This window comes from Micromonospora sp. NPDC048947, from assembly GCF_040649495.1.
Taxonomy (GTDB): Bacteria; Actinomycetota; Actinomycetes; order Mycobacteriales; family Micromonosporaceae; genus Micromonospora; species Micromonospora alfalfae.
The window spans coordinates 1-57,671 of the sequence record NZ_JBEZFO010000025.1; the positions used below are offsets into that span (position 1 = coordinate 1).

The 57,671-nt window shown below is 72.3% G+C and carries 50 protein-coding genes (1 of these 50 running past the window's edge); 47 read left to right on the forward strand and 3 right to left on the reverse strand.

Annotated features, from left to right (window positions below; all coding sequences use genetic code 11):
- Positions 1 to 143 precede the first annotated feature (143 nt).
- The 26 genes from AB0B98_RS28740 to AB0B98_RS28865 all read left to right on the forward strand — a co-directional run bounded on the left by AB0B98_RS28740 (position 144) and on the right by AB0B98_RS28865 (position 30,588).
- On the forward strand, positions 144 to 956 hold the full coding sequence (locus AB0B98_RS28740) for a sugar nucleotide-binding protein (RefSeq protein ID WP_357366643.1): 813 nt from the start codon (positions 144 to 146) through the stop codon (positions 954 to 956).
- Between the two features lie 178 nt (positions 957 to 1,134).
- The gene (locus tag AB0B98_RS28745; RefSeq protein WP_357366645.1) at positions 1,135 to 1,740 is read left to right on the forward strand and encodes a helix-turn-helix domain-containing protein; all 606 of its coding nucleotides are present in this window, start codon (positions 1,135 to 1,137) and stop codon (positions 1,738 to 1,740) included.
- Between the two features lie 58 nt (positions 1,741 to 1,798).
- Positions 1,799 to 3,085: an MFS transporter gene (locus AB0B98_RS28750; protein ID WP_357366646.1), complete on the forward strand. Its 1,287-nt coding sequence runs from the start codon at positions 1,799 to 1,801 to the stop codon at positions 3,083 to 3,085.
- 163 nt (positions 3,086 to 3,248) lie between these two features.
- On the forward strand, positions 3,249 to 3,461 hold the full coding sequence (locus AB0B98_RS28755; RefSeq protein WP_124855015.1) for a hypothetical protein: 213 nt from the start codon (positions 3,249 to 3,251) through the stop codon (positions 3,459 to 3,461).
- Between the two features lie 74 nt (positions 3,462 to 3,535).
- Entirely contained in the window at positions 3,536 to 5,074 is a 1,539-nt protein-coding gene (locus AB0B98_RS28760; RefSeq protein WP_238669224.1) for a replication-associated recombination protein A, read from the forward strand.
- A 2,432-nt stretch (positions 5,075 to 7,506) separates the two neighbouring features.
- Positions 7,507 to 8,202: a hypothetical protein gene (locus AB0B98_RS28765; protein ID WP_357366741.1), complete on the forward strand. Its 696-nt coding sequence runs from the start codon at positions 7,507 to 7,509 to the stop codon at positions 8,200 to 8,202.
- Between the two features lie 150 nt (positions 8,203 to 8,352).
- The gene (locus AB0B98_RS28770; RefSeq protein WP_112677951.1) at positions 8,353 to 8,817 is read left to right on the forward strand and encodes a DUF948 domain-containing protein; all 465 of its coding nucleotides are present in this window, start codon (positions 8,353 to 8,355) and stop codon (positions 8,815 to 8,817) included.
- A 30-nt stretch (positions 8,818 to 8,847) separates the two neighbouring features.
- Positions 8,848 to 9,153, forward strand: a complete 306-nt coding sequence (locus tag AB0B98_RS28775) for a hypothetical protein (RefSeq protein ID WP_091401860.1) — start codon at positions 8,848 to 8,850, stop codon at positions 9,151 to 9,153.
- Positions 9,150 to 11,828, forward strand: coding sequence for an alanine--tRNA ligase (alaS, locus tag AB0B98_RS28780; RefSeq protein WP_357366649.1), 2,679 nt, complete (start codon positions 9,150 to 9,152; stop codon positions 11,826 to 11,828). The genes AB0B98_RS28775 and alaS overlap by 4 nt, the downstream gene beginning before the upstream one ends.
- Positions 11,829 to 11,900: 72 nt before the next feature.
- Positions 11,901 to 12,359 carry a Holliday junction resolvase RuvX gene (gene ruvX / locus AB0B98_RS28785; protein WP_238671622.1) on the forward strand — a complete coding sequence of 153 codons (459 nt, stop codon included), beginning with the start codon at positions 11,901 to 11,903 and terminating at the stop codon, positions 12,357 to 12,359.
- Positions 12,359 to 13,555 carry an endolytic transglycosylase MltG gene (mltG, locus tag AB0B98_RS28790; protein ID WP_357366651.1) on the forward strand — a complete coding sequence of 399 codons (1,197 nt, stop codon included), beginning with the start codon at positions 12,359 to 12,361 and terminating at the stop codon, positions 13,553 to 13,555. The genes ruvX and mltG overlap by 1 nt, the downstream gene beginning before the upstream one ends.
- A gap of 293 nt (positions 13,556 to 13,848) precedes the next feature.
- Positions 13,849 to 14,676 carry a shikimate dehydrogenase gene (locus AB0B98_RS28795; RefSeq protein WP_357366743.1) on the forward strand — a complete coding sequence of 276 codons (828 nt, stop codon included), beginning with the start codon at positions 13,849 to 13,851 and terminating at the stop codon, positions 14,674 to 14,676.
- A 141-nt stretch (positions 14,677 to 14,817) separates the two neighbouring features.
- A complete protein-coding gene (locus AB0B98_RS28800; protein WP_357366653.1) occupies positions 14,818 to 14,991 on the forward strand; it encodes a hypothetical protein in 174 nt (57 codons plus the stop codon).
- Positions 14,992 to 15,216: 225 nt separating this feature from the next.
- Positions 15,217 to 16,923, forward strand: a complete 1,707-nt coding sequence (locus tag AB0B98_RS28805) for a glycosyl hydrolase (RefSeq protein WP_238671620.1) — start codon at positions 15,217 to 15,219, stop codon at positions 16,921 to 16,923.
- 222 nt (positions 16,924 to 17,145) lie between these two features.
- On the forward strand, positions 17,146 to 19,083 hold the full coding sequence (locus tag AB0B98_RS28810; RefSeq protein WP_357366655.1) for a hypothetical protein: 1,938 nt from the start codon (positions 17,146 to 17,148) through the stop codon (positions 19,081 to 19,083).
- A gap of 128 nt (positions 19,084 to 19,211) precedes the next feature.
- A complete protein-coding gene (locus AB0B98_RS28815) occupies positions 19,212 to 19,730 on the forward strand; it encodes a DapH/DapD/GlmU-related protein (protein ID WP_357366657.1) in 519 nt (172 codons plus the stop codon).
- The gene (locus AB0B98_RS28820) at positions 19,723 to 21,324 is read left to right on the forward strand and encodes a lipopolysaccharide biosynthesis protein (protein ID WP_357366659.1); all 1,602 of its coding nucleotides are present in this window, start codon (positions 19,723 to 19,725) and stop codon (positions 21,322 to 21,324) included. Before AB0B98_RS28815 ends, AB0B98_RS28820 begins: the two co-directional genes overlap by 8 nt.
- An 8-nt stretch (positions 21,325 to 21,332) precedes the next feature.
- Positions 21,333 to 22,685, forward strand: coding sequence for an O-antigen ligase family protein (locus AB0B98_RS28825; RefSeq protein WP_357366661.1), 1,353 nt, complete (start codon positions 21,333 to 21,335; stop codon positions 22,683 to 22,685).
- Entirely contained in the window at positions 22,682 to 24,319 is a 1,638-nt protein-coding gene (locus tag AB0B98_RS28830) for a lipopolysaccharide biosynthesis protein (RefSeq protein WP_357366664.1), read from the forward strand. Before AB0B98_RS28825 ends, AB0B98_RS28830 begins: the two co-directional genes overlap by 4 nt.
- Before the next feature lie 8 nt (positions 24,320 to 24,327).
- Entirely contained in the window at positions 24,328 to 25,230 is a 903-nt protein-coding gene (locus AB0B98_RS28835) for a sulfotransferase domain-containing protein (protein WP_238671627.1), read from the forward strand.
- The gene (locus tag AB0B98_RS28840; protein WP_357366666.1) at positions 25,227 to 26,489 is read left to right on the forward strand and encodes a hypothetical protein; all 1,263 of its coding nucleotides are present in this window, start codon (positions 25,227 to 25,229) and stop codon (positions 26,487 to 26,489) included. The genes AB0B98_RS28835 and AB0B98_RS28840 overlap by 4 nt, the downstream gene beginning before the upstream one ends.
- Before the next feature lie 214 nt (positions 26,490 to 26,703).
- Positions 26,704 to 27,183: a UDP-N-acetylglucosamine--LPS N-acetylglucosamine transferase gene (locus tag AB0B98_RS28845; protein ID WP_238671613.1), complete on the forward strand. Its 480-nt coding sequence runs from the start codon at positions 26,704 to 26,706 to the stop codon at positions 27,181 to 27,183.
- Entirely contained in the window at positions 27,180 to 27,854 is a 675-nt protein-coding gene (locus tag AB0B98_RS28850) for a glycosyltransferase (protein WP_357366668.1), read from the forward strand. Before AB0B98_RS28845 ends, AB0B98_RS28850 begins: the two co-directional genes overlap by 4 nt.
- On the forward strand, positions 27,851 to 28,774 hold the full coding sequence (locus tag AB0B98_RS28855) for a glycosyltransferase family 2 protein (RefSeq protein WP_357366670.1): 924 nt from the start codon (positions 27,851 to 27,853) through the stop codon (positions 28,772 to 28,774). Before AB0B98_RS28850 ends, AB0B98_RS28855 begins: the two co-directional genes overlap by 4 nt.
- A 132-nt stretch (positions 28,775 to 28,906) precedes the next feature.
- Entirely contained in the window at positions 28,907 to 30,085 is a 1,179-nt protein-coding gene (gene aroC / locus AB0B98_RS28860; protein WP_091401884.1) for a chorismate synthase, read from the forward strand.
- Positions 30,085 to 30,588, forward strand: a complete 504-nt coding sequence (locus AB0B98_RS28865) for a shikimate kinase (RefSeq protein ID WP_238671610.1) — start codon at positions 30,085 to 30,087, stop codon at positions 30,586 to 30,588. The genes aroC and AB0B98_RS28865 overlap by 1 nt, the downstream gene beginning before the upstream one ends.
- 140 nt (positions 30,589 to 30,728) lie before the next feature.
- Here the strand turns inward: AB0B98_RS28865 and AB0B98_RS28870 are convergent, their stop codons facing one another.
- Positions 30,729 to 31,457 carry an alpha/beta hydrolase gene (locus AB0B98_RS28870; RefSeq protein WP_357366672.1) on the reverse strand — a complete coding sequence of 243 codons (729 nt, stop codon included), beginning with the start codon at positions 31,455 to 31,457 and terminating at the stop codon, positions 30,729 to 30,731.
- A gap of 79 nt (positions 31,458 to 31,536) precedes the next feature.
- On the opposite strand from AB0B98_RS28870, the gene AB0B98_RS28875 reads away from it, so the two are divergent.
- The 5 genes from AB0B98_RS28875 to nusB all read left to right on the forward strand — a co-directional run bounded on the left by AB0B98_RS28875 (position 31,537) and on the right by nusB (position 35,137).
- Positions 31,537 to 32,535 (forward strand): YafY family protein, encoded by a 999-nt coding sequence (locus tag AB0B98_RS28875; RefSeq protein WP_357289101.1) that lies wholly within the window; start codon positions 31,537 to 31,539, stop codon positions 32,533 to 32,535.
- 10 nt (positions 32,536 to 32,545) lie between these two features.
- Positions 32,546 to 33,625: a 3-dehydroquinate synthase gene (gene aroB, locus AB0B98_RS28880; protein WP_357289098.1), complete on the forward strand. Its 1,080-nt coding sequence runs from the start codon at positions 32,546 to 32,548 to the stop codon at positions 33,623 to 33,625.
- Positions 33,622 to 34,047: a type II 3-dehydroquinate dehydratase gene (gene aroQ, locus AB0B98_RS28885; RefSeq protein ID WP_091401894.1), complete on the forward strand. Its 426-nt coding sequence runs from the start codon at positions 33,622 to 33,624 to the stop codon at positions 34,045 to 34,047. The genes aroB and aroQ overlap by 4 nt, the downstream gene beginning before the upstream one ends.
- Before the next feature lie 98 nt (positions 34,048 to 34,145).
- On the forward strand, positions 34,146 to 34,703 hold the full coding sequence (gene efp, locus AB0B98_RS28890) for an elongation factor P (protein ID WP_007458344.1): 558 nt from the start codon (positions 34,146 to 34,148) through the stop codon (positions 34,701 to 34,703).
- A 23-nt stretch (positions 34,704 to 34,726) separates the two neighbouring features.
- Positions 34,727 to 35,137, forward strand: coding sequence for a transcription antitermination factor NusB (gene nusB / locus AB0B98_RS28895; RefSeq protein WP_208641306.1), 411 nt, complete (start codon positions 34,727 to 34,729; stop codon positions 35,135 to 35,137).
- Between the two features lie 91 nt (positions 35,138 to 35,228).
- Here the strand turns inward: nusB and AB0B98_RS28900 are convergent, their stop codons facing one another.
- The gene (locus AB0B98_RS28900; RefSeq protein ID WP_007458348.1) at positions 35,229 to 35,717 is read right to left on the reverse strand and encodes a transcriptional regulator; all 489 of its coding nucleotides are present in this window, start codon (positions 35,715 to 35,717) and stop codon (positions 35,229 to 35,231) included.
- A 288-nt stretch (positions 35,718 to 36,005) separates the two neighbouring features.
- Between AB0B98_RS28900 and pyrR the strand changes: the two genes are divergently transcribed.
- The 15 genes from pyrR to AB0B98_RS28975 all read left to right on the forward strand — a co-directional run bounded on the left by pyrR (position 36,006) and on the right by AB0B98_RS28975 (position 54,007).
- A complete protein-coding gene (gene pyrR / locus AB0B98_RS28905) occupies positions 36,006 to 36,590 on the forward strand; it encodes a bifunctional pyr operon transcriptional regulator/uracil phosphoribosyltransferase PyrR (protein ID WP_238671606.1) in 585 nt (194 codons plus the stop codon).
- Positions 36,587 to 37,513: an aspartate carbamoyltransferase catalytic subunit gene (locus AB0B98_RS28910; protein WP_238671605.1), complete on the forward strand. Its 927-nt coding sequence runs from the start codon at positions 36,587 to 36,589 to the stop codon at positions 37,511 to 37,513. The genes pyrR and AB0B98_RS28910 overlap by 4 nt, the downstream gene beginning before the upstream one ends.
- Positions 37,510 to 38,787, forward strand: coding sequence for a dihydroorotase (locus AB0B98_RS28915; RefSeq protein ID WP_357289087.1), 1,278 nt, complete (start codon positions 37,510 to 37,512; stop codon positions 38,785 to 38,787). Before AB0B98_RS28910 ends, AB0B98_RS28915 begins: the two co-directional genes overlap by 4 nt.
- Entirely contained in the window at positions 38,787 to 39,980 is a 1,194-nt protein-coding gene (gene carA / locus AB0B98_RS28920; protein ID WP_357366675.1) for a glutamine-hydrolyzing carbamoyl-phosphate synthase small subunit, read from the forward strand. The genes AB0B98_RS28915 and carA overlap by 1 nt, the downstream gene beginning before the upstream one ends.
- Positions 39,973 to 43,320 (forward strand): carbamoyl-phosphate synthase large subunit, encoded by a 3,348-nt coding sequence (gene carB, locus AB0B98_RS28925; protein ID WP_238671602.1) that lies wholly within the window; start codon positions 39,973 to 39,975, stop codon positions 43,318 to 43,320. Before carA ends, carB begins: the two co-directional genes overlap by 8 nt.
- The gene (locus tag AB0B98_RS28930) at positions 43,317 to 44,363 is read left to right on the forward strand and encodes a quinone-dependent dihydroorotate dehydrogenase (protein ID WP_357366677.1); all 1,047 of its coding nucleotides are present in this window, start codon (positions 43,317 to 43,319) and stop codon (positions 44,361 to 44,363) included. The genes carB and AB0B98_RS28930 overlap by 4 nt, the downstream gene beginning before the upstream one ends.
- Before the next feature lie 362 nt (positions 44,364 to 44,725).
- Positions 44,726 to 46,000 carry an adenosylmethionine--8-amino-7-oxononanoate transaminase gene (locus tag AB0B98_RS28935; protein ID WP_357366679.1) on the forward strand — a complete coding sequence of 425 codons (1,275 nt, stop codon included), beginning with the start codon at positions 44,726 to 44,728 and terminating at the stop codon, positions 45,998 to 46,000.
- A 72-nt stretch (positions 46,001 to 46,072) separates the two neighbouring features.
- The gene (gene pyrF, locus AB0B98_RS28940; RefSeq protein WP_357366681.1) at positions 46,073 to 46,909 is read left to right on the forward strand and encodes an orotidine-5'-phosphate decarboxylase; all 837 of its coding nucleotides are present in this window, start codon (positions 46,073 to 46,075) and stop codon (positions 46,907 to 46,909) included.
- Positions 46,910 to 47,087: 178 nt separating this feature from the next.
- Positions 47,088 to 47,405 (forward strand): integration host factor, actinobacterial type, encoded by a 318-nt coding sequence (gene mihF, locus AB0B98_RS28945; RefSeq protein WP_030335662.1) that lies wholly within the window; start codon positions 47,088 to 47,090, stop codon positions 47,403 to 47,405.
- A gap of 25 nt (positions 47,406 to 47,430) precedes the next feature.
- Entirely contained in the window at positions 47,431 to 47,964 is a 534-nt protein-coding gene (locus AB0B98_RS28950; RefSeq protein ID WP_238671598.1) for a guanylate kinase, read from the forward strand.
- Positions 47,965 to 48,028: 64 nt separating this feature from the next.
- Complete coding sequence (rpoZ, locus tag AB0B98_RS28955; protein WP_030335666.1) at positions 48,029 to 48,292, forward strand: DNA-directed RNA polymerase subunit omega; 264 nt, start codon at positions 48,029 to 48,031, stop codon at positions 48,290 to 48,292.
- Positions 48,293 to 48,306: 14 nt separating this feature from the next.
- Positions 48,307 to 49,515, forward strand: a complete 1,209-nt coding sequence (gene coaBC, locus AB0B98_RS28960) for a bifunctional phosphopantothenoylcysteine decarboxylase/phosphopantothenate--cysteine ligase CoaBC (protein WP_238671597.1) — start codon at positions 48,307 to 48,309, stop codon at positions 49,513 to 49,515.
- Positions 49,516 to 49,602: 87 nt separating this feature from the next.
- Complete coding sequence (metK, locus tag AB0B98_RS28965; protein WP_357366683.1) at positions 49,603 to 50,796, forward strand: methionine adenosyltransferase; 1,194 nt, start codon at positions 49,603 to 49,605, stop codon at positions 50,794 to 50,796.
- A 59-nt stretch (positions 50,797 to 50,855) separates the two neighbouring features.
- Positions 50,856 to 52,766, forward strand: coding sequence for a primosomal protein N' (locus tag AB0B98_RS28970; RefSeq protein ID WP_357366685.1), 1,911 nt, complete (start codon positions 50,856 to 50,858; stop codon positions 52,764 to 52,766).
- A 257-nt stretch (positions 52,767 to 53,023) separates the two neighbouring features.
- Positions 53,024 to 54,007 carry an AAA family ATPase gene (locus tag AB0B98_RS28975; protein WP_357366687.1) on the forward strand — a complete coding sequence of 328 codons (984 nt, stop codon included), beginning with the start codon at positions 53,024 to 53,026 and terminating at the stop codon, positions 54,005 to 54,007.
- A 79-nt stretch (positions 54,008 to 54,086) separates the two neighbouring features.
- Here the strand turns inward: AB0B98_RS28975 and AB0B98_RS28980 are convergent, their stop codons facing one another.
- Complete coding sequence (locus tag AB0B98_RS28980) at positions 54,087 to 55,367, reverse strand: hypothetical protein (protein ID WP_357366689.1); 1,281 nt, start codon at positions 55,365 to 55,367, stop codon at positions 54,087 to 54,089.
- 239 nt (positions 55,368 to 55,606) lie between these two features.
- Between AB0B98_RS28980 and AB0B98_RS28985 the strand changes: the two genes are divergently transcribed.
- Positions 55,607 to 57,671: the 5' portion of a tetratricopeptide repeat protein gene (locus AB0B98_RS28985; protein WP_357366691.1), read on the forward strand. It continues 419 nt past the right edge of the window; the window shows 2,065 of its 2,484 coding nt (coding positions 1-2,065); it begins with the start codon at positions 55,607 to 55,609; its stop codon lies off the right edge, out of view.

The following is a 57,671-nucleotide window of genomic DNA, read 5'->3' on the forward strand; positions in this document are numbered from 1 at the left end:
TGCCCGGGGGGCGGTCCGGGTCTGCCCCCTCTCACCCCCCCCCCCGCCCCCGGCCATCCGTTGGTTGTATAACCTGGTTTGCGTCATCATCGCCCCGCGAGATGACGCAAACCTCTTGATCGTCTGTGGGGGAGTGGACCGGGATGCGGGTGCTTGTCGTCGGGGGTAGCGGTTTACTGGGGCGGTCGGTTTGTCGGCGGGGGGTCGACGCCGGGCTCTCGGTGGTGGGGACGTTTCACTCGGGTGAGATCGCTGTGCCGGGTGTCGTGGCGAGGCGGCTGGACGTGACCGATCGGGCCGCCGTGCGCGCGCTGGTCGCCGAGGTGCGGCCGGACGCCGTGGTCGGGACCCCCTATCGGTACGGCGACTGGGCGGTCACCGCCGATGGGGCCGCCCACGTGGCGTTCGCCGCCGCCGAGGTGGGTGCCCGGCTGGTGCACGTGTCCAGCGACGCGCTGCACGCCGGACGACCCGTGCCGTACGCCGACGACGAACCACCCACGCCGGTGCACGCGTATGGTGCCGCGAAGGCGGCGGCCGAGACCGCCGTACGGGCGATCGACCCGAGCGCGGCGCTGGTGCGGACCTCCCTGATCGTGGGGGAGGGCAGCAAGCAGATCCAGCTCTGCCGGGACGCGCTCGCCGGCCGGGCCACCCTGTTCAGCGACGAACTGCGCTGCCCGATCGACGTCACCGACCTGGCCGACGCCGTGCTGGAGCTGGTCGCCTCGACGTACGCCGGTCTGCTCAACGTGGCCGGCCCGGACGCGGTCAGCCGGGCCGAGCTGGGCCTGCTGGTGGCCGCGCGATACGGCCTGGATCCGGCCGGGCTGAAGACCACCACCAGCGCGGCCACCGGGCTGGTCCACCCCCTTGACGTACGCCTCGACTCCACCCGCGCCGCCGGCCTGCTGCGGACGCGACTGCGCGGGGTACGCGAACTCCTGGCGCCCTAACCCGCCCCACCCCAAGCGCGCGGCCGTCCCACCCCCGCGATCTCGCACTTCCGGTGGCGACAAAAGGGTCTTCAGTGAGCGAGACGAAGACCGAAACCGCAAGATCGCGGAGAGATGTATGCACAGTTTCTATGCACAAGCGTTGTGCATAGAAACTGTGCAGAGATAGTGTGCAGTCATGGCGAACGACGAAGACGTCCCGCAGCCAGCGCTGCGTGAGGTGCGGATCGACAAACGGCAGGTCCGGGTGCTGGCGCACCCGCTACGAATGCGGTTGATCGGAGCGCTGCGCGTGAAGGGGCCCGCCACCGCGACCACCCTCGCCGAACTGCTCGGCACCAACACCGGTGCGACCAGCTACCACCTGCGCCAACTCGCCGAGGTCGGGCTCGTCATCGAGGACCCCGACCGGGGCAGCGGGCGGCAACGATGGTGGCAGGCGGCGCACGACGTCACCAACTGGGAGCCGTCCGACTTCGACGACGACCCCGACGCCCGGGCCGCGATCGAGTGGATCCAGGGCGACCAGGTGCGTCTCCTCGCCGAGACCGCCGACCGCTGGTTCGCCACCCAGCACGAATGGTCACCGGCCTGGCGGGACGGCTTCGGCATGAGCGACACCCTGATGACCATCCCACTGGCCCGGCTCGACGAACTCAAGAACGAGGTGTGGCAGTTGCTGGAGCGGTACCGCCAGGAGGCCGAAACCGCGGACCCGACCGATCCGGAGGCCCAGCCCGTGCAGATCTTCCTGGCCGCCTACCCGCTGCGCGAGGGCCTCTGATGAGCGCGAGGAGTGAGCCGGTGCTGCGAGCCCCGCAGTCGAGAAGTGAGGGATTGTCATGAGTGCGCTGACCGTACGTCAGATCCGACGTCGTTACCTCACGCTCTACGGCCTGCGCTGGCTGCCCACCGGTCTGATGATTCCGGTGATGATCCTGCTGATGCAGGAGCGGGGCCTGTCGCTGCCGCAGATCGGTCTGGTCGGCACCGCGCAGGGGCTGTTGGTGCTGGCGCTGGAGCTGCCCACCGCCGGGATCGCCGACGCGGTCGGCCGCCGACCGGTGCTTCTCGCCGCCGGGGTGCTCAACCTCGCCTCGCTGGCGCTGTTCGCGGTGGCCGACTCGTTCTGGCTGTTCTTCCTGGTCTGGGCCCTGCAGGGGGTCTACCGGGCGCTGGACAGCGGCCCGTTGGAGTCCTGGTACGTCGACGCCACGCTGGCTGTCGACGCGGAGGCCGAGTACGAGCGTGGCCTCGGGCATGCCGGCACCGTGGTCGGCGCTGCGATCGGTGGTGGCGCGTTGCTCAGTGGCGGTCTGATCGCGCTCGGCCCGATCGGGCCGGTCAGCGCGCTCACGGTGCCTGTCCTGGCCGCCATCGTCGCGCAGGCGGCGGCGCTCGTCGCACTGGTAGTGCTGCTGGTCGAGCAGCGGTCGGCCACCGGGGTCGCGGCGCTGCGGACCTCGGCCGCCCAGGCGCCCCGGATGATCGGCGAGGCGCTCGGACTGCTGCGCCGGTCCCGGGTGCTGCTGGCGCTGGTCGCGGTGGAGCTGTTCTGGGGCTTCGGCATGGTCACCTTCGAGTCACTGCTGCCGGTACGGCTGGCCGAGGTGATCGGCGACCCGGAACGCGCCGCCGCGCTGCTCGGGCCGGCGAACTCGGTCGCCTGGCTGGCCTCGGCCGCCGGCGCGGCGCTGACCCCACTGCTGTTGCGCTGGTTCGGCGCTGCCCCGGGCGCGGCGCTCCTGCGCATCCTGCAGGGTGTGACGGTGGTCGGGATGGGGTTGTTCGCCGGGCCGGTCGGGGTGCTGGTGGCGTACCTGGCCTGCTACGCCGTGCACGGGGCGTCCAATCCGCTGCACAGCGGGCTGCTGCACCGGCAGGTGGACGGCCCGTACCGGACCAGCGTGCTCTCGCTGAACTCGATGATGGCGCAGCCGGCCGGTGCGCTCGGTGGGGTGGCGCTGACCGCGCTCGCCGCTGCCACCAGTGTCGGCACCGCGATGGTGGTCGGCGCTGTGGTGCTGGCCGTCGCCGCTCCGCTCTACCTGCCCGCCTGGCTGGCCGGCCGTCGGGCCGCACCCGCCGTCGAGCCGACCCCGGTCCCAGTTCCCGCCGCCGACCGGTAGGGAACACCCCTCGCCTGACCGGCCGCCGGCCGGTCAGGCGAGCGGTCGGGCTGAGCGGGACCGGGCGGCCGTGGCACTGGTGCCTCCACCGTGGAGATTGGCGAGTCGACCGATTGGGTACATCATGCGCCGACCTACTGGGAACCCCCACCGGAGGACCGACATGCTCGCCATTCTCGCGGCCATCGTCTTTGGCTTCGCCCTGCTGCTCGACCTGCTCGGCACCGACTTCGGAGCGCCGGACCTGTTCAACTGGAACACCCTCGTACTCATCGGGCTCCTTCTCCTCTCGCTCTACCTGGCCGGTGTGGGCAGCGGCCCGCGCGGCGGTGGCGGCGGCCGCTGGTACCGGGGCCGTCGCCCCGGGCGTGGCTGACCGGAACCGATCACCGGTGGCGGGCCCGCGGCGCGATTCCGGCGTCGTGGGCCCGGCCCGGTACTGTCTTCGTGATGGAGTCCGACGCCCTCTTCTCCCTCGGTGAACCCGCCGGGTCGCGCAGCGCGCCCGACGGTCCCGCCGGTGTCGACGGCTTCACCGCGGTGGCCGACGATTCGCCCCTGCCCGTCCGGATGCGCCCGGTGACCCTCGACGAGTTGGTCGGGCAGGAGCACCTGCTCGCTCCCGGCGCACCCCTGCGGCAACTGGTCTCCGGCGGGGCTCCGATGTCGGTGATCCTCTGGGGCCCGCCGGGCAGCGGCAAGACCACAATCGCGCACCTGGTGGCCGGTGCCACCGACCGCCGCTTCGTCGCCATGTCGGCGCTCTCCGCCGGAGTGAAGGACGTCCGGGCGGTGATCGAGGCGGCACGCCGCCAGCGCCGTTCCGGTGGCCCACAGACGGTGCTCTTCATCGACGAGGTGCACCGGTTCAGCAAGACCCAACAGGATTCACTGCTCGCCGCCGTCGAGGACCGCACTGTCACCCTGCTGGCGGCCACCACCGAGAACCCGTACTTCTCGGTCATCTCACCGCTGCTGTCGCGGTGCGTGCTGCTCACCCTGCAACCGTTGGACGACGAGGCGGTGCGGGGCCTGCTGCGCCGCGCGGTCGCCGACAAGCGTGGCCTGGACGGCGCACTGGCCCTGACCACCGAGGCCGAGGATCACCTGGTCCGGCTGGCCGCCGGCGACGTCCGTAAGGCACTCACCGCCCTTGAGGCGGCGGCGGCCTCCGCGACGGCCCTCGGCGGTGGGCGCATCGACCTCGCCACCGCTGAGCAGGCCGTCGACGTGGCGGCAGTGCGCTACGACCGCGACGGCGACGCCCACTACGACGTGGTCAGCGCCTTCATCAAGAGCATGCGCGGCTCGGACGTGGACGCGGCGGTGCACTGGCTGGCCCGCATGCTGGTCGCCGGTGAGGACGCCCGGTTCATCGCCCGTCGTCTGGTCATCTTCGCCAGCGAGGACGTCGGCATGGCCGATCCCGGGGCGCTGAGCGTGGCGACGGCCGCCGCGCACGCGGTCGAGTACGTCGGGCTGCCCGAAGCGCAGCTCAACCTCGCCCAGGCGGTGATCCACCTGGCCACCGCGCCCAAGTCGAACTCGGCCACCACCGCCATCGGCGCCGCCATCGCCGACGTCCGGGCCGGTCGCGGTGGCCCGGTGCCACGCGGGCTGCGCGACGCGCACTACGCCGGTGCCCGAGGGTTGGGCCACGGGACCGGCTACCGCTACCCGCACGACGACCAGCGCGGCGTGGTCACCCAGCAGTACGTCCCGGACGACCTGGTGGGCACCGACTACTACCAGCCCAGCCCGCACGGCGCGGAGCGGTCGGTGGCCGGCAGGTTGCCGCTGCTGCGCCGGATCGTGCGCGGTCTGCCGGCTCCTGCCGGGCGTCCGCAGACGCCGACATCCGAGCCGTCCGTAACGGCGCAGACCGCGCCAGCGCTATCCCCGGGGGCCGCCCGTCCGACGACGGGCACGGATGCCCCCGGCACGATGCAGGACAGCGGCACCGACGCCGCAGGAGAGGGTCAACAGTGAGATCGCGTGGTGGGGACCGCCCGGACGAGGGCCCGGACGAGCGGCGCGATCCCCGCGCCAAGACCCGCCGTTGGGGTCGCGGCCGGGCGGCTGAGCCCGAGCCGGAGGAGCCGGTCGCCGGCGAGGAGTTCGGCTGGATCGACGACCTCCGCTCGGCCAAGCAGCAACGCACCGAGCTGGGCCCGGACGGCGCGCCGGCGGAGCCGAACCGGCAGCGCGGGGGCATGCCGCCGGCAGACCCGGCCGGGCCGCCGGCACAACCCACAGCGCGTACGGCGGGAGGGCCGGCCGGTGCGCGCGGCAGTGCCCCGGAGTCCCCGGCGCCGCCGGCCTCGCGCCAGCCTGAACAGGGCGGTGCCGCCGCCCGTCGACCTGTCGACGGGCCCTGGCCCGGGGAGACGCCACCAGCGGATCGTCGCCCGGACAACCGGCCACCCGCCGCCGGCCCCGCACCCGGGCAGCCGCCGCGCCGCGGCGTGCAGCCGGTGCCCGGCGCCCGCGCCGCCGTACCCCAGTCGCCACCCGCCGCCCGCCCGGGCGGGGGTGACCCGGCCGGCCCGCCGGTGCCTCGTTCGGCACCCGACGCGCCCGGCGGCCCGGCCCGTTCGCGCGGTGCCGCCGCCCCTCCCGGCCCACCCGTGGGCCCACCGTCCTCGGGCCCCCAGGCCGGTCGTCGCCCGGACGCCCCCGCGTCGCCGGCCCGCCGTCCGGACGCCGCTGTTCCGCCGGGCCGTCATCAGGACCCCGCCGCGCCCGACGCCATGCCGCCGCTGCGCCGTCCGGATGCCGGTCCGCCGGTCCGCCGACCCGGCCCGGAGCAACAGGTCGAACCCGGTCGTGCCCGGCCGCCCGCCGACGGCACGCCCGCCGGTCGCCGCGCCGCCGGCTCGGCACCCGACCCGACGCGGGCCGGCGGAGCACCCGCCGCCCCCGGGCCGGCCCGCTTCGACGGCGCGCCGGCTGGTGTCGTGCCGCCGGCCGCGGACAGCCTGCGGCCCGACCCCGCCATCGACAGTGACCCGCGTACCGCCCGGCGTCGTCCGGGCCCGGCCGACCCCGGTGCACCCGAGCCCGCCGGGCGCGCGTCGGAGGGTCGCCGTCCGACAGCCGGCGGGCGTCGCCGCGCCGCGGAACCCGACGAGCCGGTGGTGCCCCGCTCGGGTAACGCGCCACCCGTGCCCCGCTCGGGGAACGCGTCGGCGGTGCCCGAGGCGACCGGCGCGCACAGCGGCGCCCTGCCCACCACCGGCCCCGCCGACGGCACCGGTCGCCGCCGGGTCGTCTCCGATGAACCGGAACGCCGAACGCCGCCCGGCGGCGAACCCCGCCCGGACCGGCCGGACCGCCCGGAGCGGCCAGCGGACTGGCTGCGCCAGGCCGGCCGCCTGCCACACACCGACCCCGGCCTGCCGGTGGTCAACCGTCGAGACGGCGGTCCGCCGGCCGGGGGTCGCCGTCCGGCGTCGCCCACCGGGTCGGGAGACCTCGTCGACCAGGCGTCCGGTCGGCTCGCCGTGCCCGACCCGGCCGCGGAACGCGGCGCCGCCCGCCGGCCCGCCGGCCCGCCGGCCGACCCGGGTGCGGACGCACCGAACGGTCGTCGGGCGGTCCGGCCCGACGGGTCGGGATCCACCGGAGAGCACGCCCTCACCTACCCCCCGCCGCCCGGTGACCGCCCCGCCCGTGGGCGGGGCGCTGCGGCGGTCCCGACTCCGGACCCCACTGTCCAGCGCGGCCGTGCCGTGGCGGGGCCCGGCCCGGACGCACCGCCCGCCCCGGATCCGACCGGCCGACGACGGCGTGGACCGGCCGAACCCGGTCCCGACGGTACGGCTGTCCCCGGCCGACCCGGGCCGGTGAGCGACCACGGCGACGACCCCTACGCCGGTGGTCGACCCGGCGCCGGTCCCGCCGCTCGGGGCGCTGCCCGCTCCGTCCCACCGGGCCGGGCCCGCCCCATCCCGGGCGACGCGCCGGCACCCGGCGCCGCGCGCCGTGGCGCTGACGGCCCCCTGCGCCCCGGCCCGGGTGGCGATGCGGCACCCCGGGACGCGACCCGTCCGGACGGTCCGGCTCGTGCGGCAGTGCCGCCGGGTGTCGACGGTCCGCCACGTTCCCGTCCGGACGGTCCGGCTCGTGCCGCCGTCCGCCCACCCGGCGGGCAACCGCCAACCGACGACCGGGCGACCGGTGAGCCCGGGCCGGCCCGTGGTGCGACGCCGGCCGGGCGACCCGCGCCGGCCGACCGTGCCGCCGGACGCGCAGCGCCTCCGAATCGGGAGCCCGGCCGTGCCGAGCCGAGCGGTGTCGCACCCGTGCCGCCGCCCGGACGCGCCGCCGAGCCCGTCGGCGTGGCCCGCGCCGCCGCCGTGGTGCCCTCAGTGCCCGGCCCGGTGGACCGGCCGGAACCGGAACCCTCCGACGGGCCGCCGCTGCGCCCGGCCGGTCAGGACGCGCCGGACGACGACGCCGCACCGGGCGCCCGCTCCGAGGAACGCCGGCAGACCCGTGAACGACGCCGCCTGCGCGCGGCGGTGTTGGTGCTGGTCAGCATCGTGCTGCTCGGCGCGCTGCCGCTCTTCTTCGGCATCCGGACGCTGAGCCGTGACCCGGTCTTCGACAACCTGGACCAGCTCGGCGTGCCCGGCTGGGCGGCCGCGAAGACTGTCGACGACGTCAGCGGCAGCCGCTGGTGCCTGCTCGACTGCCGGCTGCGGGAGCGCACGGTGACCTCGGAGAAGGCGCCAAAGGAGACGGCGCAGGTCTACGAGGACGCGCTGCGCCAGGACGGGTGGCAGCCGTGGAAGGTGAGCCGCTGCCCGGAGCAGCAGACGAAGGGCAGCTACACCTGCTGGCGTCGCGACGAGTTGACCCTCGACCTGTGGGTCCGCGAACCGACCTGTGTGCCGCCGCCGGTGGACGGCGAGCCGGCGATCGTGCCGTCCGGCGACCCGTCGGCCGCTGCGACCGAGTGCACCGGCTCGTTGGTGTCGGTGAAGGTGCGCAATGCGATAGACGACGAGCGGACCAGGCCGCAGCCGACCACCGACCCGTCACTGACCGGTGAGGATCCGTTCCCAACTGTCAGTGCGGATCCGCTGGGTGAGCAGACACCCTCACCGTCCTGAGCCGGTCTCCATCACGGACGGTAGGGTCTGGGGCTGGCGGGCACGCCCGTCACCGGTGACCGCCGACGGCTCGGCGGCCGGTACGGGTGGCATGGTTGTGCGTTCCGGGGACGTCGGGTCCTGCGGAACTTCTGCTTGAGGAGGACAGGCGTGGGCGACATTGGAGCGATCGCGGCGCTGATCGCGGCATCCGCGTTCGCGGTGCTGGTGCTCATCCTGACGCTGCCCATCCTGCGGCTGCGGCACACGGTTGACGCCACCACCCGCATGATCAACGACCTGAACGACCGGACCGCGCCGCTGCTCGGTGACGTGAACACCACTGTGAAGAACGTCAACACCGCCCTGGAGCAGGTGCAGACCTCGCTCGACGGTGTGAACCTCCAACTGGCGAAGGTCGACACCATGACCAGCCACGCGCAGAACGTCACCGCCAACGTCGCCAACCTCGCCACCGTCGTCTCCGCCGCGGCCGCCAACCCCCTGGTCAAGGTTGCCGCATTCGGCTACGGCGTGCGCAAGGCCGCCGCCGGCCGCCGGCACGCCGAGACCGAGCGCGAGGTACGCGACACCATCAAGCAGCAGCGACGGGCCGCGCGACGCGGCAACAGCTGACCGACCCGGCGCACCAGGAGGTAGCGGGACATGAGGCGCTTGTTCTGGCTCGGCATCGGGGTGGCCGTCGGGGTGATCGTGGTCCGCAAGGCGACCCGGACCGCGCAGGCGTACACGCCGGCGGGCATCGCCAGCTCGCTGACGGAATCCGCTGGCGGGCTCGTCGAGTCGCTGCGTAGTTTCGTGGAGGACGTCCGGGTCGGGATGGCCGAACGCGAGCAGGAGATCCACCACGCGTTCGCCCAGGGCGAGGCGTTCGACGACAAGTTCGCCGACCTGCGGGAAGACCCGCGAATCGGCGATCGAGAAATCTTTCCGGAGGAACACCAGCGATGAAGACGGCGGAGATCAAGCGGCGGTACCTCGCGCACTTCGAGGCGAATGGCCACACCGTGGTGCCGTCCGCTCCGCTGCCCGCCATCAGCGACCCGAACCTGCTGTTCGTCAACGCCGGCATGGTGCAGTTCGTCCCGTACTTCCTGGGTCAGCAGACGCCCGCGTACCAGCGGGCGGTGAGCGTGCAGAAGTGCATCCGTACCCCGGACATCGACGAGGTCGGTAAGACCAGCCGGCACGGCACGTTCTTCCAGATGAACGGCAACTTCTCCTTCGGTGACTACTTCAAGGCCGGCGCGATCCCGCTGGCCTGGGAGTTGTCCACGAAGCCGATCGCCGAGGGTGGGTACGGGCTGGATCCGGAGCGGATCTGGCCGACGATCTACCTCGACGACGACGAGGCGTACGAGATCTGGCGGTCGGTCGGCGTGCCGGCCGAACGGATCGTGCGCCGGGGCAAGGCTGACAACTTCTGGTCGATGGGCATTCCCGGGCCGTGCGGTCCGTCGTCGGAGCTGTTCTACGACAGGGGCCCGGAGTACGGCCGGGAGGGCGGTCCGGCGGTCGACGAGGACCGGTACATGGAGTACTGGAACCTCGTGTTCATGCAGTTCGAGCGGGGTCCGGGCACGACCAAGGAGGACTACCCGATCCTGGGTGACCTGCCGGCGAAGAACATCGACACCGGCATGGGCCTGGAGCGGATGGCCTCGATCCTGCAGGGTGTGGACAACCTGTACGAGATCGACGAGGTCCGGCCGATCCTGGCCCGGGCGGCCGAGCTGACCGGTAAGCGCTACGGCGCGCACTCCGGGCACGTGGCCAGCGAGTCGCACCCGGACGACGTGCGGCTGCGGGTCATCGCGGACCACGTGCGCACGGCGCTGATGCTGATCGGCGACGGCGTGACCCCGTCCAACGAGGGCCGCGGCTACGTGCTGCGTCGGATCATGCGCCGGGCGATCCGGTCGATCCGGTTGCTGGGCTGGCAGGACCGGGCGCTGCCTGAGCTGCTGCCGGTGGCGCGGGACTGCATGGCGCCGTCGTACCCGGAGCTGGCCACCGACTTCGACCGGATCGCTGATTACGCGTACGCGGAGGAGGAGGCGTTCCTGTCCACTCTGCGGGCGGGCACGACGATCCTGGACACCGCGATCGCGGAGACCCGCACGGCGGGTGGCTCGGCGCTGTCCGGCGCGAAGGCGTTCCAGTTGCACGACACCTACGGCTTTCCGATCGATCTGACCCTGGAGATCGCCGCGGAGCAGGGCCTCACCGTCGACGACGAGGGTTTCCGGCGGTTGATGGCCGACCAGCGGACCCGGGCGAAGGCGGACGCGCAGGCCCGCAAGACCGGGCACGTCGACCTGTCGGCGTACCGGTCGGTGCTCGACGCGGGTGGTCCGGTGACGTTCACCGGGTACAGCGAGGTGTCCCGCGAGTCGACGGTGCGGGCGCTGCTCGGCGCCGACGGCCCGCGCCAGGCGGCGACCGAGGGCGACACCATCGAGCTGGTGCTGGACACCACCCCGTTCTACGCCGAGGGCGGTGGTCAGCAGCCCGACCACGGCATGATCACGGTTGGTGGCGGGCAGGTCGAGGTGCTCGACGTGCAGCAGCCGGTGCCCGGCCTGATCGTGCACCGCGCCCGGGTGGTCCGGGGTGAGGTGCGCGCCGGTGAGGCCGGCTTCGCCGAGATCGACGCGACGCGGCGTCGGGCGATCTCCCGGTCGCACACCGCCACGCACCTGGTGCACCAGACCATGCGCAACTTCCTCGGCGAGTCGGCCACGCAGGCCGGGTCGTTGAACGCTCCCGGTCGGCTCCGGTTCGACTTCAACACCCCGACCGGGGTGTCGCCGAGCGTCCTGCGCGACGTGGAGCAGCAGGTCAACGAGGTGCTCCTGGCCGACCTGGAGGTGCACGCCTTCATCACCTCGTTGGAGGAGGCGCGGCGGATCGGCGCGATGGCGCTCTTCGGCGAGAAGTACGGCGAGGAGGTGCGGGTCGTCGAGGTGGGTGACTACGCCCGGGAGCTGTGCGGTGGCACGCACGTGGCCCGTTCGGCCCAGCTCGGCCTCGTGAAGATCCTCTCCGAGTCGTCGATCGGGTCCGGTGTGCGCCGGGTCGAGGCGCTGGTCGGCATGGACGCCTTCGGTTTCCTGGCCAAGGAGCACCTGCTGGTCTCCCGGTTGGCCGAGCTGTACCGGGTGCCGAACGATCAGGTCGCCGACCGGGTGGAGCAGACCGTCACCCAGCTTCGGGACGCCGAGAAGGAGCTGGAGAAGCTACGGGCCCAGCTGGTGCTGGGTGGCGCGGCGGCGCTCGCGGCGCAGGCCAAGGACGTGCGCGGGGTCGCGTACGTGGGCACCGAGGCGCCGGAGGGCGCGGCCGGCAACGACGTGCGCACCCTGGCCCAGGAGATCCGCGGCAAGATCGACCCGGCGCGGCCGGCGGTCGTGGCGGTGGCGGCGCGGTCGAACGGCAAGGCGTCACTGGTGGTGGCTGTCAACGCGGCGGCCCGCAGCCGGGGCCTGGCCGCGTCGGATCTGGTGAAGGCGGCGTTCTCCGGGCGCGGCGGTGGCAGCCCCGACCTGGCTCAGGGTGGCGGTCTGCCAGCGGCCGAGGCACCGAACCTGCTGCTCACCGTCGAGAAGGCGATCACCGAGGCGTGATAGATCATCACTGTGAGTCAGGGCGGGCCGATTGGTCCGCCCTGGTTCGTTCCCGGCCGGCGGTGACGTTCGGTGGCTGAGTCGACGCGTGGTGTGCGGATCGGCGTGGATGTCGGTCAGGTGCGGGTGGGCGTCTCCCGCTCGGATCCGGACGGAATCCTGGCAACGCCGCTGGTCACCCTGGCCCGCGATCTCACGGCAGCGCCGGACGCGGTGCCGAGCGACCTCGCCGAGCTGGCCGCGCTGGTGGCCGAACACGAGGCCGTCGGGGTTGTCGTCGGTCTTCCGGTCAACCTCGCCGGCAAGCACGGCCCTGCGGCCGTCCATGTGAAGGCGTACGCTGACCGACTGGTCGATGTGATAGCGCCTGTCCCGGTAACGCTCACTGACGAGAGGATGTCGACCGTGGTCGCTTCTCGTAGGCTTGCCGAGCGTGGCGTCCGAGGTAAACGTCAACGTGCGGTTGTCGATCAGGCGGCCGCGGTGGAGATCCTGCAGAGCTGGCTGGACGCGCAGCGGAGGCGGACGTAATGATCGACGATCTGGATCTTGGGTTCGACGAGCCGGAGCGGGGGGAGAAGGGTCGGCACCGGCGCGGCTTCCGCAAGGGCAAGAGCGGGTCCGGCGGCGGCGGCCGGGGCAAGACATTCCTGGCCCTGCTGATGGCCCTGTTGCTGTTGGGCGGCATCGGTGGCGGCGCGTTCTACGGCTTCGACCGCATCCAGAACTACTTCGTCACCCCCGACTACGACGGCAGCGGGGCCGGTGAGGTCACCGTCGAGATCAAGAACGGCGCGTTGATCGCCGACATGGCCGACGCCCTCGTCGCGGCGGACGTGGTAAAGAGCCAGAAGGCGTTCATCGAGGCGGCCGAGGCCAACTCGCGCAGCAAGAACATCCAGCCGGGCACGTACAAGCTGCGCAAGCAGATGAGCGGCACGAACGCGGTGACCGCGATGCTCGACCTGAAGAACAAGATCGTCAACGGGCTGACCATCCCCGAGGGCCGCACCAGCTTCAACATCTACAAGTTGCTCTCCGAGAAGACCAAGATCCCGGTCAAGGACTTCCAGGCCGCCGCGAAGGACCCGGAAGGGCTCGGCGTTCCGGACTGGTGGTTCAAGCGCGGCGACGGCAAGAAGAGCGTCAAGTCCGTCGAGGGCTTCCTCTTCCCGGACACGTACGAGATCCCGCCGAAGTCCACCGCCGAGAGCATCCTCAAGCTGATGGTGAACCGCTTCCTGTCGGTGACCGGTGAGATGAAGTTCGCCGACCGGGTGCAGGAGGAACGCAAGGTCAGCCCGTACGAGGCGCTGATCGTGGCATCCCTCGCCCAGGCTGAGGCGGGCAACAAGGACGACCTCGGCAAGGTCGCCAGGGTGGCCTACAACCGCGCGTACGGCGAGTTCCCGTGCAACTGCCTGGAAATGGACGTCACCGTCAACTACTACCTGGAGTCGATCGGTAAGCCGACCAAGTCGTCCAAGCAGATGACGGCGGCCGAGTTGGACGACCAGAAGAATCCGTACAACCGCAAGCTGCCGGGCATGATCCCCACCCCGATCAACAACCCGGGCAAGCAGGCCCTGGAAGGGGCGATGGACACGCCGGCCGGCAAGTGGCTCTACTTCGTGGCCATCGACGATAAGGGTCATTCCGCGTTCGCCGAGACGTACGAGCAGCACAAGCGCAACGAGAACAAGGCCAAGGAGGCCGGCATCATCTGACCGGCCGGGTCACGCCGTGAAGGCTCCCTTCCCACTGCTACCGCAATTATGGTCGCCGCCGGGAAGGGAGTCTTTGTGGTTCAGGTGCCCTTTTTGGTCGGCCCTTCCGTCGCCGAAACTGCTTTTACCAACGTCGATGGGGCGGCATGCGATGACGCGGTCGCCCGGGGTTGCCGCAGAGCCGGTTGCCTGGTGCCCGGGCCGGAGTGCTGGGTACTGTCGATTCCGACGTGCGCGGGAGAGCGGGGAAGTGATGTCGACAGTGACCGGGCCACCGGCCGCGACCGGCGGTGATCGTGTCGATCCGTAGGGCCGCGGTGCTGGGCAAGCCGATCGCGCACTCCCTCTCCCCGGTGATCCACACCGCGGGTTACGTCGCCGCAGGGCTGACCGGGTGGTCGTACACCCGGATCGAGTGCGCGGCGGCGGAGCTGCCGGATCTGGTCGCCGGCCTGGGCCCGGAGTGGGCCGGGTTGTCGGTGACCATGCCGGGCAAGGAGGCCGCGCTCGCCGTGGCCGACGCGGCCTCGCCGGTCGCCGTCGCCGTCGGCGCGGCAAACACGTTGGTACGCCGTCCGGACGGCTCCTGGTACGCGGACAACACCGACGTCGCCGGCATGGTGCGGGTGCTCACCGATGCCGGCGTGACCGCCGGCGCCACCGTCACGGTGCTCGGCGCCGGGGGGACCGCCCGCGCCGCGCTCGCCGCCGCCGCGCAGCTCGCGTGCTCATCGGTGACGGTGGTGGCCCGCCGACCCGAGGCGGTCGACGAGCTGCGCCCGGTGGCCGGCGCGCTCGGTGTCGCGCTGACGTTCGCTCCGTGGGCTGATGCCCCCCGGCAGTTCGTCGCCGCCGACGTGGTCGTCTCCACGGTGCCCAAGGGGGTCGCCGACCCGCTGGCCGGCGCGGTGGCCTGGCGGCCGGGCGCCGTGTACTTCGATGCGCTCTACGACCCGTGGCCGACCCCGTTGGCGACGGCCGCGAACGGGGCCGGCTGCCGGATCGTCTCCGGTCTGGACCTGCTGCTGGCCCAGGCCGTCGGGCAGTTCGAGCAGTTCACCGGCGTGGCCGCGCCGAGGGCGGCGATGGCTGCCGCGCTGACTGCCGCTCGCGCCGGCTGACGGACCGGACAGGCAGCCCAGCCATCGAGGGCGTTGACTGCGAACGGGGTTCCGGGGCGGCGTTTGCGCGCCGGCGGGCCGCGGTACTACTACGCCATGCGGGCGGATGAGCGAACTGAGGGGCCGTACAGCAAGCGCACGATGCGCGTTCTCGGTGCGGCATCCGTCGCACTGAGCATCCTCGTCGTGGTCTGGGGAGCGGTGGAGGTGGCCACCGGCGGCGAGAGCGGTGTCCGGATGATCGTCATCGGGGGGATCTGCGCGGTGGTGACAGCCATCGCCATTCCGCTGGCGATCCGACGCGGTCGCCTGTAGTCGCACCGGCTGGCAGGCCCCAACCCGGGCCGTTGACTCCGCGCGTGCTCCGCGGGCAAGGTGTGTGGCGGGCATCGGTCGCACCTGCGGCCAGCGGCAGTGATTTCCCCGAGGCGTTTCTTAGCTGACGATTAAGACGCGCTTACGGAAAACTGTCCTACCTGCCACATGTCCTGGTCATCGATACGCTGCTCACCGTTACGGACGCAGACACAGGGAGTTTCCTTGACCAGGCACGGACTGCACCGCATCACCCGGTTCCGCTCCGGACCCCGGCGTAAGGCGATTGCCATCGGCGTGGTCGGCGGTTCGGTGGTGGCCGGCATCGTGGCGACGATGATGCCGCTGCTGGCCAGCGACGACCTGTCGATCCGGGCGGCGGCCGACACCACCGCCACCGCTGTCTCACAGGACGGTGACAACGCGGCCAAGTCGACCCTCGCGACCTGCGCGACGCGCTGCGACGGCAACCCGCGCGGTGGCCGCGAGGCGGTCATCGAGTTCGCTGTCACCACGGTGCCGGCCACCGCAGTCAACATCCGGGCGACGCTGCGGGTGCACGCCTGGCAGCAGTTCGCCGCCACGGTGACGGCGCACGCGTCACCGCTGAGCGCCCGCGAGTCGCGGCCGCCGCTGACCTCGGCCGGCGCCGCACTGGACAGCGTGACAAGCGTGTCCAAGGGCGTCAACGAGTGGGACGTCTCCAAGCTGGTCACCGGCAACGGCACCTGGACGGTCTCGTTGGCGCAGAGCGGCCTGGAAAGCCGGATCTACTGGGCGTCGGTCGAGAACCGCAACCCGGACCTGCGACCCAGCCTGCTGATCAGCTACGACCTCGGGTCCCGGCCGTCGCCGGTGACCCCCACCCGGCCGGCACCGCCGCCGTCGCCGAGCGCGTCGCCGACCACCGCCGCGCCGAAGCCGTCGCCGACCATCGCTCCGACCCGGACGGCGACCCCGAGCGCCAGCGGCACCCTCCCGTCCGGCAAGTGTGGGTCCGTCTCGGACAAGCTCGTCCCGTCCTGTGGCGCCTGGTGGGGCATGTACTCGCCCGCCGGGGCGGCCGGTGGCTGGGACCACGGCAAGGCCGTCGTCGACGTGGAGACGCAGGTCGGGCGCAAGTTCGACATCGTGCACCGCTACCACGACTTCTCCAACGCCGGCAGCAATGGCGCCTTCCCCGACATGTACGAGCAGCAGCAGATGCGCGAAGGCCGGTTGATGTTCTTCGCCTGGGAGTCGCGTGACTTCTCCGCCGGCACCACCCTCAAGTGGTCGGACGTCTACGGCGGCAAGCAGGACGACACCATCGACGCGGTCGCGGGCCGGATCAAGGCCGCTGGCGTTCCGGTCTTCATCGGCTTCGACCACGAGCCGGAGGACGAGCCGAACAAGGGCAGCGACGCCGACTTCGTCAGGGCCTGGCGTTACGTCCACCAGCGGTTCGCCAACGCAGGCGCGACGAACGCGGTCTGGGTCTGGACGATGATGGGCTGGTCCGGGCACTACTCGCGGTACGCCGGCCTGTACCCGGGCGACCAGTACGTCGACTGGGTGGCCTACGACCCGTACAACTTCCACGTCTGCAACGGCAGCACTGTGTGGAAGAGCCCGAGCACGACTGTCGGTGGCTTCTACCGGTGGCTGGACGACAACGGCATCGGCGCGGGCAAGCCCCGGATGCTCGCCGAGTTCGGCACCAACTTCAACTCCGCCGACCTGGGCGCGAAGCAGCGCTGGTTCCAGGAGTTCCCGGCGGCGCTGAAGGCGCACCCGAAGATCAAGGCGGCGATCTACTTCAACTCGGCCGGCATGACCAGCCGCACGTCGACCTGCGACATGACGATGAACCACGACGCCTCGGCGGTGGCCGGCTTCGCGAAGGCCGGCCAGGACCCCTACCTGCGGCAACCCACCGGAGGTAACCGCTGACGTTCGAAACGGGCTGACCGGACGGCGGTCGCCGGGGGGTCGGACAACCGATCCTCCGGCGTTCTGTCGGCTTGCGGATTCATGCACCGCCCAATCGGCGGATTTTGTTAACCAGGCTGGACGAGGCACGCTACCTCGGGTTCTCATCCAATCTGGAGGCGCAGCGTGCCCAAACTCTCGCACTTGTGGCGTTTTGCAGGACGACGTCGTACTCGGGCGGGGATGGTCGCGTTGGCGATCATCGCCGCAGCTCTGGGCGTGCCCACTACCGCGTCGGCCGCTGTGGTACCGGTCCCGACCACGGCGACCCTGGTGTCGGCGAACCCCGCCGACGCGACCCCGCACGCCCGAGACGGTGAGACCCGTGCCTTCGCGCAGGTGGGCAACACGGTCTTCGTCGGCGGCAGCTTCACCCAGCTCCGGCAGACCGCGAGTTCTGCGTGGATCACGCAGCGCTACCTCTTCGCGTACGACCGGACCACCGGCACCATGTCGACCACCTTCCTGCCGGTGCTCGACGGCGCTGTCAACACCCTCATCGCCGGTCCCGGCGGCACGCTGATCGTCGGCGGCACCTTCAAGAACGTCAACGGCGTCTCCCGGAAGAACCTGGTGGCGCTCAACCCGTCGACCGGCGCGATCATCGACAGCTGGGTCGGGCGCTCCGACGGCGGCACGGTCCGCGACCTGGCGCTGGACGGCAACTGGCTCTACGTGGCCGGGGCATTCAACTGGCTCAACGGCACCGCGCACGCCGGTCTCGGCCGGCTCAACGCGACCACCGGCGCGATCGACCCGAGCTTCAGCATCGACGCCACTGTGGGACGGCACAGCACCACGTCGTACGTCTGGACCATCGACGTCGCGCCGGACGGCGACACCCTGGTCGTCGGCGGCAACTTCACGCTCGTGAACGACCTGCCGCGCAACCAGATCGCACTGGTGGACGTCTCCGCGACGCCCACGCTGATCGACTGGAGCAGCGACAAGTTCGTCGCGCCGTGCGCGTCACCGGCGACCTTCGTGCACTACGTACAGGACGTGAAGTTCGGCGGCGACGGCACCTGGTTCGTGGTCGGCACCAACGGCGGCGCCGGCTGGCCGTCCGCGTACTGCGACGCCCTGGTCCGCTTCGAGACCGCGGCGCGGGGCGGCGGCCAGCTCGCCACCTGGGTCGACTTCACCGGCAACGACACCATCACCTCAGTCGAGGTGGCGGACAACGTGATCTACCTGGGCGGGCACTTCCGCTGGCTGAACAACCCGAACGCCAGCGACAACGCGGGCGCGGGCGCGATCGACCGGCTCGGCATCGCCGCCGTCACCCCGGCGACCGGTATGCCGGTGAACTGGAACCCGCGCCGCAGCGGCAGCGCGTCGATGCCGTCGGGCACCAGCAGTTGGGGTTCGGCGGTGCCCGTGCTCTGGCGCGGTTCGGACGGCCTCTACTTCGGGCACAACTCCGATGGCATGGGCGAGGAGTACCACGGCCGGCTCGGCATGTTCCCGCTCGCCGGCGGACGGACCTTCACGGCGAAGAACCCGCCGTCGGCCACCACCGGCAACCTCTACCTCGGCACCGCCTCGGGCACCGTGGCGAAGGTGCCGTTCGACGGCACCGCGCTGGGCACCGCCACCAGCGTCAGCCAGCCCGCGTACACGGCGGCCGGCGCGACCTGGCGGGTGGACGACCGGATCTACTGGTCGCACACCGTGGCCGGCACGCCCACCGGCAGTCGGATCGACATCTCGCTCTTCAACGGAGGCGCGATCGGCTCGCCGTGGGAGGCGTCCGGCTACAACGACTGGTACAACCCGGCGTTGCTGACCGGCGCCTTCTTCCTCGACGGCCGGCTCTACTACACCCGTACCGGGGCCAACAACCTCTACTACCGCTACTTCGAGATCGACGGCAACTACCTCGGTGCCACCGAGTTCACCCTGCCGACCACTGGTGTGACCTGGTCCGCGGTGCGGGGCATGGCCTGGGTGGGTGGCCGGATCGTCTACGGCTCCACCGACGGCGCGCTGCGCAGCGTGCCGTTCGACCCGACGGCCGCCCCGACCGCGGTGGTCAACGGCACCACTGCGACAGTCATCAGCAGCGCGACGCCCGAGTTGTCCTGGTCTACCCCATCGACATTCTTCTCCGTACAGTAAGGGTCAACCGTTCGTAACGGAGCATCGGTAGATTGTTCACGTTGGGCCGGTGGCGGGTACCACCGCCGCCGGCCCGCGATGGTGGGGGAGGGTCGTTGCTCGGCGCCGCTGGCATCCGAACGAGACGTGTGGTGCGTCTGGTCTTCGCGGTCAAACGCGGCTGGTATCAGCTCCGTTATCGACGGTTGACGCTTGGTCGGGACGTGGAGATCCGGGGCCGCATCCGGTTGCGGCGTGGTGTGCGGGTGACAATTGGTGACCGCACCCGGTTGAACAAACTCGTCCGCTTCGCCGGCCCCGGCGAGGTACGCGTCGGCGCGGACTGTCTGCTCAACGCCACCTGGATCGGCACCTGGACGTCGGTCACAGTGGGGGACCGGTGCCTCCTGTCGGACTGCGAGTTGCTCGACAACGACTTCCACAACCTGCCCCCCGGGCAGCGGCACGCCCCGCCCGGCCCGCTCACCCGTGCCCCGATCGTTCTCGAGGAGAACGTCTGGGTCGGTGCGCACGCCCTGGTCCTGAAGGGCGTGCGGGTCGGCCGGGACAGCGTCGTCGGCGCGGCGACGGTGGTCCGCACTGACGTACCGCCCGGCGTCGTGGTCGTCGGTAATCCTCAACAGACGGTGAAGAAGTTCCATGACTGATGCAGCGCCCGCCCCCTGGCCCACGGACGGCCCGTCCTCCGGCACCTCCCGTGCCGTGACACTGACCGACCTGCTGCGGGTGCCGATGCACCGGCTGCGGTTGGTGGCGGCGGTCGCCATGGTCGGTCTGCTCGCCGCGCTCGGCTACGTGCTGCTGGTGCCGGCGGCGCTGTCCGCGAGCGCCGTTGTCGCGGTCCGGCCGGTGGTGACCGACGCCTTCACCCCCAGCGGCGCGGGCGCCGACCGCGCGGTCAACATGAACGTGGAGAGCGGCATCGCCACCGGCACCGAGGTGGTGCAGCGGCTCGCCGAGTCGGCCGGCGGCGACCCGCGCGACATCCGTGACGCGCTCGAGGTCGAGGTGCCCACCGGTGGGCAGATCCTGCGCTTCACCTACCAGGCCGGCGAGGCGCACCAGGCCGTGCAGAGCGCCAACATGGCCGCCGAGGCCTACCTGAGCGTGCGTCGCACAATGTACGAGCAGCAGCGCGCCGAGATGCTGCGCTCCTACGACGCCAGCATCACCAAGGTCGCCGCCCAGCAGACCGCCCTGCAGAAGCGGGCGAACACCGCCAAGGACACCGCCGCCGGTGACGCGCTGGTGGCCGAGCTGGCCGGGATCAACAACCAGCTCACCCAGCTCAACGCCGCCCGCACCGAGATCGCGGCGGTCGACGTCAACCCCGGCTGGGTCACCCAGACAGCCGAGAAGGCGCTGGTCACCTCCGCCGGGCACCGGCCGCTCTACCTGGTCGCCGGCCTGCTCGGCGGCGCGCTGATCGGCATCGTGCTGGCGTACCTCTGGGAGTCGACCGACCGGAGGGTCCGCTCGGTCGCCGACGGTCGGGAGGCCTCCGGCCTTCCACTGCTCGGCACCGTACGCCGGCCGGCGTTCCGGGGTAGCCCCCGGGCGGTCGACGCCGACGTCCGGTACGTGGCGATGGCGGTCGCCGAGCGGGTCCGGCAGCCGGCCCGGGTGGCGCTGGTCACCGCCCGGGAGGACGCCACGGCGCTCACCGCCGGGCTCGCTGTGGCGCTCGCCGTGGACGGCCGGGAGGTCTTCGTCGCCGACGACAGCGGACGGATCGAGCGGCTACGGGCCACCGTTCTCGCCGACCGGGGGCGGCTGCCCATCGACCCGTCCCGGCCGCTGGTGCCCAAGCCCCGGCCGGCCGGCAGCACACCACCCGCCGCTGCTGCCGCCACGGAGAGCACGCCCGCCCGTCGGCCCTCCCCGCACCCGCCCGGTGCCCGCCCGTCCACCGACCCCGATGCCACACTCACGCTGCCGAGGGTGTCGTCCGCCCGCCCGGAGAACACTCGCGTCGTCACCCCCGACGAGGTTGTCGTGGGTGTGGGCAGTGTCCGGTTCGGCACCTGGCGGCAGGGCGCGGACCACGGCCTGGTCCTGTTCAACGCACCGCCGGCCGAGTCCGACGAGCGTGGCGTGGCAGTGGCCCGGCAGGGCAGCGCGGTGGTGGTCGTGGAGCGCGACCGCACCCGGCAGAGTGACCTGCGACGCCTGGTGGAGCGGTTGCGCGCCGCCGGGGTCACCCCGCTGGGCTTCGTGCTCACCCGGAACGGCCGGGCCTGAGCGTGTCGGTGACCCGCGCCCCGGCGACCGAACCACCACCCGGAGGCGCTCCCCAGGAGCCAGCGCCGGTGCCGTCGTTCGCGCCGCCGCAACTGCCGCTCTGGCCGCTGTCGATGATGTTCGGCCTGGTGCCGCTCTGGTGGCTGTTCGGCGCGTTCTACCTCGGCTGGCCGCTGCTGGGCGCGCTGCTGTTCGCGTTGCTGCTCACCCGGGGGCGCGTGCCGCTGCCGCCGGCGGCCGGCATCTGGCTGCTCTTCCTCGCCATCGTGGTGGTCAGCGCCACCCAGTTGTCGTCGCCCGCCTCGCTGCTCACGTTCGCCCTGCGGCTGGCCTTCTACCTGACCGCGTTGGTGGTCGGCGTCTACGTCTACGCGGCCGCCCGGGAACGCGCCAGCCTGGTGGCGGTGCTCACCCCGCTCTGCGCGTTCTGGTTCGGGCTGGTGGCGCTGGGCTGGCTCGGGGTGCTCGTGCCCCGGCTGGCCATGACGACCCCGATGGAGATGCTGCTGCCCGGTGGGGTGGCCGGCACCCCGTTCATCCAGGACATGGTGCACCTCACCACCGCTGAATACAGTGCCCGTTCGCTCAACCCGATCTATCGGCCGGCCGCGCCGTTCGCGTACACCAACAACTACGGCAGCGCGTACGCGATGACCCTGCCCTGCGTGGTGGCGTTCGCGATGCTGCGCCGGCAGGGGCTGCTGCGCTGGGCGCTGCTGGCGTCGCTGCCGCTGTCGCTGGCGCCGGCGTTCCTCACCCTCAACCGGGCGATGTTCCTCAGCCTCGGCGCCGGGCTGGCGGTGCTCGGAGTGCGGGCCAGCCTGCGCGGCAACGTCAGGGTGGCCGCGTCCATCGTCGGGGTCGTGGTGATCGGCGGGTTGGCCACGCTGTTCATCCCGATCACCGAGCTGATCAGCAGACGGGTCGACTCCAGCGACACCAACACCGACCGGCTCTCGCTCTACACCGAGGTGATCCGCCGCGTGCAGGAGTCGCCCTGGTTGGGCTACGGCGCTCCGGTGAACGTCGACACCGTGTCGGCGGCCGCGCCGATCGGCACCCAGGGGCAGCTGTGGATGGTGCTGTTCAGCCACGGCGTACCCGCGCTCATCTGCTTCCTGGCGTGGTTCGTCGCCGCGGCGGTGATCTGCGCGCGGGCGACGTCGGCGGCCGGGCAGTGGCTGGCGGTGGTGCCGGTGGTCTGCCTGGTGCAGGTCCCGTTCTACGGCATGGCGAACCAGAACCTGGCTGTCGCGTTCTTCGCTGTGGCCTTCGCGATGGCGCTCACCGAACGCGAACGGCTGACCCGGTTGGCCGGGTCGTCGCCGACGCCCGCGCGGACCGCGCCGGTGCCCGCGTGACCGCCGCGACCCGTCCGTCGGCCGGCGCCGACGAGGGCCGGTCCACGCCCACCCCGGTCGAGGGTCAGGCCGCGCCGTCGCCCGCTGGGGACACCGGCTCCGCCGAGACCCGCCGCAGCGCGCGCAGCGGCGTGGCCGGGCTGCTCGGCGCGGCCACCAGCGGCCTGTTCGGGTTCGTGCTGGCGGTCGTGATCACCCGAAGCTACGGCCCGGCCGGCGCTGGCGCGTTCTTCGCCGCGATCGGGGTGGTCACGGTGGCCACCGCGATCTGCACGCTCGGCGCGGAAACCGGTCTGATGTGGGCTCTGCCGCGCCGCAGCGCCGGTGTGCGCGGTGATGCCGCCCGGGTGCTCCCGGTGGCGCTGATCCCGCCGCTGGTGACCGGGCTGCTGGTCGCCGGCGCGGGCGTGCTGGCCGCCGACGCCCTCGCGCCCCGACTGCTGGGCGGCTCCGGCGCGAGCGGCGGCGCGCTGCTCACCGTCACGTTCGCCGCGGTGCCGGTGGTGGTCACGATGACCCTGCTGCTGGCCGCGCTGCGCTGTGTGCGGCCCATCCGGGCGTACGTCGGGGTGCAGTTCCTGCTGCTGCCGATCGCCCGCCCGGCGCTGGTCGGCGCGGCCGCCCTGGCCGGTGGTGGCCTGCTCGCCGGCATGACCGGCTGGTTGGTGCCGGCGGCGTTGGCGCTGCTGGCCTGTCTCATCCTCGTCGCCGGCCCGCTCGGGCTGGCCCGGGGCGCGACGCTGCGTCCGCGCCGCGCCGACTGGTCCACGTTCTGGCGCTTCGCGCTGCCCCGGGCCGCCTCGGCGGCCATCGACGCCGGCAGCATGTGGGTGGGCGTGCTGCTCACCTCGGTGCTGGCCGGCCCGGCGGACGCCGGTGTGTTCGGCGCCGTCGGCCGGTACGTGCTGGCCGGTCAACTGGCCATGCAGGGGCTGCGGGTGGCGGTGTCGCCGCAGCTGTCCCGGCTGCTCGGGCGGGGCGAGCGGGCCGCGGCGGCGGCGGTGCACCGGCAGTTGACCACCTGGGGGCTGGTGCTGTCCTGGCCGGTGTACCTGCTGCTGGCGGTGTTCGCGCTGGCCTTCCTCCAACTGTTCGGGCCGGAGTTCACCGCCGGTGTGCCGGCGATGACGGTGCTCGCGCTGGCGATGCTCGTCAACACCGGAGTGGGCAACGTGCAGAGCCTGCTCCTGATGGGCGGACGTAGCGGGCTGCACCTGGTCGCCACAGTGGCCGGGTTGACGGTGACCGTCTCGCTGGGCCTCTGGCTCATCCCGCGCTACGGCGCGACGGGCGCGGCGGTGGCCTGGGCGGCCGGCATCGCCACCGAGAACCTCACCGCCGCCGGGTTCGCCCGGTCGGTGGTTCGGGAGCCGCTGTTCGACGCCGCGATGGTGCGTGCCGCGGCGGCCACGATCGCCGGTGTGGGCCTGGCCGCCGGGGCCGGCGTGCTGGTGGGCGGTCGCGGCCTGCCCGGCCTCGCGGTGGCGTTGGCGGTGCTGCTGACCGGCTGCGTCGGCATGTTGACGTTGCCCCGGGTGCGCGCCGGCATCCGGGGGACCATGAGACAGATCCGTGGAGGGGACAACGCGGCCACGGCCGCCGAGCCCACCTCGGCATCGACGAGAGGCAGGTGAGGTTCGGCGTGGTGTCCATCCGTGACCGGGTCAAGCAGTTGGTTCCGACCCAGGTGACCACCCGGGTGAAGGAGTCGCTTGTCGACTACGGCGTTCGCACCAGCGACCGTCGGCCGCTGCCGGACTTCCTGATCATCGGGACCAAACGGGGTGGCACCACCTCCCTGTGGAACTACCTCATCCAGCACCCGTTGGTACCCCGGCTCTTTCCCGCGTGGAACACCAAGTCGGCGCACTACTTCGAGGAGCACTGGGGCCGCGGCGAAGCGTGGTACCGCTCGCATTTCCCGACCGAGCGGCAGCGCGAGGCCCTGGCCAAGCGGCACGGCGGCCCGGTCCGGGTCGGTGAGGCCGCCCCGCTGTACATGTTCCATCCGCTCGCCGCGCAGCGGGTCGCCGGGCTGATGCCGTCGGTGAAGCTCATCGTGCTGCTGCGGGACCCGGTGGAGCGGGCGTACTCGCACTGGAAGGAACGCCGCACCCACGGCATCGAACCACTGGACTTCGCCGCCGCCCTCGCCGCCGAGCCGGAACGCACGGCGGGGGAGCGGGAGCGGTTGATCGCCGAGCCGGAGTCGTTCAGCGAGCCGTACGACTGGTACACGTACCGGGCTCGGGGGCGTTACCTGGAGCACCTGGAGCCGTGGCTGGAGCGCTTCGACCGGGAGCAGATCCTCTTCCTGCCCAGCGAGGATCTGTACAGCGACTCGCGGGCGACCTACCGACGGACCCTGGACTTCCTTGGTCTGCCGGCGTACGACCTGCCCAACTTCAAGGTCTACAACGATCGGCGCTCGGCACCGCTGGAGCCGAACGTGCGCGCTGAGCTGACCGACTACTACCGGCCGTACAACGACGCCCTGCGTCAACGGCTCGGGCTGGACCTCGACTGGGCGGACCGGGCGGCGTGACGACAGGGGTGGGCCCGGCCACCGACCCGCGTTCACGGGTGGACGGCCTGGGTTGGGTGAGCCGCGCGGTCTTCCCGGACGACCGGGTCGGCCTGACAGTGGCCGGCGCCCCGCCGGCCGGTCACCAGGCGGTGGCAAGGTACGCGGTGGTGCCGTCGGTCGCCCGGGCCCGGTTCCTGGTGCCGTTGGGCGCGCCCCGGGCCGGGGCGGCGTCCCTGTTGGCGTACAACGCCCTGCGGCCACCGAAGGTGCGCGCGCTTCGGGCGGTGCTCGGTGGGCTGGCCCGGTTCGGCCGGGTGGGGCTCGCGTCCTTTCCCACGTTGACCGTCTCGGTGCCGGCCGGGGTGCCGGCCGCGGAGCTGCTGCTCAGCGAGCGGCTCTCCGCCGACCTGGGTGACACGCCGCTGCTGGCCGCGTTCGGGGTCCGGCCACCCGACCCGAACGGCAAGCCCACCCTGCAACTCTTCAGTGCCGACGGGCGTCCGCGTGGCTACGCGAAGATCGGCTGGAACGACGCGACCCGCGCGCTGGTCAGCGCGGAGGCGGCGGCGCTGCGGGCGTTGCGCGAGGTGGTCGGCGTCGCCGACCATCCGACGCCGCCGCGGCTGCTCACCGAGACGTCCTGGGCGGGCCAGGTGGTGGCGGTGATCGAGCCGTTGCCCCCGGCGGTACGCGGTGTGCCGGTGGACGACCCGCCCCGGATCGCGGCGTTGCTCGCTGTCGCCCGGCGAGGCGACGGGGCGGGCACGCCTCGACCGCTCGCCGACTCGACGTTCCTGCGCCGGCTGGCCGACCAGGCCGGCCGGGCCGCCGCGACCGAGCCGGCCGGTGCGCGGGCGGTCGCCGCGGTCTCGGCGTTGGCCCGCCGGCATGGCGACACCAGCGTCGAGTTCGGTCACTGGCATGGTGACTGGGTGCCGTGGAACCTGGGCTGGCACGCCGGTCGGTTGGTCGCCTGGGACTGGGAGCACAGCGGGCCGGACGTGCCGGTCGGCTTCGACCTGGCGCACGACGCGTTCCAGCGGGCCCTCGTGCTGCGCGGGGAGCCGGCCGACGTGGCCGCGTCGGCGGTGGACGGATATCTGAACCGGCACGGCGAGCGGCTCGGCCTCGACGCCGCGCAGCGTCGGCTCGTCGCCGACGCGTACCTGGTGGAGATGTGGTTGCGGACGTGGCGGCTGGCCGACGCGGGCGCGGGCTGGAACGCCGCCCTGCATCCCGCACTCTTGGACGTCATCGAGAAAAGACATAGCGGCTGATCTGGAGGAATCGCGGCGGCGACGGTGCGCCGCAGAGTGACGACAAAATCGCAGGTGGTGATGACGATCGATGGACCTCGGACGTTCGGTGCACCGCACCGCCCGCCGTGGAGATCGTCATCTCGGCCGGTCGCGCTATTCAACGACCGGGAATCGTGTGATCTGCTTCAGCCTGGCGTGAACTGAAATTCCAAGCGAACTTGTGGGGAGTCGCGTGGACACGAACAACGACGACAGTGGGGCACCGGTGCTGCTGCTGGTCGGCTCCAGCGGCGGCCATCTGGCCCAACTACTGGCCCTGCGGCCCTGGTACGAACAGCGGCGGCGCTGCTGGGTCACCTTCGACACCCCGGAGGCGGTGTCGCTGCTGGCCGGCGAGGACCTGGTGCCGGCGCACCACCCGACCACCCGCAACGTGCCGAACCTGCTGCGCAACGCGCTGCTGGCCTGGCGGGTGCTGCGGGCCCGGCGGGTCGCCGCCGTGGTCACCACCGGCGCCGGGGTGGCGGTGCCGTTCGTGGTGCTGGCCCGGCTGCGGCGCATCCCGACCGTCTACATCGAGGTGTACGACCGGATCGACACCCCGACGTTGACCGCTCGGCTCTGCCGGCCGTTCCTGTCCTCGATGCTGGTGCAGTGGGACGAGCAGCGCCGGCAGTACCCCGAGGCGACAGTCGTCGGGACGCTGCTGTGACCGGGGAGACGGGCACCGCCCGGCGTCCGCAACCCCGGCCGGCCACCGAGGCGGCCCGCCTGCCGCGCCAGCGCGACAGCTCGGCGGTCGCCCAGCTCCGACTGCTGGTCGCTGTGGGCACCGACAAGCACCCCTTCGACCGGCTCGTCGACTGGTTGGCGCAGTGGCACGCGCAGGCTGCCGGCCCGGTCGGGCTGACCATGCAGCACGGGCACACGAAGGCGCCCCAGCTGAATGGCGCGGTGCCGTTCCTCGGCCACGACGCGTTGCAACAGGCGATGATCGATGCCGATCTGGTGGTCTGCCACGGTGGCCCAGCGACCATTCTGGAGGCCCGCCGCCACGGCCACCTGCCCATCGTGGTGCCCCGCGATCCGGCTCGCGGTGAGCACGTCGACAACCATCAGCTCCTCTTCGCCCGCCGGCTCGGCGCCGCCGGGCTGGTGGCGCTCTGCGAGACCCGGGAGGCCCTGCACGACGCGTTGGCCGCCGGGATGGCAGACCCGTCCCGGTACGCGGTGGCCGCCGACCCGGAGGCACACGAGGCGCGACGGGCGGCGGTGGCCCGGGTCGGGCAGATCGTCGACGACCTGGTGGCCCGTTCGACCCCGCGCCGACCCCGGTGGCGGGCCTGGTCCCGGCCGCGCCCGGGTACGGAGGAGATTCGATGACCCAGCAGCCGACCGTCAGCGTCGTGGTGCCCACCCGGGACCGCCCCGAGCTGCTGCGGGCCGCGGTGCGCGCGATCCTGGCACAGGACTACCCGGGCCTGATCGAGGTCGTCGTGGTGTTCGACCAGTCCGCGCCGGACGAGTCGCTGAACGAGTTGGGGAGCGGCCCGACCCGCGTGGTGCGGGTGATCCGCAACGCCCGTACCCCAGGGTTGGCCGGTGCGCGCAACAGCGGCACCCTCGCGGCCGAGGGCGAGCTGGTCGCGTTCTGCGACGACGACGACGAGTGGCTGCCCGGCAAGCTGGCCGCCCAGGTCGACGCGCTGGCCGGCGAACCGGCCGCCGAGTTCGTCTGCTGCGGCATCCGGGTCAACTACGACGGGCACAGCGTCGAGCGGGTGCTCGACAAGGACCGGATCACCCTGGACGACCTGCTACGCGACCGGATGACGGAGCTGCACCCGTCGACCTTCCTGATCCGCGCCACCGCGTTGCGCAACGGGTTCGGGCTTGTCGACGAGGAGATCCCGGGCAGCTACGCGGAGGACTACGAGTTCCTCCTGCGGGCCGCCCGCAGCGCGCCACTGATCAACCTGCGGACGCCGTCGGTGCTGGTCCGCTGGCACAAGCGCTCCTACTTCGCGCAGCGCTGGGACACCATCTCGGAGGCGTTGCAGTGGTTGCTGCAGCGCTACCCGGAGTTCGCCGGTCAACCGGCCGGCGAGGCCCGGGTGGCCGGGCAGATCGCGTTCGCCCAGGCCGCCTCCGGTGACCGCCGGGGCGCGCTGCGGTGGGCCCGGCGCACCCTGCGGAGCAACCCCCGCGAGCCGCGCGCCTACCTGGCCCTCGCCGTCGCCGGTCGGGTGGTCCGGGCCGACGCGGTGCTGCGCACCCTGCACAAGCGCGGTCGGGGGATCTGAGCCGCCGCCGTCGGGTGTCGCGTCGGCGGGTGCAGAGCAAAGGACACCGGGTCGGCGGGCGGCGGCGTCCGCTGGGCGGGACACGACGGGGAGCGCGCCGCGTCGGTGGCCCGCCGTGACAGACTGACCGCTGTGTTGCGCTGGCTGACTGCAGGTGAATCGCACGGTCCCGCCCTCGTCGCGATGTTGGAGGGGGTGCCGGCCGGCATTGAGGTGACCACCACCGAGATCGCCGACGAGCTGGCCCGTCGACGGCTGGGCTATGGGCGGGGTGCCCGGATGTCGTTCGAGCGGGACGAGGTCGAGCTGCTCGGCGGCCTGCGCCACGGCGTGACCCTGGGCAGCCCGGTGGCGATCCGGGTCGGCAACTCCGAGTGGCCGAAGTGGCAGACAGTGATGGCCGCCGACCCGGTCGACCCCGACGAACTGGCCCGGCAGGCCCGCAACGCCCCGCTGACCCGTCCCCGGCCCGGCCACGCGGACCTGGCCGGCATGCAGAAGTACGGCCACACCGACGCCCGGCCGATCCTGGAGCGCGCCAGCGCACGGGAGACCGCCGCCCGGGTGGCCGTCGGCACTGTCGCCAAGGCGCTGATCCGTCAGGCGCTCGGCATCGAGATCGTCTCGCACGTCGTCGAGCTGGGCCCGGTGGCCGCGAAGCCCGGCCTGCGTCCCACGCCGTCCGACACGGCCCGGATCGACGCCGACCCGCTGCGCTGCCTCGACCCGGAGGCCAGCGCCCTGATGGTCGCCGAGGTCGACGCCGCGAAGAAGGCCGCCGACACCCTCGGCGGCGTGGTCGAGGTGCTGGCGTACGGGGTGCCACCGGGGCTGGGCAGCCACGTGCAGTGGGACCGCAAGCTCGACGCCCGGCTGGCCACCGCGCTGATGTCCATTCAGGCGATCAAGGGCGTGGAGATCGGCGACGGCTGGCAGCAGGCCCGTTCCCGCGGCTCGGAGGCGCACGACGAGATCATCCCGTCGGCCACCGGCGTTCGGCGGGTCACCGACCGGGCCGGCGGGCTGGAGGGTGGCATCACCACCGGCGAGCCGCTGCGGGTCCGCGCCGCCATGAAGCCGATCTCCTCGCTGAACCGGGCGCTGGCCACAGTGGACGTCACCACCGGCGAGCCGGCCACCGCGATCAACCAGCGCTCCGACGTCTGCGCGGTGCCCGCCGCGGCGGTGGTCGCCGAGGCGATGGTGGCGCTGGTGCTGGCCGAGGCGGCCACCGAGAAGTTCGGCGGAGACTCGATCGCCGAGATCCGCCGCAACCTCGCCGGTTACCTCGACGCGCTGGTCATCCGCTGATGGCACCTGTCGTCGTGCTGGTCGGCGCGCCCGGCTGCGGCAAGACCACAGTCGGTCGGGCGCTCGCCGCCACCCTCGGCGTGGAGTTCCGCGACACCGACGCCGACATCGAGCAGATGGCCGGGAAGCCGATCCCGGAGATCTTCATCGACGAGGGCGAGGCGCACTTCCGTACCCTGGAACGGGCCGCAGTGGCCGCGGCGCTGGCCGGCGGCACGGGCGTGCTCGCCCTCGGCGGCGGCGCGGTGCTGGCCGAGGAGACCCGGGCGGCCCTGATCGGGCACCGGGTGGTGCACCTCTCGGTCGAGTTGCCCGACGCGGTGCGGCGGGTCGGGCTCGGCGCCGGCCGGCCGCTGCTGGCGATCAACCCACGGGCCACCCTCAAGCACCTGCTGGACCAGCGCCGGCCGCTCTACGCCGAGGTCGCCACCGAGACGGTGGTCACCGATGGCCGGGCCCCGGCGCAGGTAGTCGCCGACGTCGCCGCCCTGCTGCCCCGCTGACGTACCCCTGCCCCGTCGCCCCCGTCGGCCCCCCTTGCGCCGATCTTGCACTTACTGCTCTGACTTAAGGGGCATTCACCGCATTTCGGCAACCGGAACTGCAAGATCGGCGCAGGGGGCGGGGGCGCAGTGGGTGGCCCTCAGCCGCGGGCGATCAGGTCGAGGACGTCGGCCAGAGCCTTCGGCTCGCTGAGCATCGGCCAGTGCCCGGTGGGCAGCTCATGCAACTGGCCGTCGGCCAGTCCGGTGAAGAACGGATGCTCCTGTTGGATCATCTGCTGCACCATGCCGAGCGGGAAGGTGCTGGCGACCAGCGCGGTCGGCACCCGTCGCCCACCGGTGCGTCGGACCGGGTCGGTGGCGGCCCGCAGCGGCTGTGGGGTGGCCCGGGTACGCAGTAGCGCGAGCGTCGGCTCGTCCAGACCGGCAAGGTTGGTCGGGTCGGCGGCCGGATCCCAGGCCGGCGGCGGCAGCAGGTGCCCGCTGCCGACAACAGCCCGCAGCCGCTGCTGCTCGTCGGCCGGCAGCGTGTCGAACTGCGCCGTGCCGTCCGGCAACGGCCCGCTCTCCACGTAGATGATCCGGGCGATCCGGTCCGGGATGCGGTCCACCGCCTGGGCGGCCGGCATCCCCCCGCCGGAGTGCCCGACCAGCAGCACGTCGCGCAGGTCCTCGACCTCGATCAGTCGGACGATGTCGGTGGTGTGCGTGTCCAGGCTGACCTCCGGCCCGGCGAGGTGGTCGCGTTCGGCCAACCCGGTCAGCGTCATCGGATACACCTCGTGCCCCTGCGACCGCAGCGCCACTGTCACGTCCCGCCATGCCCAGGCACCCAGCCAGAAACCCGGCACCAGCACGAATGTCGCCATCTGTGGCTCCTTCTCTCGGTTACCGACAGACCGTACGATCTATTCCGGACAGGATCCGCCCGCTTTGAAGGAGTGGCCCGTGTCACGTCCCGCTGGCCGGGTGCTGGCCCTGCTCGAACTGCTGCAGACCCGGCACCGGTCGACGGCCGCCGACCTCGCCGGCCACCTCGGTGTGGACGAGCGGACCGTGCGCCGCTACGCGACCACGCTTGTCGAGCTGGGCATTCCCGTCACCGCCGACCGCGGCCGCTACGGCGGCTACCGGCTGCACTCCGGTTACAAACTGCCCCCGCTGATGCTCACCGACGACGAGGCGGTGGCCGTGCTGCTCGGCCTCGTCGTCGCCGAACGGGTCGGGCTGGCCACCGAGCAGCCCGCCACCGCCACCGCGCTGGCGAAGATCCGCCGGGTGCTGCCGGCGGCGCTCGCCGACCGGCTCGCCGCCGTCCAGGAGCACCTGGGCTTCACCCTGCGTCGTCCGGAGCCGGAGCGCGGACCGGCGTCCGGCACACTGCTCGCGCTCGCCTCGGCCACCCGGCACCGGCAGCGGGTGGCGGTGGACTACCGCTCCTGGCGGGGCGAGCAGTCGCACCGCGAACTCGACCCGTACGGGCTGGTCTTCCACGCCGGCCGTTGGTATGTCACCGGCCACGACCACAGGCGTGGGGAGATCCGCACCTTCCGACTGGACCGGATCGGCGCGGTGACGCCCGGCGTGGCGACGTTCACAGTGCCGGACGGCTTCGAGGCGGTGGCCTGGGTGACCCGGTCACTGGCCGGTGTGCCGTACCGGCACGAGGTGGAGGTCGTGCTGGAGACCGACCTGGTCGCCGCCCGCCGCCGCATCCCGCCCAGCGTGGCCGAGTTGACAGCCACCACCGACGGGGTGCTGCTGCGGGCCCGAGCGGAGAGCCTGCCCGGGATGGCGGCTTTGCTCGCCGGTCTGGGGTGTCCGTTCACCATCCGGCATCCGGACGCGCTGCGCGCCGCTGTGGCCGAACACGCCCGCCGGTTGGCGGACTGGGCCACCCGGCCAGCAGGTGGACAGCCGCCCTCCCCGCGCCGCCCGCTGGACTAGGCTGCCGGCGATGGACGAGGTGACCCGAATTCCGGTCGGCGGCGAGCGGCCGTACGACGTCTTGGTGGGACGTGACCTGCTGGGTGCGTTGCCTGGCCTGCTGCCCGGCGCGACCCGGGTGGCGGTGCTGCACACGCCTCCGCTCAAGGCCCTCGCGGACGCGCTCGGCGAACGCCTGCGCGCCGCCGGCGTCGAACCATTGCCGATCGAGGTGCCCGACGCCGAGTCGGGAAAGCACATCGAGGTGGCCGCTGCCTGTTGGGACCGGCTCGGAGCGGCGGGCTTCACCCGTACCGACGCGGTGGTCGGTGTGGGCGGCGGCGCGGTGACCGACCTGGCCGGCTTCGTCGCGGCCTGCTGGTTGCGGGGTGTGCGCTGGGTGCCGGTGGCGACCTCGCTGCTGGGCATGGTGGATGCCGCGGTGGGCGGCAAGACGGGCATCAACACGGCCGCCGGCAAGAACCTGGTGGGCGCGTTCCACCCGCCGGTCGGGGTGTTGGCCGACCTGGCCACTCTGGACAGCCTGCCCGCTGTCGACCTGGCGGCCGGGTTGGCCGAGGTCGTCAAGTGCGGTTTCATCGCCGACCCGACGATCCTGGATCTCATCGAGAACGACCCGGAGGCCGCCACCGACCCGCGTGGGCCGGTGAGCCGGGAGCTGATCGAGCGGGCCATCCGGGTCAAGGCCGACGTGGTCGCCGGCGACCTGCGCGAGTCGGGCCTGCGGGAGGTGCTCAACTACGGCCACACCCTGGCCCACGCCATCGAGCAGAACGAGGGCTACCGCTGGCGGCACGGCCACGCCGTCGCTGTCGGTCTGGTGTACGCGGCCACGCTGGCCCGGCTCGCCGGGCGGCTGGACGCGCCGACCGCCGACCGACACCTGGTCGCGCTGAGCGCGCTGGGCCTGCCGGTGAGCTACCCGGCCGACGCCTGGCCGCAGCTGTTGGCCGCGATGCGGGTGGACAAGAAGACCCGGGGCAGTCGGCTGCGTTTCGTGGTGCTCGACGGGCTGGCCCGCCCGGCGATGTTGGAAGGCCCCGACGACGCGTTGCTGGAGGCTGCCTACCGGGAGGTGGCAACCCCGTGAAGGTCTACGTCTTGAACGGGCCGAACCTGGGCCGGTTGGGCACCCGCGAGCCCGACGTGTACGGCGCGACCAGCTACGCGGACCTGGTGGCGCTCTGCGAGAGCACCGGTCGGGAGTTGGGGCTGGCGGTGACGGTCCGGCAGACCGACGCGGAGCACGAGCTGCTCGGCTGGCTGCACACGGCGGCCGACGAGGGCGCCGCGGTGGTGCTCAACCCCGCCGCCTGGTCGCACTACTCGTACGCGGTGCGGGACGCCTGCGCCATGCTGCGGGGGCCGCTGGTGGAGGTGCACATCTCCAACATCCACACCCGTGAGGAGTTCCGGCACCACTCGGTGGTCTCGGCGGTGGCGACCGGGGTGATCTGCGGTCTGGGTATCGACGGCTATCGTCTCGCTCTGCACCATCTGGCCACCCGCTGAAGGCCCACGGACTGGGCGCTCCGAACGGGGGGCGGTCCGATTCGACGCAGCTTGTAGACTTGCCAGGTCTGTCCGCCAATTGATGATCAAGGCAGGAAATGGCCTCCACCAACGACCTCAAAAACGGCCTGGTACTCAACCTGGACGGCGAGCTCTGGGCCGTCGTCGAGTTCCAGCACGTCAAGCCCGGTAAGGGTGGTGCCTTCGTGCGCACCACGCTGAAGAACGTGCTGTCCGGGAAGGTGGTCGACAAGACCTTCAACGCGGGCACCAAGGTCGAAACCGCGACCGTTGACAAGCGCACGATGCAGTACCTGTACGCCGACGGTGAGGACTTCGTCTTCATGGATCTGGAGACCTTCGACCAGATCACGGTGCCCGGTGGCACCGTCGGTGAGGCAGCCAACTACCTGCTGCCCGAGGCGGAGGCGACCGTCGCCCAGCACGAGGGTGTGCCGCTCTACATCGAGCTGCCCACCAGCGTCGTGCTGGAGGTCACCTACACCGAGCCCGGCCTGCAGGGCGACCGTTCGACCGGCGGCACCAAGCCGGCGACCGTGGAGACCGGCGCCACGGTGCCGGTTCCGCTGTTCATCACCACCGGCGAGAAGATCAAGGTCGACACCCGCGACGGCCGTTACCTCGGCCGCGCCTGATGGCTGAGGGTTCCAAGCAGCAGATGCCGGCGCGCCGCAAGGCGCGCAAGCGGGCGCTGGATGTCCTCTACGAGGCCGACCTGCGGGACAAGCCTCCGGTGGAGGTGCTCGCCGGCTACGTGCAGCGGATCGAGCAGCCCCGACCGGAGCACCTGGGCTACGCGGTGGGCCTGGTCGAGGGGGTTGCCGAGCACCTCGACCGGATCGACGAGCTGATCGCCAGCTACGCCGAGGGTTGGACGTTGGAGCGGATGCCGGTCGTCGACCGTAATCTCGCCCGGATCGCCGTCTACGAGTTGCTCTACGTCGACGAGATCGACGACGCGGTGGCCATCAGCGAGGCGGTGGAGCTGGCTCGGCAGATGTCGACGGACGATTCGCCGCGCTTCCTCAACGGGGTGCTCGGCCGGATCGCCGAGTACGCCACCCGCTGAGCGTCCGCACCGAACACCGCAAACCCGAAAGGGCCCGTGCCAGTCGGCACGGGCCCTTTCGGTGGGGCGGCAGATCAGGTGGAGCGGTAGATCAGGAGGCGAAGAACGCCCGGGGGTCGGCCACCAGCACGCCGTGCTCGGTGAGCCGCTCGATCAGGCCCGACGGTGAGGCGTCGTAGACGATCGCGAGCGCCCGCAGGTCATCGGCGCGGATGGAGAGCACCCGGCCGTTGTAGTCGCCGCGCTGCTGCTGGATGGCGCGGGCGTAGCGGGCAACGTAGGCCAGGTCCTCGGAGGCCTCGTCGTAGAGCCGCTCCAGGTCCAGGACAATCTTGCTGGTGGGCTCGTGACGGACGCCACTGCCGTCAGGCAGCAGCTCCGAGACGGGTACGCGGTAGAACTCGGCCAACTCGGCCAGACGGGACACCGTCACGGCCCGGTCGCCACGCTCGTACGAGCCGACCACCACGGCCTTCCACCGCCCGTTCGACTTCTCCTCCACACCCTGCAGGGAGAGACCCTGCTGCTGGCGGATGGAGCGCAGGCGGGCGCCCAGAGACTTGGCGTATTCAGAGGGCATTCGGACACTCCCAGTGCTGCTCGGGGTTCTCCCGTCGATCGCTACGGAGCGTGACGGTACGGGGAATGCGACACGTGGTCAAGTGGTCGTGCCCCTACCGTTGCGGAGCGTCCGGGGAGTTTTCCCCTTTTCCGGTACCTGACCCGGTGGTCAGCGGCCGCCGTCCATGACCCCGGTGACCACTGGTAACGTGGCGGAAGCCCCGGCCCAGGTCTGCTGAGCGGTCCGGCCGGAGGTGCCCGACATCCTTTAACGACCCGTCCCGTGAGGCGGGGAAGGAGGTCCGCCGTGGCATACCCACCGGCTGCCCGCTCGTCACCACCGCGACAACCCTCGGTGAAGGTGATCCTCGCCAGCGCCGACGTGCAACGCGTGGTCGACCGCATCGCCCACCAGATCCTGGAGAAGACCCAGGGCGCCGCGAACACTGTGCTGCTGGGGATTCCCACCCGGGGCACCCCCCTCGCCCGGCGGCTCGCCGACCGGATCAGCACCTTCGAGGACGTCGCCGTTCCGGTTGGTGTGCTCGACATCACCCTGTACCGCGACGACCTTCGTCGGCACGCCACCCGTGCTGTGGGTCCGACCGAGCTGCCCCCCGGCGGGATCGACGGCAAACGGGTCATCCTGGTCGACGATGTGCTCTTCTCCGGCCGTACCGTCCGGGCCGCGCTCGACGCGCTCAACGACGTGGGCCGTCCGGCCTCGGTGCAGCTCGCCGTCCTGGTCGACAGGGGCCACCGGGAGTTGCCGATCCGCGCCGACTACGTCGGCAAGAACATCCCGACCTCGCTCGCCGAGAGCGTCAAGGTGACGCTCGCCGAGATCGACGGGACGGACGAGGTCAAGCTGTACGGGGGAACCGCCTCATGATCAAGCATCTGCTCTCCGGCGGGGACCTGGACGCCGACACCGCCACCGAGATCCTGGACACCGCCGCCGAGATGGCCACCGTCGCCGGTCGGGAGATCAAGAAGCTTCCCGCGCTGCGCGGACGGACAGTGGTGAACCTCTTCTACGAGGACTCCACGCGTACCCGGATCTCCTTCGAGGCGGCGGCGAAGCGGCTCAGCGCCGACGTGATCAACTTTTCCGCGAAGGGGTCCAGCGTCACCAAGGGTGAGAGCCTGAAGGACACCGCGTTGACCCTGCAGGCCATGGGCGCTGATGCCGTCGTCATCCGACACCCCGCCTCCGGCGCGCCGCACCGCCTGGCCAACTGGGTGGACGGGTCGGTGGTCAACGCCGGCGACGGCACCCACGAGCACCCCACCCAGGCGCTGCTGGACGCGTACACCATGCGGTCCCGGCTGGGCCGGCTCGCCGGCCTGTCGGTCGCTGTGGTCGGGGACGTGCTGCACTCCCGGGTGGCGCGCTCCAACGTGCTGCTGCTCTCGACCCTCGGCGCCAAGGTCACCCTGGTCGGCCCGCCGACCCTCATCCCGGTCGACATCGCGGGCGCCCTCGCGCCCGGCACCAACGTCTCCTACGACCTCGACTCGGTCCTGCCGAACGTGGACGTGGTGATGATGCTGCGCGTGCAGCGGGAGCGGATGAACGACTCCTACTTCCCCTCCGCGCGCGAGTACGCCCGCCGCTACGGGCTGGACGGGCCGCGGATGCGCCGGCTGCCCGAACACGCGATCGTCATGCACCCCGGCCCGATGAACCGGGGGATGGAGATCACCCCCGAGGTCGCCGACTCACCCCGCTCCACAATCGTCGAACAGGTCACCAACGGGGTCTCCGTGCGGATGGCTGTCCTTTACCTGCTGCTCGGAGGGAACAACCGGTGACCGCGTACCTGATCACCAGCGTGAGTGTCGTCGGCGCCGCGCCGACCGACCTGCTGATCCGCGACGGCGTGATCGCCGCCGTCGGTCCCGGCCTGACCGCGCCGGACGCCACAGTCGTCGACGGCACCGGCCTCGTCGCCCTGCCCGGCCTCGTCGACCTGCACACCCACCTGCGCGAGCCCGGCCGGGAGGACGCCGAGACCGTCGAGTCCGGTTCCCGGGCGGCGGCGCTGGGCGGCTACACGGCGGTCTGCGCGATGGCCAACACCTCCCCGGTGGCGGACACCGCCGGTGTGGTCGAGCAGGTCTGGCGGCTCGGCCGCGAGGCCGGCCTGGTCGACGTGCAGCCGATCGGCGCGGTCACCGTCGGGCTGGCCGGCGAGCGGCTGGCCGAGCTGGGCGCGATGGCCGACTCGGCGGCCCAGGTGCGGATCTTCTCCGACGACGGGCACTGCGTCGCCGACCCGAAGTTGATGCGCCGAGCCCTGGAGTACGTCAAGGCGTTCGACGGGATCATCGCCCAGCACGCCGAGGAGCCCCGGCTCACCGAGGGTGCCCAGATGCACGAGGGCGAGGTCTCCACCCGGCTCGGCCTGATCGGCTGGCCGGCGGTCGCCGAGGAGGCGATCATCGCCCGGGACGTGCTGCTCGCCGAGCACGTGGGCAGCCGACTGCACGTCTGCCACGTCTCCACCGCCGGCAGCGTCGAGGTGCTGCGCCAGGCAAAGGCCCGCGGGGTACGCGTGACCGCCGAGGTGACCCCGCACCACCTGCTGCTCACCGACGAACGGGCGGAAACCTACGACCCGGTCTACAAGGTGAACCCGCCGTTGCGCACCGCCGCGGACATCGCCGCGCTGCGTGCCGCCCTCGCCGACGGGGTGATCGACGTGATCGCCACCGACCACGCCCCGCACGCGGTGGAGGACAAGGAGTGCGAGTGGGCGTACGCCCGACCGGGGATGCTCGGTCTGGAGACGGCCCTCTCCATCGCGCTGGACGTGCTCGGCCCCGAATGGGACCTGATCGCCGAGCGGATGTCGCGCACCCCCGCACGGATCGCCGGCCTCACCGGGCACGGCGTCGACCCCGCGCCGGGTGTGCCGGCGAACCTGACCCTGATCGACCCGGCGGCCCACCGCACCATCGAGCCGGCGGAGCTGGCCAGTCGCAGTCGCAACACCCCGTACGCCCGCATGACGCTGCCAGGTCGCATCGTGGCGACCTTCCTGCGTGGCGAGCCGACGGTCCTGGACGGAAAGGCTGTCAAGTAATGGTCAAGCGCAGACCCGCGATCCTTGTCCTCGAGGACGGGCGCACGTTCCCCGGCGAGGCGTACGGGAGTGTCGGGGAGACCTTCGGCGAGGCGGTCTTCAACACCGGCATGACCGGTTATCAGGAGACCCTGACCGACCCGTCGTACCACCGTCAGGTGGTGGTGCAGACCGCGCCGCACATCGGCAACACCGGCGTCAACGGCGAGGACGACGAGTCCGGTCGGATCTGGGTGGCCGGCTACGTCGTGCGCGACCCGGCCCGGATCGGCTCGAACTGGCGGGCCACCGGTGGTCTCGAGGACCGCCTCGCCACCGAGGGTGTGGTGGGCATCAGCGGCGTGGACACCCGGGCGCTGACCCGGCACCTGCGCGAGCGGGGCGCCATGCGGGTGGGCATCTCCAGCATCGACAACGACCCGCAGAGCCTGCTGGCCCGGGTCCGCCAGGCGCCGCAGATGGTCGGCGCGGACCTGTCCGCCGAAGTGAGCACCGCCGAGCCGTACGTCGTCGAGGCTCTGGGCGAGCACCGGTTCACAGTGGCCGCCCTGGACCTGGGCATCAAGCGCAACGTGCCGCGTCGGCTGGCCACCCGTGGGGTGACCACGCACGTGCTGCCGGGGTCGTCGAGCATCGACCAGATGCTCGCCACCGGCGCCGACGCGATCTTCCTGTCGCCCGGTCCGGGCGACCCGGCCACCGCCGACGCCCCGGTGGAACTGGCCCGGGAGGCGCTGCGGCGGGAGGTGCCGCTGTTCGGCATCTGCTTCGGCAGCCAGATCCTCGGCCGGGCGCTCGGCTTCGGCACCTACAAGCTGGGCTACGGCCACCGGGGAATCAACCAGCCGGTGCTCGACCGGGTCACCGGCAAGGTCGAGGTGACCAGCCACAACCATGGCTTCGCCGTGCAGGTCCCCGGCTCGGGCGACGGCGCGGTCGTCCCCGACCAGGTGATCGACACCGACTTCGGTGGCGTACGGGTGTCGCACGTCTGCCTCAATGACAACGTGGTCGAGGGGCTGCGGGCAGTGGACCTGCCCGCGTTCACCGTCCAGTACCACCCGGAGGCGGCAGCCGGCCCGCACGACGCGGACTACCTCTTCGACCGATTCGCCGAACTGATCGAGGGCCGTGCCCTCGACCAGCGGCCCAGTGAAGGCCGGACCCACAGCAAGGGGCGCAGCAATGCCTAAGCGGACCGATCTCAAGCACATCCTCGTGATCGGCTCCGGGCCGATCGTCATCGGCCAGGCCTGCGAGTTCGACTACTCCGGCACCCAGGCGTGCCGGGTGCTGCGCAGCGAGGGGATCCGGGTCAGCCTGGTCAACTCCAACCCGGCGACGATCATGACGGACCCGGAGTTCGCCGACGCGACGTACGTCGAGCCGATCACCCCGGAGTTCGTGGAGCTGGTCATCGCCAAGGAGCGCCCGGACGCGATCCTCGCGACCCTCGGCGGGCAGACCGCGCTGAACACGGCCGTCGCCCTGCACGAGGCCGGCGTCCTGGAGAAGTACGGCGTGGAGCTGATCGGCGCGAACATCGACGCCATCAACCGGGGCGAGGACCGGCAGCTGTTCAAGGAGATCGTGGCGAAGGCCGGCGTACGGCTGGGCGTCGACGACCCGGCCGGGTTGGTGCCCCGCTCGCGGGTCTGCCACTCGATGGACGAGGTCGAGGCGACAGTCGCCGAGCTGGGCCTGCCGGTGGTGATCCGGCCGTCGTTCACAATGGGTGGCCTGGGCTCCGGCATGGCGCACACCCCGGAGGACCTGGCCCGTATCGCCGGCGACGGCCTGTCCGCCAGCCCGGTGCACGAGGTGCTCATCGAGGAGAGCGTGCTCGGCTGGAAGGAGTACGAGCTCGAGCTGATGCGCGACCGGCACGACAACGTGGTGGTGGTCTGCTCGATCGAGAACATCGACCCGATGGGTGTGCACACCGGCGACAGCGTCACCGTGGCCCCGGCCATGACGCTCACCGACCGGGAGTACCAGCGCCTGCGTGACCTGGGCATCGCCGTGCTGCGCGAGGTCGGGGTGGACACCGGCGGCTGCAACATCCAGTTCGCTGTCAACCCGGTCGACGGCCGGATCGTCGTGATCGAGATGAACCCGCGGGTGTCGCGGTCGTCGGCGCTGGCCTCCAAGGCGACCGGCTTCCCGATCGCGAAGATCGCCGCCAAGCTGGCCATCGGCTACACCCTCGACGAGATCCCCAACGACATCACCCTGAAGACCCCTGCGGCGTTCGAGCCGACCCTCGACTACGTGGTGGTGAAGATCCCCCGGTTCGCGTTCGAGAAGTTCCCCGGCGCGGACCCGGAGCTGACCACCACGATGAAGTCGGTGGGCGAGGCGATGAGCCTCGGACGCAACTTCACCGAGGCGCTGAACAAGGCGATGCGCTCGATGGAAACCAAGTCGGCCGGTTTCTGGAGTGTGCCGGACCCTGCCGGCGTCACACTGGCGGACACTCTCGCGGCGCTGCGGATCCCGCACGACGGTCGGCTGTACACGGTGGAGCGGGCGCTGCGGCTCGGGGCGTCGATCGCCGAGGTGGCCGAGGCGTCCGGCGGGATCGACCCGTGGTTCCTGGACCAGATCGCCGCGCTGATCGAGCTGCGCACCGAGATCGTCGACGCGCCGGTGCTCGACGCCGACCTACTGCGTCGTGCCAAGCGGGCCGGTCTGTCCGACCGGCAGCTCGCCGCGCTGCGCCCGGAGCTGGCCGCCGAGGACGGCGTACGGACCCTGCGCCACCGTCTCGACGTGCGCCCGGTCTACAAGACAGTGGACACCTGCGCGGCCGAGTTCGAGGCGACCACTCCGTACCACTACTCGACGTACGACCTGGAGTCCGAGGTCGTGCCGTCGGACCGGCCGAAGGTGCTGATCCTGGGCTCCGGCCCGAACCGGATCGGGCAGGGCATCGAGTTCGACTACTCCTGCGTGCACGCCGTGCAGGCGTTGCGGTCGGCCGGTTACGAGACGGTCATGGTCAACTGCAACCCGGAGACGGTCTCCACCGACTACGACACCGCCGACCGGCTCTACTTCGAGCCGTTGACCTTCGAGGACGTCCTGGAGGTCTGGCACGCCGAGGACTCGTCCGGCCGGGCGGCCGGCGGGCCGGGTGTGGTCGGGGTGGTCGTCCAGCTCGGCGGGCAGACCCCGCTGGGGCTGGCGCAGCGGCTCAAGAACGCCGGTGTGCCGATCGTCGGCACCTCCCCGGAGTCGATCCACCTGGCCGAGGAGCGCGGCGCGTTCGGCGCGGTGCTGGCCCGTGCCGGCCTGCGCGCGCCGGCACACGGCATGGCCACCTCGTACGACGAGGCCAAGACGATCGCCGACGAGATCGGCTACCCGGTGCTGGTCCGGCCGTCGTACGTGCTGGGCGGGCGGGGCATGGAGATCGTCTACGACGACCCGACGCTGCGCGACTACATCGGCCGGGCCACCGACATCTCCCCGGACCACCCGGTGCTGGTGGACCGGTTCCTCGACGACGCCATCGAGATCGACGTGGACGCGCTGTGCGACGCCGACGGCGAGGTCTACATCGGCGGTGTGATGGAGCACATCGAGGAGGCGGGTATCCACTCCGGCGACTCGTCCTGCGCGCTCCCGCCGATCACCCTCGCGGGCTCGCACCTGGTCGAGGTCCGCCGCTACACCGAGGCCATCGCGCGTGGCGTCGGGGTCCGGGGCCTGCTCAACGTGCAGTACGCCCTCAAGGACGACGTGCTCTACGTGCTGGAGGCCAACCCGCGCGCGTCGCGGACCGTCCCGTTCGTCTCCAAGGCCACGGCGGTGCCGCTGGCCAAGGCGGCGGCCCGGATCGCGCTCGGGGCGAGCATCGCCGAGCTGCGCGCCGAGGGCCTGCTGCCGGCGACCGGGGACGGGGGCACGATGCCCGCCGACGCGCCGGTCGCCGTCAAGGAGGCGGTGCTGCCGTTCAAGCGTTTCCGGACCCGTGCGGGCAAGGGGATCGACTCGCTGCTCGGGCCGGAGATGAAGTCGACCGGCGAGGTGATGGGCATCGACACCAACTTCGGGCATGCCTTCGCCAAGAGCCAGTCGGCGGCGTACGGGTCGCTGCCGACCGCCGGGAAGATCTTCGTCTCGGTGGCCAACCGGGACAAGCGCGGCATGATCTTCCCGATCAAGCGGCTGGCCGATCTGGGCTTCGAGATCGTCGCCACCGCCGGCACGGCCGAGGTGCTGCGCCGGCACGGCATCGCCTGTGAGCAGATCCGTAAGCACTACCAGGCCGGTGCGGGCGACGACGCGGTGTCGTTGATCGGCGGCGGCCACGTGGCGCTGGTGATCAACACGCCGCAGGGCTCGGGTGCCAGCGCCCGCTCCGACGGTTATGAGATCCGCAGCGCGGCCGTCACCGCGGACATCCCCTGCATCACCACGGTTCCCGGCGCCGCCGCAGCGGTGATGGGCATCGAGGCGCGGATCCGCGGCGACATGCAGGTCCGCCCCCTGCAGGACCTGCACGCCATCCTGCGGGCGGCCCAGTGACAGTGTTCGAGCAGGCGGTACGGCCGTGGTTGTTCCGGCTCGGGGGCGGGGACGCCGAGACGGCGCACGAGTGGACGCTGCGGCGCTTGGCTGCCCTGTCGCGGCGGCCGGCCGCGCTCGCCGCGCTGCGGGCCCGGTACGCGGTCGACGCGCCGCGCACCGTGTTCGGGGTGCGGTTCCCCAACCCGGTCGGGTTGGCCGCCGGGATGGACAAGGACGGCGCGGCGCTGCCGGCCTGGCCGGCGCTCGGCTTCGGTTTCGTGGAGGTCGGCACGGTCACCGCGCACGCCCAACCGGGCAACCCCCGGCCGCGGCTTTTCCGCCTGCCGGCCAGCGAGGCGGTGATCAACCGGATGGGCTTCAACAACGCCGGGGCCGCTGCGTTGGCCGCCCGGCTGGCGGCGCTGCCGCGCCCGCTCGGGGTGCCGCTGGGCATCTCGCTGGGCAAGTCCAAGGTGACCCCGCTGGACGAGGCGGTCGAGGACTACCTCGCCTCGTACCGGGCGCTGCGCGGGCACGGGGACTACTTCGTTGTGAACGTGTCCTCACCGAACACCCCGGGTCTGCGGTCGTTGCAGGACCGTGCCCACCTGGACGCGCTGCTCGGCGCGCTGGTGGGGGAGAAGCCGGTGCTGGTCAAGATCGCACCAGACCTGACCGAGGCGGCGATCGCCGAGCTGCTGGAGGTCTGCCTGGCCCGGGGCGCCGCCGGGGTGATCGCCACCAACACCACCCTGTCTCGCGAGGGGCTGGCCAGCGGTGACGTCGAGCGTGGCGGGCAGGCCGGTGGGCTCTCCGGTCGGCCGCTCACCGGGCGGGCCCGCGAGGTGGTCGCCTTCGTCCACCGGGAGACAGACGGCCGGCTGCCGATCATCGGCGTCGGCGGGGTGCTGGATCCGGACGACGCGGCGCGGATGTTCGATGCCGGCGCCGCCCTGGTGCAGCTCTACACCGGCTTCATCTACCGAGGACCGGCCCTGGTCCGCGCCGCCGCCCGCGCGGCGGCCGCAACGGCGGCAACGGACGCGGTCGCCGGCCGGTGACCACCCCCCGGCGCGTTGCCGGCCCGGCCCGACCGGCGCCGAGCCCGCAGCGCGCCGGGAGCCAATCGCCACTGCTGCCGCCTTTGCTCTGCACCCCCCGGTGCGCCACACAGGTGCCCGGGGGCGGACGCCCTGGGTCGGACGCCCTGGGTCGGACGCTCGGGGTCAGACGCCCGGGTACCACGCCCGGGGGTTCGGACGCCCAGGTTCGGACGCCGGGTCCCACGCCCGGGTTCGGACGTCCCGGTCGGGACGCCGGGTGGCGCACCCACAGGTGCAGAGCAAAGGCCGGCGAAGAAGCCATTCGACCGGGCCGCCGGATGGCCACGGTCCGGACCGTTCGTGCCTGGAATGGAGTACGCGTGACACCCGAGGAGATCCTGGCCGCCGACCGGGCGCACGTCTGGCACCCGTACGCCGCGCTGCCGCCGGCCAACCCGCCCTACGTGGTGCAGAGCGCCGAGGGGGTACGGCTCACCCTGGCCGACGGGCGTGAGCTGGTGGACGGCATGTCGTCCTGGTGGGCGGCGATCCACGGGTACCGGCACCCGGTGCTGGACGCGGCGGTGACCGACCAGCTCGGCCGGATGAGCCACGTGATGTTCGGCGGGCTCACCCACGAGCCGGCGGTGCGGCTGGCCCGAACCCTGGTCGAGCTGACCCCGGACGGCCTGGAGCACGTGTTCCTGGCCGACTCCGGCTCGGTCAGCGTCGAGGTGGCGGTGAAGATGTGCCTGCAGTACCAGCGGGCCGTCGGGCGGCCCCAGCGGCGCCGGCTGGCTACCTGGCGGGGTGGCTACCACGGCGACACCTTCCATCCGATGAGCGTCTGCGACCCGGAGGGCGGGATGCACCACCTGTGGGGCGACGTGCTGCCCCGGCAGGTGTTCGCCCCGGTGCCGCCGGGCGGCTTCACCGATCCGCCCGACGACGCGTACGTGGCGGCGCTGGTCGAGGCGGTCGAGCGGCACGCCGACGAGGTGGCCGCCGTGATCGTCGAGCCCGTCGTCCAGGGTGCCGGCGGGATGCGCTTCCACCACCCGGGTTACCTACGGGTGCTGCGCGAGGTGACCCGCGCGCACGGGATTCTGCTGATCTTCGACGAGATCGCCACCGGGTTCGGCCGTACCGGCGAGATGTTCGCCGCCGAGCACGCCGGGGTCACGCCGGACGTGCTCTGTGTGGGCAAGGCGCTGACCGGCGGGTACCTGACCCTCGCGGCGACAGTGTGCACCGCGGAGGTGGCCCGGGGCATCTCGGCGGCCGGTGTGCTGGCGCACGGGCCCACGTTCATGGGCAACCCGTTGGCCTGCGCGGTGGCGAACGCCTCCATCGGGCTGCTGCGGGCCGGAGACTGGGCCGGCCAGGTCGCCAGGGTCGGCGCCGGTCTGCGCGCCGGACTGGAGCCCCTGCGCGGCATGCCGGGCGTGGCCGACGTACGGGTCCTCGGCGCGATCGGCGTGGTCCAGCTCGATCACGAGGTCGACCTTGGCGCGGCGACCGAGGCCGCGGTCGCCCAGGGGGTCTGGCTGCGTCCGTTCCGCGACCTGATCTACACGATGCCGCCGTACGTCACCGACGACGTCGACCTGGCCCGGATCGCGACCGGGGTGGCGGCGGCGGTGGCGGCCAGCTGAGTCGACCCGGTCGCCGGGTCGACGGTTACCCGGGCGGGGCAGCCGTCCGGACGAGGAGAGGGGAACACTCCCATGGAGAGCTTCGGTACCCGGCTGCACCGGGCGATCACCGAGCGGGGCCCACTCTGTGTGGGCATCGACCCGCATCCCGGTCTGCTGGCCCAGTGGGGCCTTCCGGACGACCTGCACGGGCTCGACCGGTTCAGCCGAACCGTCGTCGAAGCGCTCGGTGACCGGGTTGCGGTGGTCAAGCCTCAGTCGGCCTTTTTCGAGCGATTCGGATCCCGAGGTGTGGCGATTCTTGAGTCAACTATCCGACAGTTACGAGATGCCGGCTCGCTCGTTCTGCTCGACGTCAAGCGCGGCGACATCGGCTCGACGGTGAGCGCGTACGCCTCGGCGTACCTTGATCCATCCAGCCCCGTGTATGTCGACGCGGTCACCGCGAGCCCGTACCTCGGGGTCGGTTCGCTGGCGCCGATGTTCGAGCTGGCCGCCGAGCACGGCGGCGGCGTGTTCGTGTTGGCCCTCACCTCCAACCCCGAGGGCGCCGCCGTGCAGCGGGCCGTCACGGCCGATGGCCGCACCGTGGCGCAAACCGTGATCGACGAGATTTCGCAGCTCAACAGGGGTGCATCCCCGCTCGGGAGCTTCGGTCTGGTGGTCGGCGCGACCATCGGTGACACCGGTCACGACCTCTCCGGTGTGGGCGGCCCACTGCTCTCTCCGGGGCTCGGCGCACAGGGTGCCGGTGCAGCCGATCTGCGTACCGTCTTCGGTTCGAGCCTCGCCTCGGTGCTCCCGTCGTACTCCCGGGAGGTGCTCTCGGCAGGCCCCGATGTGACCGCGCTGCGGGCCGCCGCGGACCGCGTGTTGGTCGACTGCCGGGCCGTTCTGCCTGCCCGGTGACTGACTGACGGGTCGGTCACTCTACGGTGATCATGCGGCCCCCACGTTGCCGAAAGCTCCGTTGGCCGCTAGTTTTCCCCGCGCTGGGAACCATGGACCCCTTGGTTCACAGCGACACCACGTTTCACAGATGCGGCGGTGCGCCCCGCCCGCCGCGATAGGGACCTGAGGAGAACTGGTGCCGCTCCCGTCACTGACCCCCGAACAACGCGCTGCCGCGCTCGAGAAGGCCGCGGAGATCCGCAAGGCCCGTGCTCAGCTGAAGGAGCAGCTCAAGCAGGGCAAGACCACCCTCGGTGCCGTCCTCGAGCGGGCCGAGAGCGACGACGTCGTTGGCAAGCTCAAGGTGTCGGCCGTCCTGCAGGCCATGCCGGGCATCGGCAAGATCCGGGCTACCCAGATCATGGAGAAGCTCAAGATCGCCGACAGCCGTCGCCTGCGTGGCCTCGGCGAGCAGCAGCGCAAGGCACTGCTTGGAGAGTTCGCCGCCAACTGAACCTGGCAGCGTGTAGAAACAAGCAGTGAGCACGGATGACGAGGCGCGCCCGGCGGCTCGGCTCACTGTCCTGGCTGGACCTTCGGGTTCCGGCAGGGAGAGTGTCGTCGAGCTCGTCCGGGCGCGTTCTCCGTCCGTGTGGATCCCGGTCGCGGCAACCACCAGGCCGCGCCGGGAGTCGGAGATCGACGGGGTGGACCGCGTCTTCCTCGCCCCCGCCGAGTTCGATCGGCGGATCGTCGACGGCGAGCTGCTGGAGTGGTCCCGGATCGGTTCGCACCGCCGGGGCACCCCGTACCCGCCGCTACGCGCCCGGCTCGACGCCGGGCAGCAGGTTCTGCTCCCGCTCGACCTGCGCGGCGTCCCACTGGTCCGGGCGCGCCTGCCCGATGCCCGGCTGGTGTTGCTGAGCCCACCCGGGTACGCGCCAGACGCCACGGTGGCCGCCACCGTCGAGCACGCGCTGACCCACGACCACACCGAACGGGTGGTCGAGGAGCTGGTAGGCTTACTCGGTTCTTCTTATCCGGATCCGGCCTGGTCGCGCGTGCGTGGCTGACGGTCGGCCGCCGTTGAGACTCAGCACCGCGTCCGCGCGGCTCGAAAGACGCAGAGGTTAATTCGTGGGATCCATCGCCAACCCCGAAGGCATCACCAACCCGCCGATCGACGAGCTCCTCGAGAAGACGACGTCGAAGTACGCGCTGGTCATCTTCGCCGCCAAGCGCGCGCGCCAGGTCAACGCCTACTACAGCCAGCTCGGTGAGGGTCTGCTGGAGTACGTCGGCCCGCTCGTCGAGACCACCCCGCAGGAGAAGCCCCTCTCCATCGCCATGCGCGAGATCAACTCGGGCCTGCTCACCGCCGAGCCGACCGACCAGCCGTAAGCCCCCGCTGGCCGATGTCCGCCTCGATCGTCCTCGGGGTCGGTGGCGGCATCGCCGCCTACAAGGCGTGCGAGCTGCTGCGACTCTTCACCGAATCGGGTCACCGGGTTCGGGTCGTGCCAACCGCGTCGGCGCTCCGCTTCGTTGGAGCGCCGACCTGGGCCGCGCTCTCCGGTCAACCGGTCGCCGACGACGTCTGGACCGACGTCCACGAGGTGCCGCACGTCCGGCTCGGTAAGCAGGCCGACCTGGTGGTGGTCGCGCCGACCACCACCGACCTGCTCGCCAAGGCCGCCCACGGCCTCGCCGACGACCTGCTGACCAACACCCTGCTGACCGCCCGCTGCCCGGTCCTGCTGGCCCCGGCCATGCACACCGAGATGTGGGAGCACCCCGCCACGGTCGCCAACGTCGCCACGTTGCGCTCCAGGGGAGTGCGGGTCATCGAGCCCGCTGTCGGCCGGCTCACCGGTGCCGACACCGGCAAGGGGCGGCTCCCCGACCCGGCGGAGATCTTCGCCGTCGCCGGCCGGCTCCTGGCCCGCGGTGACTCCGCCCCCGCCGACCTGGCCGGTCGCCGGGTGGTCGTCACCGCCGGCGGCACCCGCGAGCCCCTCGACCCGGTGCGTTTCTTGGGCAACCGCTCGTCCGGCAAGCAGGGGTACGCGTTCGCCCGCGCGGCGGTCGCCCGGGGTGCCCGGGTCACACTGATCTCGGCCAACGTCGGCCTCGCCGACCCGGCCGGTGTCGACCTGATCCGGGTGGGCACCACCGCCGAGTTGCGGGAGGCGACAGTCAAGGCCGCCGTCGAGGCCGACGCGGTGGTGATGGCGGCGGCTCCGGCCGATTTCCGGCCCGCGACGTACGCGACTGGCAAAATCAAGAAGTCGGACGACGGTGTCGCACCCACCATCGAACTCGTCACGAACCCGGACATCGCGGCGGAGCTCGGCCAGCGCAAACGACCAGGGCAGGTGCTGGTGGTGTTCGCCGCCGAGACCGGCGACGCCGAGGCCAACGGCCGGGCGAAACTCGCCCGGAAGCGGGCCGACCTGATCGTGGTCAACGAGGTCGGTCCGGATCTGGTCTTCGGTGCCGACACCAACACGGTGACGGTGATCGGCGCGGACGGCTCGGTCAGCCGGCTGCCCGAGCAGGCCAAGGAAGCTGTGGCCGACGCCGTGTGGGACCTCGTCGTGGCGCGGCTGCCTGGCCGCTCCTGACGGGTGGAACAGGGCGCGACCGATCCCGACACCGGCCGCAGTGGTGATTAGACTGCCGCGGAACGACCTCACACGCTTAGGAGTGCCGTGACACGCCGTCTCTTCACGTCCGAATCGGTCACGGAAGGCCACCCGGACAAGATCGCTGACCAGATCAGCGATGGCATCCTCGACGCGTTGCTGACCGAGGACCCCCACAGCCGCGTGGCAGTGGAGACCATGATCACCACCGGTCAGGTGCACATCGCCGGTGAGGTGACCACCAAGGCGTACGCCGACATCCCGACGATCGTCCGCCGGACCATCCTCGACATCGGTTACGACTCGTCGAAGAAGGGCTTCGACGGCGCCTCCTGTGGGGTCAGCGTCTCCATCGGCGCCCAGTCCGAGGACATCGCGCAGGGTGTGGACAACGCCTTCGAGCTGCGCACCGGTGCGTCGGAGAGCGCGCTGGACGCGCAGGGCGCCGGCGACCAGGGCATGATGTTCGGCTTCGCCTGCTCGGAGACGCCCGAGCTGATGCCGCTGCCGATCGCGCTCGCGCACCGGTTGGCCCGCCGCCTCTCGGCGGTGCGCAAGGACGGCACGATCCCGTACCTGCGGCCGGACGGCAAGACCCAGGTCACCATCGAGTACGAGGGGCTGCGCCCGGTCCGGCTGAACACCGTTGTGGTGTCCAGCCAGCACGCCGCCGACATCTCGCTGGACTCCCTGCTCACCCCGGACGTGCGCGACCACGTGATCGCCCCTGAGCTGGAGAGCCTCGGCCTGGACACCGACGGTTACCGGCTGCTGGTCAACCCGACCGGCCGGTTCGAGATCGGCGGTCCGATGGGCGACGCCGGGCTGACCGGCCGCAAGATCATCGTCGACACCTACGGTGGGTACGCCCGCCACGGTGGCGGCGCGTTCTCCGGCAAGGACCCGTCGAAGGTGGACCGCTCGGCCGCGTACGCGATGCGCTGGGTGGCCAAGAACGTGGTCGCCGCCGGCCTGGCCGAGCGGTGCGAGGCGCAGGTCGCCTACGCCATCGGCAAGGCGCACCCGGTGAGCCTCTTCATCGAGACGTTCGGCACCGAGACGGTGCCCGTCGCCTCGATCGAGAAGGCCGTCACCGAGGTGTTCGACCTGCGTCCGGCCGCGATCATCCGGGACCTCAACCTGCTCCGCCCGATCTACCAGCAGACCGCCGCGTACGGCCACTTCGGCCGGGAGCTGCCGGACCTGACCTGGGAGAGCACCGACCGGGCCGCCGACCTCAAGTCGGCCGCGGGAGCCTGACCGCCACCAAGCGCAGCGACCGGCGACCCGCTGATGGGTCGCCGGTCGCACGCGTCTGCGTGGATGTCGGACTGGCGCACCTGGACCGGCCGTTCGACTACCTGGTGCCGGCGGAGCTGGACGAGGTGGCGGTGCCCGGTACCCGGGTGAAGGTGCGCTTCGCCGGGCAACTCGTCGACGGGTGGTTGCTGTCACGCGCCGATGACTCCGGGCACACCGGCCGCCTCGCGTACCTGGAGAAGGTGGTCTCCCCGGAGCCGGTGCTGGCCCCCGAGGTCGCCCGGTTGGCCCGGGCGGTCGCCGACCGGTACGCGGGCAGCCTCGCCGACGTGCTACGGCTCGCCGTGCCACCCCGGCACGCGCGGGTGGAGAAGGAGCCTCACGACGAGCCACCCACCCCGACGGCCCCCACCGGGGCCTTCGACCCACGCGGGTGGCGCGACTACCCGGCCGGCCCGGCCCTGCTGCGGGCGCTCGCCGACGGCCGTGCGCCCCGCGCGGTCTGGTCGGCGCTGCCCGGTGAGGACTGGGCGGCCCGTTACGCCGACGCGGTGGCGGCCACCGTCGCCGGTGGGCGCGGCGCGGTGGTCGTGGTGCCCGACGCGCGTGACCTCGACCGCCTCGACGCGGCGCTCACCGGCGTCCTCGGCCCGGGGCGGCACGTCACCCTCTCCGCCGCGCTCGGCCCGGCCCGGCGCTACCGGGCGTTCCTCGCCGCTCGCCGTGGCCGGGTGCCGGTGGTGATCGGCACCCGGGCGGCGATGTTCGCCCCGGTGGCCCGGCTCGGCCTCGTCGCCGTCTGGGACGACGGTGACGACCTGCACTCCGAGCCCCGGGCGCCCTACCCGCACGCCCGCGACGTGCTGCTCACCCGCGCCCACCTCGCCGAGGCCGGCGCGCTGGTCGGCGGGTACGCCCGGACGGCCGAGGCGCAGCTGCTGGTGGAGACGGGCTGGGCCCCGGAGGTGGTCGCCGACCGGGCCACCGTGCGGGCGCGGATCCCGGCCATCGCGCCGACCGGGGACGACCCGCAACTGGCCCGCGACCCGGGGGCCGCTACCGCCCGGCTGCCCAGCCTGGCCTGGACGGCTGCCCGCGACGCGCTCCGCCAGGACCTGCCGGTGCTGGTGCAGGTGCCCCGCCGCGGCTACCTCCCGTCGATCTCCTGCGCCGAGTGCCGCACTCCGGCCCGCTGCGCGCACTGCGCCGGCCCGCTCGCGCTGCCCTCGGCCGGCGGCACGCCGGCCTGCCGGTGGTGCGCCAGGGTGGCGGCCGCGTACGCCTGCCCGGAGTGCGGTGGACGGCGGCTGCGGGCAGCGGTGACCGGCGCCCGGCGGACCGCCGAGGAGCTGGGTCGGGCGTTCCCCGATGTCCCGGTGCGCACCTCCGGGCGGGAGGAGGTGCTGACCGACGTGCCGGGTGGCGCGGCCCTCGTGGTGGCCACCCCGGGCGCCGAGCCGGTCGCCGAGGGCGGCTATGGCGCGGTGCTGCTGCTCGACTCGTGGGCCCTGCTGACCCGGGCCGACCTGCGCGCCGGCGAGGAGGCGCTGCGCCGCTGGCTGGCGGCGGCGGCCCTGGCCCGCCCTGCGCCGGTCGGTCGGGTGGTGGTGGTCGCCGACGGCGCGCTCGCCCCCGTGCAGGCGCTGCTGCGCTGGGACGCCGCCTGGTTCGCCGGTCGGGAGCTGGCCGAGCGTCGCGAGCTGGGCTTCCCGCCGGCCGTGCGGATGGCGAGCGTCACCGGAGCGGCCGAGGCGGTGGCGGACCTGCTGGCGGCGGCCCGGCTGCCGGACGACGCCGAGGTGCTCGGGCCGGTCCCGGCCGAGGAGGGCCGGGAGCGGATGTTGGTCCGGGTGCCCCGGGCCCGGGCCGCAGCGCTCGCCGAGGCGTTGCACTCGGCCGCTGGCGTCCGGGCCGCCCGCAAGGCCGCCGATCCGGTTCGTCTCCAGGTCGATCCGCTGAGCCTGTTCTGAGGCGTTTCGGCCGGTGCCGGCGGTCGCGGACCTCGCTCGCTGCCGGCGGCCCTCGCACACCGCGTCCGGCAGGGCGATGGCGTCCGAGTGGTAGCATCGCCCGTCATGCCAAGGCGTACGACGGGCTCCAGGTCGCGAGGGGGCGTCAGCCGCGCCAAGCTGGAGCCGTCGCGGGATGGCGCGACGATGGCGGGAACGCGTCGGTCGGGCGCGAGGTCGATGATGTCAGTGAGCCGGTGATCAGGGGTGGACCAGTCGTGACCGTTGGACAATCGATCGTCTTCAACGGCGACCTCGGCAGCGGCAAGAGCACCGTGTCGGTCGAGATCGCCAAGCGGCTCGGCATGCGCCGGGTCAGCGTGGGGGACCTCTACCGGGAGATGGCGCAGCAGCGGCAGATGACCGCCCTGCAACTCAATCTGCACGCCGAGCTCGACCAGGCCGTCGACGGCTATGTCGACCAGCTCCAGCGGGACATCGCCGCCTCCGGTGAGCGCCTCGTCATGGACTCCCGGCTGGCCTGGCACTTCTTCACCGACGCGCTCAAGGTGCACATGATCACCGAGCCGGGCGAGGCGGCCCGCCGGGTGCTCGCCCGACCGTCCGGCCCGGCCGAGAGCTACGCCTCCCTGGACGAGGCCAAGGCCAAGCTCCGGGAGCGCAGCGCGAGCGAGCGCAGCCGGTTCATCATCCGTTACGGGGTGGACAAGGCCCGCCTGCGCAACTACGACCTGATCTGTGACACCACCCGGGCCACCGCCACCGAGGTGATCGAGCACATCGTCGCCGCGTACGAGGGCACGCTCGGTGCCGAGGTGCTGCGCGACGGGCCGCCGCTGCTGCTGCTGGACCCGGCCCGGGTCTACCCGACCGAGGACATCGCCACCCTGCGGGGTCTGTGGGACACCGACTTCGTCGGTGGGGTGGCCGAGGCGGGCGACGAGGCCCTCGAACCGTTGAAGATCGGGTTCACCGGTGAGTACTTCTTCGTGGTCGACGGTCACCGCCGCCTCAGCGCCGCGCTGCAGAACGGGTTCTCCATGGTCCCCGCCCAGTTGGTCGCCGAGGTCGACGAGCCGGTGGTGGGTGGGATGACCGCGATCGACTACTTCGCCGCGCAGGTGCGCCCCGGCCTGATCTACGACTGGGAGTCGGCTCACAAGATCCAACTGCCGCTGCCCGAGCCCGCGCTGCTCCGTGGCGACGCGGTGCTCGCGGGCGACCCCGGCGCCAGCGTCTGACCCGGCGCGAGACCGGGCCGACGCGCGGGGTACGCGCGCCGGCCCGGCCACCGAGTCGTACGGCGGTCGCCGCGACGTCTCAGCCGAGGACGACGCCCGTGGCGCCGACGCCGGCCATGCCGGAGAAGATGTCCTCGTAGTAGAACCGCCAGGCGCAGACCCGACCGGTCTTCACGTAGCCGGTACAGGTCGTCGACGTGAAGGTGTCGTCGATGGCGGTGGTGGTGCCGGTCGCCCAGACCTGGAGCGTGTTCGCCGCGTTCACGATCTCCACCGGGCCACCGCTGTCGCCCTGACCGACGGCGTTGGCGCCGGTGGTGTTCTCCGCCTGGACCTGGCCGCAGACCTGACCGAAGTCGCGCACGTTGATGCAGAGGTTGCGGGCCTTCACCTGGATCGAGCAGCGGGTGCCGGAGTACGCGCCCGAGGTGCACACCCAGTTGCCGACCTGGCTGGCCGACGCGCCGATCACCTGGTTGCTGAACTCACTGACCACGTCGCCGTTCGCGGCGGTGCTGTTGTTGAAGACCCGGCCGCCGGCGCCGGCCGACAACAGCAGGGTGTCGGTGCCGGCGTTGCGGGTGCTGACGGTGCCCATCGACTGGCCGGTCGGATCGGTCGCGACGTTGTTGAGGTTGCCGCAGTGCGCGGCGGAGAGGATCCGCGCGTTCCCGTTCTTGAAGACCCCGAAGCCGGTCGAGCAGCCACCGCCGGTGGTGGTGTTGCGCCAGGCGGCACCGCCCCACCACGGCGCGCTGTCGTCCCACCGCGTCGCGGGCGCGGCGGCGACCCTGGTCTCCACGGTCACCGGCACGCCGGCCATGGCCGTCGCGCCGAGCAGCCCGTCCTGCGTGCCGACGAGCAGGCCGGCACCGTCGGCGCGTGGCCCGACAGTGGTGATCTCGTTTCCGGCCTTGGCCCGCAGCCGATCGGCTGCGGCGAGCAGTTCCCGCTGCGAGTACGCGGCGGGCAGCACCGTGGTGGCGACGGTGGAACGGGCGGTGGCCACCAGGCTCGCCGGCGGCTCACCCTTCCAGTAGACCTGGAGGTGGCGGGTGGTGGGGTCGGCGACGACGCCGGCGAAGCCGGAGTTCGGGCTGCGCTCGGCCACCTTCGTGATCCGCTCGGCGGCGGTGTTCATGCGCTGCTGCAGCCTGAGCAACTCCGACCAGGAGGCGAAGCCGCCGGGCACCGGTGTGCTGTCGACGAAGGATCCGGCGGTGGTGGCCTTGCCGCCCGGTGCGGCGGCGGCCGGGGTGGCGGTCACGCCCGCGGCGAGCAGCGTGAGACCGATCGCGGTGATGGCGACGCGACGCAACAGCGCCACGGGGCGTCGGGTGGTCGGTTGTGGACGGATCATCGGGTACCTCTTCCCCCAGGTGTCGTGGAGCGGGCCGGGCCCGCACCAGGACGGTGGCACTGGTGTCGACGCCTCGGGGCGGATCCTGGACGGGCCTGGACACCGTTGGACACCGCCGGACGGGGAAACCGTCCGTAGTGGAACTGTCATACATTGGCAACCATCTATCGAGCGGCGCGGGGCCGGAATTACCCTGCCCGTGCGCATCCGGGGGGCCGGATGACCGGGGTGGGGGTCGCATGTCTGAGCAGTGGATACCTTCCGGCACTCATCAGACGTCACATGGGTCACCCGAGTTGGCCCGCGCCGGCACCGAGGCGCAGACACTGCCCGAGTTGGCCGGACTGCTGCGCCAGCTACGCCGCCGAGAAGCCCGTCAGCAGGGCGAGACCCTGCTGACGTACCGGCAGTTGGCCGCGAAGACCGGCTGGTCGCGCGGGATCATCGGGGAGTACTTCGCCGGCAACATCCTGCCGCCGCCGGAACGGTTCGACGCTCTCATCCGACTGCTCGGGGCCACCCCTGCCGAACAGGGAGTGCTGGCCACCGCGCGGGACCGGGTCGAGGAGCGGCGTCGCAGCCCGAACCGCGACCGGGCCACCACCCGGCGGGCGGCGGCGCGGGCCAGGGCCGGCGGCCCAGGCGCCGACGCCACGCTTCACCGGTTCCCGACACCCCGCCAACTGCCCCCGGCGCTGCCCGGGTTCGTCGGGCGTGCGGCCCAACTCGCCCAGCTCGACGACGCATGCGCTCGCGCCGGGGGGTCCGAGGACGACGGCGTGGCGTCGGTCACCGTCATGACGTTGTCCGGTACGGCCGGGGTCGGCAAGACGACCCTCGCTGTGAACTTCGCGCACCGGGTCGCCGATCGCTTCCCGGACGGCCAGCTCTACGTCGACCTGCGCGGGTTCGATGCCACCGGAACCGTGGTGACGGCCGTCGAGGCGGTCCGCGGTTTCCTGGAGGCACTCGAGGTGCCGCCCGAGCGCATCCCCACCCACCTGCCCGCGCAGGTGGGCCTCTACCGCAGCCTGCTCGCCGGCCGCCGGATGCTGGTGCTGCTGGACAACGCCCGCGACGCCGACCAGATCCGACCCCTGCTGGTCGGCAGCCCGACCTGCCTGGTCCTGGTAACCAGCCGCAACCGGCTCGCCGGGCTGATCGCCGCCGAAGGCGCCCGGCCGATCGGCGTCGACCTGCTCAGCGCCGCCGAGGCCTGGCAACTGTTGGCCCGGCGGCTCGGCACGGACCGGTTGGCGGCCGAGCCGCAGGCGGTGGACGAGATCATCGAGCGGTGTGCGCGGCTGCCGCTGGCGCTGGCAGTGCTCGCCGCGAGAGCCGCGGAGAAGCCGACGTTCCCGCTGGCCACCCTCGCAGCCGAACTGCGGGCGGCGCCGCGACCACTCGACTCGTTCGACGGAGGGGACGCCGGCACCGACGTGCAGGCCGTCTTCTCCTGGTCGTACCGGAGCCTGACCCCGGCGGCGGCCCGCCTGTTCCGGCTCTTCGGCTGCCATCCCGGACCGGACATCGGGTTCGCCGCGGCGGCCAGTCTGGCCGGGCTGCCCCGGGCCCAGGTGCCCCGACTGCTGGCCGAGCTGGCCCACGCGCACCTCGTCACCGAGCACGCCCCCGGCCGGTTCGGCGCGCACGACCTGCTCCGGGCGTACGCGGCCGAGCAGGTCGAACGCCTCGAACCGGAGGGGGCCCGGCGGGCCGCGATCCGGCGTGGGCTGGACCACTACCTGCACACCGCGCACGCGGCGGCGCTGCTGCTGCAACCGGGACGGGACCCGGTCGCCCTCACCGCCGCCGCGCCGGGTGTGCTGCCCGAGGAGATCGCCGACCTCAATCAGGCGCTCGCCTGGTTCAGCGTCGAGTACCCGGTGCTGCTGGCGGCGGTCGCCCACGCGAGACGGGTCGGGTTCGACTGCCATGCGTGGCAGCTGGCCTGGACACTTGTGGACTTCCTGCAACGCCGGGGGCGGTGGCCGGACCTGGCCGTGGCCCAGCGCAACGCCCTGGCCGGGGCGCAGCGGGCCGGCGACCGACAGGGGCAGGCGAACGCCCACCGCGACCTCGCCCGGGTGCTGTCCCGGCTGGGTCGGGTGAACGAGGCGGCGAGGAACTACCGGCAGGCCCTGGTGATCTTCGCGGAGCTGGCTGACCACACCGGGCAGGCGCGCACCCACCGGGCGTTCGGCGCGATGCTCGACGGGCTCGGTCGGCACGCCGAGTCCCTGGAGCAGAGCGAGCGGGCGCTGGCGCTGTACCGGGCCGCCGGGCACGTCGCCGGGGAGGCCA

Bases quoted from the DNA above. Each gene is read 5' to 3' on its own strand.
- nusB (WP_208641306.1), top strand. From the start codon at position 34,727: ATGCCGGCGCGCCGCAAGGCGCGCAAGCGGGCGCTGGATGTCCTCTAC.
- coaBC (WP_238671597.1), top strand. From the start codon at position 48,307: ATGTCCGCCTCGATCGTCCTCGGGGTCGGTGGCGGCATCGCCGCCTAC.
- AB0B98_RS28745 (WP_357366645.1), top strand. From the start codon at position 1,135: ATGGCGAACGACGAAGACGTCCCGCAGCCAGCGCTGCGTGAGGTGCGG.
- AB0B98_RS28820 (WP_357366659.1), top strand. From the start codon at position 19,723: ATGACTGATGCAGCGCCCGCCCCCTGGCCCACGGACGGCCCGTCCTCC.
- AB0B98_RS28740 (WP_357366643.1), top strand. From the start codon at position 144: ATGCGGGTGCTTGTCGTCGGGGGTAGCGGTTTACTGGGGCGGTCGGTT.
- AB0B98_RS28855 (WP_357366670.1), top strand. From the start codon at position 27,851: ATGACCCAGCAGCCGACCGTCAGCGTCGTGGTGCCCACCCGGGACCGC.
- AB0B98_RS28775 (WP_091401860.1), top strand. From the start codon at position 8,848: ATGAGGCGCTTGTTCTGGCTCGGCATCGGGGTGGCCGTCGGGGTGATC.
- efp (WP_007458344.1), top strand. From the start codon at position 34,146: ATGGCCTCCACCAACGACCTCAAAAACGGCCTGGTACTCAACCTGGAC.
- AB0B98_RS28800 (WP_357366653.1), top strand. From the start codon at position 14,818: ATGCGCGTTCTCGGTGCGGCATCCGTCGCACTGAGCATCCTCGTCGTG.
- AB0B98_RS28810 (WP_357366655.1), top strand. From the start codon at position 17,146: ATGGTCGCGTTGGCGATCATCGCCGCAGCTCTGGGCGTGCCCACTACC.
- AB0B98_RS28750 (WP_357366646.1), top strand. From the start codon at position 1,799: ATGAGTGCGCTGACCGTACGTCAGATCCGACGTCGTTACCTCACGCTC.
- AB0B98_RS28755 (WP_124855015.1), top strand. From the start codon at position 3,249: ATGCTCGCCATTCTCGCGGCCATCGTCTTTGGCTTCGCCCTGCTGCTC.
- AB0B98_RS28760 (WP_238669224.1), top strand. From the start codon at position 3,536: ATGGAGTCCGACGCCCTCTTCTCCCTCGGTGAACCCGCCGGGTCGCGC.
- mltG (WP_357366651.1), top strand. From the start codon at position 12,359: ATGATCGACGATCTGGATCTTGGGTTCGACGAGCCGGAGCGGGGGGAG.
- carA (WP_357366675.1), top strand. From the start codon at position 38,787: ATGGTCAAGCGCAGACCCGCGATCCTTGTCCTCGAGGACGGGCGCACG.
- aroB (WP_357289098.1), top strand. From the start codon at position 32,546: ATGGACGAGGTGACCCGAATTCCGGTCGGCGGCGAGCGGCCGTACGAC.
- pyrF (WP_357366681.1), top strand. From the start codon at position 46,073: ATGGAGAGCTTCGGTACCCGGCTGCACCGGGCGATCACCGAGCGGGGC.
- AB0B98_RS28870 (WP_357366672.1), bottom strand. From the start codon at position 31,457: ATGGCGACATTCGTGCTGGTGCCGGGTTTCTGGCTGGGTGCCTGGGCA.
- AB0B98_RS28900 (WP_007458348.1), bottom strand. From the start codon at position 35,717: ATGCCCTCTGAATACGCCAAGTCTCTGGGCGCCCGCCTGCGCTCCATC.
- AB0B98_RS28910 (WP_238671605.1), top strand. From the start codon at position 36,587: ATGATCAAGCATCTGCTCTCCGGCGGGGACCTGGACGCCGACACCGCC.
- carB (WP_238671602.1), top strand. From the start codon at position 39,973: ATGCCTAAGCGGACCGATCTCAAGCACATCCTCGTGATCGGCTCCGGG.
- AB0B98_RS28980 (WP_357366689.1), bottom strand. From the start codon at position 55,367: ATGATCCGTCCACAACCGACCACCCGACGCCCCGTGGCGCTGTTGCGT.
- AB0B98_RS28865 (WP_238671610.1), top strand. From the start codon at position 30,085: ATGGCACCTGTCGTCGTGCTGGTCGGCGCGCCCGGCTGCGGCAAGACC.
- alaS (WP_357366649.1), top strand. From the start codon at position 9,150: ATGAAGACGGCGGAGATCAAGCGGCGGTACCTCGCGCACTTCGAGGCG.